This window comes from Sphaerospermopsis sp. FACHB-1194 (assembly GCF_014696235.1).
GTDB classification, from domain to species: domain Bacteria; phylum Cyanobacteriota; class Cyanobacteriia; order Cyanobacteriales; family Nostocaceae; genus Sphaerospermopsis; species Sphaerospermopsis kisseleviana.
This window is the reverse complement of sequence record NZ_JACJPU010000011.1, coordinates 1-57,671: the sequence shown is the minus strand read 5'-3', so window position 1 is coordinate 57,671 and position 57,671 is coordinate 1. Positions and strand designations below refer to the sequence as shown.

Below are 57,671 nucleotides of genomic sequence, written 5' to 3'. Positions count from 1 at the left end.
GTAGATTATATTTCTATAGATACTTTATGGGGTAAATTAATCAGTCTCTAGGAAAGATGATTTTTGAGAAAATTAATATTCTTTGCTAATTTGTTTCATCATAAAAAAAGGTTTAGCTCGGCTAAACCTCCATAGAAAGCAGTTATTCGACACACCAAGATTAATTTAATTCTACTCCTATTTATAGTCATCTTCCTATAGGATGTGTCCAAATAATTAGATATATGATATGGAATTACGATGTTTAAAAAAGTTGATTAATCTACTATCAAAAGATAGATTAAAATCAAAATTTTTAGCTTTTTCAACAATTTCATCACTGATTAATTACTAAAAAAATGATGATCATGGAGACGCTAGGTAAGCTAGGTAAAAGGTGTCTCTACTAAAGAAATTGGCAAAAATGTTACACATCAATTAGCATAACAATGGCGTTCACTTCTGACTAATAGTGTATTAATTATAACTTTATAACTTTCTGTTGAGAGAAAATATTTTTCTATTATTTTCTATTATTTTCTATTAATTTCATTCTGATTTAATTTTTGTGTGTAAAAATAGTTAATGGTTGATGTTACAGTGAGTAAAGAAGTTAAATTCATCAAGTCAATTAGACCTCTCCAAAATAGAATGTATTAATTTGTCTAAGTTGTAGGGGCGAAGCTTATGGGCGATAATTTGACGGAAAAATCAGACATCTAGATATCCCATAAGCTTCAAACTGACCGCATAAATAAGTTCCATAATTTCTTTTCTGGAGAAGTCAATTAGATTAGCCTAAGTTACTTCAAACAGCCGCAGGTAAATATCAGGTAGTTATCTTCTCTGATATTAAAGGTGAAAAAGTCAAAAGTAGATTTTCATTTAAACCCTAGATTCTCATTAAGGAAATATATCAAGATGCAACGTATTTTAGTAGGTTTTTTTGTAGCTACAACATTATTATTATCGTCTGGTTGTTCATCAATAATTAAATCTGGTGAAGCAAAGATTTATAATAGTGAAACTACTCCTCAAACCGAAAAACAAAAATCAAAACCCATGAGTGAACATCAAGCACATTCAGAAAAGCAAAAAATGGATCACTCACAGCATGAAGAAAAACCCAAAACAGCTATCACAACCCAAGCGAAATTAACAACACCCAAAAATTTAACAACTAACCAACCGATTAACCTAGCTATTGATATTCAGGATGAAACAGGAAAACCAGTCAATAAATTTGATGTTTTTCAAGAAAAAATTATGCACTTAATAGTTGTCAGCAATGACTTAGAACATTTTGATCATTTGCACCCTGAATATAAAGAAAATGGTAGTTTTCAAGTCAGCGTCAATTTTCCCAACCCAGGAGAATACACACTTTTTAGTGATTATAAACCAGCAGGACAAGCAGAGTATATATCATCCACAAATCTCACTATTCCCGGTACAGTTTTCCTACCCAAAAGTTTAGCTAAATATGAAAAAACTAAAACTATATCCGATACAAAAGTAAACCTGAATATTTCTGAAGAAAAAATCAAAGTAGGTGAAGAAGTAAGTTTAACATTTGATATCAAAGATAACAACAATCAACCAGTAAAAGACCTGAAACCATACTTAGGAGAAAAAGGACATTTAGTAATTATTAAAAGTTCATCAACTCTTTCAAAATCTGACTATCTTCACGCCCATGCAATGAAAAATACTCCTGATGGACAAGTGACATTTCATACCAAATTTCCCCAGTCAGGAACTTATAAAATGTGGATGCAATTTGACCGCAATGGTAAAATCAAAACCGCAGACTTTTGGGTAAATGTAGAATAGACATCTCCACAATAGAATGTATTAATTTGTCATAAGTTGTAGGGGCGAAGCATTAGGGCGATAATTTAACGGAAAAATCAGACATCTAGATATCCCATAAGCTTCGCCCTGCCCCCATAAATAAGTTCCATAATTTCTTTTCTGGAGAGGTCTAATGTTAGTTGACCCTGCGGTAAGCTGCTTTGCATCTAACTTCCCTTGCTTTGTAGCACTAACGCGAATCCCAACCTACGAATAGCAATCAACAAAAATAAAGCTGTTTAAAATGACACTTGTTGTCTATGATTATTTTTGTATATTTTTCCTAGTCATATCTTAGCCATACATGATAGATAACAATCACATCTTATTACGTAATCTTTGGTACTACGCACTACCTAGTCATCTTCTCAAACCAGGTAAGATGGTATCCCGGATTTTTTTGGGAGAACCTGTACTGCTGATGAGAAATAAAGAAGGTCAAGTTTTTGCAGTGCGTGATATTTGTCCTCATCGTGCAGTACCTTTAAGTTGTGGTAGATTCAATGGTCAAGAAGTAGAATGTTGTTATCATGGTTGGCGCTTCAACCCTGGGGGAAAATGTGTAGAGATTCCATCATTATTACCAGAACAAAACATAGATTTGAGTCGTTTTGATGTGCAATCATATCCTATTTATGAGACTCAAGGCAACATTTGGATCTACATGGTCGATAACGAAAAATCTCAAGTCAACGCTGATCAAAAAGATGTTCCCATAGTTCCTGGTTTTCCTGAACAACAACCTCATTTAGTAGAAGTAATGCGGTTTCCTTGCTTTGTAGATCATGCGGTGACAGGTTTAATGGACCCTGCACATTCTCCCTATGTACATAGAGTTTGGTGGTGGAGAAGTGGAGAAATACATGAAGAAGTCAAACAATTTGATCCTTCACATTATGGGTTTACAGTCAGACGACATCAATTGTCAGATAATATGGAAAATATGAGCCGATTATATTGGTTAGTCGGTGGAGGAATACCCGAAGTAGAAATTTCTTTTCGTTTACCAGGAGTGAGAATAGAAGAAATTACATTTGGCAAACATCGAGTTTGTAATTTAACCGCAGTCACACCAATTTCTGAAACCGAAACAGAAGTAAATTTTGTCCTTTATGGTATACCAAATTGGTTAAGAATATTCACACCTTTAATTCATATCTTAGCCAGAAAATTTTTAGATCAAGACCGCACAGTAGTAGAAAAACAGCAAATTGGACTCAAATACAATCCTGTATTGCGACTGATTAAAGATTCAGATATGCAAGCACAATGGTATTATCAATTAAAACGTGAATTTGCCCGTGCTACATCTGAAAAACGAGAATTTATCAATCCTGTAAAAAGTGTATTATTGCGATGGCGTGCTTAATATTTTAGTCATCATTAATTACACATGAAAAGATTACACATTCAAACATTTTAAATCTTGTGGGGTGGGCATACTGCCCGCCCTTAAAATCTTAAATCTGCTGTATTTAATAACTCCTGAATATGAAAATTATCGTTTTTGGCAGCATAAATATAGACCTAGTAGCAACCACACCCCGCTTACCTATTCCTGGGGAAACATTGCTAGGCGAAAGCTTTTTTACCACCCCTGGGGGTAAAGGTGCAAACCAAGCAGTTGCATTAGCAAAATTAGGAATACCCACGCAAATGATCGGGCGTGTAGGTGCTGATAATTTTGGTGCAGAACTCATTAAAAATTTGCAAAATTGTGGTGTTAAAACTGAAAATATCTTAATTGATGAAACCGTCAGTTCTGGGGTTGCAGTTATTACTGTAGATCAGCAAGGGGAAAATAATATCATAGTTATTCCCGGTGCAAATGGTAAAGTTAATCAAGATGATATCAATAGATTATCTAATTTATTCATAGATGCAAAATTCCTACTTTTACAACTAGAAATTCCTTTAGAAATAGGAATTTTAGCAGCCCAAAAAGCCAAAGAAGCAAATATAAAAGTTATTCTCGATCCTGCACCAGCACCAAATAATTTACCAGATGAAATTTACCCATTAATTGATATTATTACACCCAACGAAACCGAAGCTAGTCAATTAGTAGGTTTTGCAGTTAATGAACAAGAAACAGCAGCAAAAGCAGCAGATACTTTATTACAAAAAGGCGTGAAATGTGCAATTATTAAACTAGGTGCAAAAGGTGTTTATTGTGCAACTAAAGAAGAGAGTTTTTATATTCCTGCATTTTCAGTTAATGCAGTAGATACCGTTGCTGCTGGTGATGCTTTTAATGGTGGTTTAGCAGCAGCACTTTTTCAGGAAAAACCTTTAAAAGAAGCAGTAGTTTGGGGTGCAGCAGCAGGGGCTTTAGCAACTACAAAATTAGGGGCGCAGAGTTCTTTACCTGATAGAATTACTTTGGAGAAATTCGTAATTTGTAATTCGTAATTCGTAATTTACTCGTTTTACTCGTTCCCATACTCTGTATGGGAATGAATTATTAAAGGCTTTACCTTTAGTTAAATTAGAGTCAGAGACTCTATGATAGCATTCCCAGTCAGAGACTGGAAACGAGGGAAATCCAAAATTTTGACTCCTGACTCCTGACTCCTGACTCCTTTAAACTCCTATATCTTCATTCCATAATTCAGGTTTTTCTGCTATAAATTGACTCATCATTTTTTCACATTCATCCAGGTTTAAATCTATAACTTCCACACCATGATAAACCATAAATTCTTTTGCACCAGGAAAAGTTCTGGACTCTCCTGCAATTACTTTTTTAATCCCAAACTGCACCACAGCACCGGCACACAAATAACATGGCATTAATGTAGAATATAAAGTTGTACCTTTATAATTACCAATTCTCCCTGCATTTCTTAAACAATCAATTTCCGCATGGGTGACAGGATCACCATCTTGAACCCGTTTATTATGACCTCTACCAAGGATTTTCCCATCTTTGACCAAAACAGACCCAATGGGGATTCCGCCCTCATTTCTGCCTTGTTTGGCTTCGCTAATTGCAGCTTGCATAAACTCATCCATTTGATAAACTCCTGATATGAAAAAACAGGCATACTTCGACAAGATTAGTACAAGTCTTGCCTGCTAAATGGGTACTCGATATCTTCGGAAACTGGTGTAAAAGTCCGCGATATCATTGCAGAAATATCCCCGATTTCTGATATAATTTTTATCATGCAAGGGATAATTAAAAATAGAAGTCGGGGATCGGGTTATTGATTACTTTGTTAATTTCCTTTTAATCTACGAATTTCTTTCAGTTGTTCAAAGTCTTTGTTTTTTGTGCCACCATCATATTTCCAAGCATATCCTTCGGCAATCATCAGATCATTAAGACATACATCGTCAACGTATAACCTGCCCAGTATTCTCCCATATTTTTCTGTGCTGTCTGGAAGTTTTGTTTTAACCAGAATTTGATGTTTACTGTCTAGTTGTTTTTTTAGCCATTCTTTAGCTTCAAGACCAAGTTTTTTTTCATCAGTATTCGTTGTTCTCGTTTCTGGGGTATCAATACCATCAAGACGAATGCGCTTAGTCAGGGAGATATCAAAACCAAGGTCAATATCAGCATCAATAGTGTCGCCATCTACGATTTTTTGAACTGATTTGATTCTATAAATGTATGGATCTCTGTCTGTCATTGCTAAGGTAATCCTAAGTCGGTTGAGGTTTCAATTTAGATTCTGTATCTTATTGATCTGGAATCTACTCTATTTTTATTCCCTATGGAGGAAGCGATCGCTCTATTTTAGTCTCTTTTCCCCTGTGGTGTCTAGAGGTATTTTGTCAGAAAGAAATAGTTAGCATTTGAGCCTTATTAGGCTGACCTTATCAAAACATCAAAATTCATACAAAAACCTTTTATTTACTTTACTCCTAATATCCCTGACTTCCATGATTAATAAAGGATTGAATTGAATTGCGAATTTATCTTGAGAAGTCAGGGAATTTATAAATAAACTAAATAAACTTATAGATTAGTAAATTGAATTTGCTATTTGTTGCAATTTTTCCTCCAATTGATTTTCTATAGGTTGTTCTTGGGAAAGTGCAAATAACTTTAGCGCTTTGATAAAAGGTATTTTTACATTTTCTACATAAGCTTTATGAACTTCATTAATTGAAAGCTCATATTCAGTATTTGACTTTTTAATTAACTGCAAAAATCCCTTAATTTTCTCTTCATCATAACCGAAAATATAACGGATTACTTCTTTTTGATCAACTCCCAACAAGTTGTGTAACAATTGGTTACGTAAATCTTCTTCTCTGTCTCTTATATACTTACAAGACCAAGATAAAATACCCCAAGATTTAAAATCTGGTTTTAAGTTACATAACCAGATAAATTGTCTACTATTAACCAGTTTAAATCCTCTGTTAAGACCTTTTTGGTATCTGTCCCAATCCGTAAAATCAAAATCACCATTTACAGGAATAGACAAGTTGAAAGATTTCAAAATATGTGCCATATTCTGAGAATTGTTAACTTGACTAATTTTAGAATCTGATTTCAGAAATAAACCGCCTCTATTCCAATCAACTAAATCAGATACATGATAAATAATATCATTGATTTTTCGGCTTTGAGAAATAATAGCAGCTTTTAAAAAAGTTTCCTGAGTAGCATTTAAAAGTGCTATACCCTGAATGTAATTTTCCTGTTTAAAGAAAATTTCAATCAAATCAATAGCAGTTAAAATTCTAGTAACTGCTGATTTAACCTCAAATTCTTTACCTTTCGCAAAAGAACTCTTGATATTAAATAAATCAACAATTTCATTAATTTCTTTAATCACTTGATCATCAACAATACCAATTAAAATTTCTTTAGCAGCAGCAGGTAAACCTTTATTAATTAACTGTTTAGCTTTTTGAATTTGTACACTTCTTTGATAACGGGAACTTTCAATGATTTTAGATTGAGATTTAATATCATAATCTTCAGTATCAAAATATTCATTAGCAACTAAAAATTTAACCTTTTTAAACTTTCCAATACTCACAAACTGCACAGCAGAAGAAACTGCGGGAGTTCCCGCTTGATGACTAACATACACTTCCTGGTTAGTGTCAATATTTAACTCTGTTATTAACTGTGTTAACTTTGTTTCCACCAAAGATAAAGTAGCATCCCAGTTATCAATACCAGCAGCATTATTAGAAGGAATAAAATATTCAAATTCTGGTGTACAGCTAATTTCTGAATTTTGGAAATACCACTCTAATACAGGTTTCAGGGTACAAGTATCTTTCCAATAAGGTGATCTTGGGTGTATTCTTTGTTCTTGTGTGCTAAAGATTTGAGATTGATCTGTTAATAAGACAATAATTCTCTCAATTTCCACATTATTTGCTGTGAGATATTTTTGATAAGTATCTAACAATGGAAATTTTAAATCTTGTTCATAGTATTCTTTTTGATTTTCATAAACTATACCGAGAACTCTTGCTGGTACTGTATACCCAGCATTGTGATCGTTAGAATCTCTGGGATCAGCTTGTGCAAAATCAGAACATTCTAATTTATCACTTGCTTCATAGTGTAAATCTCCCCAAGTCTGATTGTGTGTTAGGATAACATCACTATTGCCAGTAGTTACAATCCAAATACTCATTTTTTCAACTCCTGAAAATTTATTTAATCAAATTTTTACTTAATCAAATTTTTACTTAATCAAATTTGCAGATAGATGTCGGACTTCTATTTGAATTAATCATAGAAGTCCGGGATCTTGATTACACACCCCACAATTTTTCAAACCCACTTGTTGGTAAAAAAGCTAAAAACTGTTTAGTAGTTTCATCTCTTTTATCAGGAAAGATGGTTAATAACTCTACATATCCTCGTTGGCGAATCATCTGATCTTCCCTGATTTTATAATGGGGATACATTCGATGGTAAATTCTGCCAATTTTTCCCATTTCCCCAGTCAATTTAGAACGTTTAATTGATTGAGTACCTCTATAATTTCCATGAAACCAGCCCACTGCTAAACTATCTTCTTTATCTACCGCTAAACGTCCCCAAATTTGTACATTTTCAGGATGAAAACATTCCCGCCAAGCATTTCGTTGATAATTTTGAGATTTACCTTTAAAAACCAACCAATTATTGACAGCTTTGCGAACATTCTCAATAATATTTTTGATGTGGTTAATATTATTCACAGGAAAATAATATGGTTCTGATTCTTGAGTAAATCCCCATTGACAACCAATCATAGGTTTATCTTCATAGTCGAAATATTTAGGGAAAAAGATTCTATGATCTACCCTGCGGGATGATTTACCAAAACCACCTATTAATAGAGAAAATCGCAAAATTGCTTTAGCTAAAATTCTCAATTGCTTTCTATATTCATCTGCATGATTTTTCATACAGAGAATAGTTAAAGTACCTTTTTTTAAATCATAGGTAGGCATAGATATTCTATTGTGATTATAGGTAAACTCACCCATGACTAAACTTTCAGCATGAAAAGCAATACCTAAATCTCCCACTACTGCACCTTTAGCACCTGCAAAACCTCCCCACAGTTCCTTAGTTAATTCTTGTGCTGTATTCTCATCTGTCACCCCACTAAATAACCGTAAAGTATGACCCCGTAAAGCAGCTTTAAACATATTGGGGCGAAATTCACCAGTTTTATCTATTAATTGTGAGGCTAAACCTTGTCCTTTTAAATTCACAGTAAATAACTTAGTTTCTGGGTGATTAATAGGTTGACCATAACCCGCACTTACCCTAGAACCAATACCCCTTTCTATCGCTTGATCCCAAATCCTCCAAATAGTTTCCCATTCACTATCCTCTAATTCAATAGTGCTAGAAATACCAAAAACTAAAGTTGGTGCATAAAGGGAAATTTGCAAAAACGCAGCATGGGAATCACTGTTTTTTACTTGCCAATTTTCTTGGGGGTGAACTACATCAATTAAAGGTTCTTCTTTCCAAGTTGCATCTTGGGGAAATGCACCATGAAAACGTAATATTCCCGGTTTAGTTTCACTACTATTTTGATAACCACAATATCTAATAGCTTGTGCAGGGGTACAATGTCTTAAAAATGCACCTTTCATACTCGCACCAGGATAATAGGGAAACCCATTAGCCGCAATTACAGGACGGATAAAATCATCATCTTGACCGCTATTAGAAAGCAACCGCCAACTAATTTTATATTCCTTTGTCCTCACATGATGACTAAAATTAGGAGGCTTGATAGCGGTAGCTTCTAGCCATTCATCAACCCATCTTTCAGACTGTTCAGGTTGTTGAATATATTGAATTTGTCCCCTACCGCTAATTTGTGCTTGAAACATTAAGGGTACTTCATTACTGTTCGGCATCACTATCACCTGGTTTTTTATAACGTTGAGTCCACCAAACTAAACTGTCACAAAATTGAGTCAATACTGCTAAACAAATGCGTTGATCTTCAATATCTAAACTCCATAATCTAGAAGCATAATCTTGTACTTGTCGGGTATTACTACCATCAACTTGATCTTCAGGTAATTTAATTCCTGCTTGTTTCATAATTCCCACAAAAGTTGTCCAAGTGTCACGCCAATATTTACCTTTGTCTGGTTCTTTAGGTAAGAGTCGTAAATGTTCACCCCAAAATCTTTCTAAACCATAAGCTACGGTACTTCTCATTTTATGAGATTGACCGATGACACCTTTTTTATCCCGGTAGATGAGGACTAATTTTTGTGCTTTTTGGTCTAAGTTATAAGATTGCCAAGTCATTTTTTATTCTCCTTTGATAGTTAATTCACAATGACCTAAACCAATTGATTCTAAACCACCTAAATAAATATCTGCGGTTTTGCCAATAGTGAAAGGTTGCCATTTTTTACCTGATTTATCATCTCTAATAGCAATAGGAAATACTAAAATAGTTCCTTCGGGCAATGCTTCGGTGTTGAAAAACCCCCCACCTTCGACTACTTTTTGATCTGATTTGAGACGGACACGACTTTGGCGATATAATGCCATATCATGAATCATGGCAATATCACTATCAGCGACTACGACTGATGGTTGTTGTTGCTGGTCAGGAAACCAGGGTGATAAGTCTTGTGTTTTGTTAATTTCTAAGAAACCTAAATTAAAGAAAATCGTTCTTTTACCTCCTGTTGCTTGTTTTGCGACTAAGTTGGTTGAACCTGTATAAGCATCAGGAATTTTGATGTCTTTGAGGTGTTGATCTTGTCCATTTACCTTAACAATGCTATCACCTGCTATTCTTTGATAACGTTTTAATAATCGCTGACAAGTTACCCATACAATAGGTTGACCTGGGCAAAAAACGGGAATCCAAACTATAGAAGCATATTCAAATTTAACGATAGATTCGTTATTTTTGTCATCGTCTGCACCGTTACCATACCAATAATTGGCTTCATTTTCACTTTGATCATTACGCATTTCTGAACGTAAACGACCACGAATAGAACTACCGGGAATGATACCAGTTTGGGTAAATTGATCACGGAAAATCAAGTTTAAATTTCCGCTTTCTTCTCCTGCGGTTGCACCAACATGGAGGGGTGCTAAGGTTTCGATAATTCCATAGGTTTTGGTATACATTTTAGTTAACTCCTTCAATTTCTACTGGTAAACACAAACCACAACCGAGTTTTTTAAGACTGTAACCTTCATTAGGAAACCATTTCTCGTCCCATTCCCACCAAGGTTTATTAATAGGTTCTTTGAGTACGTAAACACTACCCGCAGGAACAGCATAACGTCCTCTTCCTAATGTTCCTTGGGAACGGAAACGATAGGGAACAGGTTTATCTGTTAGCATCTGCACAGTTTCAGGAAAACTATGATCCTCTGGTTGGGGTTGACGGTGAGAGATTCGGTTAGAACCCCAGACTCCCGGTGTTATTAATGCAAAACTTTTACCGATGGGTTGATTTAAAAGTTTTATGATTTTTGGTGATATTTCATCACAAGATATTTCTACAATGTGATTTTCTCCTCCAAATTTATACCAACCGTTATCAATAGGATATGTGGATAAATAAACTAAACAAACATCATCAGGTATTTGTGCAGAGTTCTCTAAAAAGAGTCCATCAGATTTGACTACACACCGTTCTGATGGTTGAATTTTGGGATGAATCAAAGAACCAAATTTCCAAGGATTATCAGCAATTGATTGATTACTCGTTTTTAGTCCTTTTGCTGATGTGTTCCAAGATTCTATAGTTTGCCAACGATAATCAGCTTCAGGTTTGTCTGCGTCTATGTTTTTTTCCAGTTTCCACTGATTATTTTCTATTTTCCATTCTCCAAAACCTTTTTTAGATATGATTTTATGCCAAGGTATGGGAATAAAAAAGTTTTGTTGTGTACTTATATTAGTTGATTTTGCCCAAAACGGACCTGCAACATAAAGATTATCTCTCAAGGTTTGTTGAGTAAATTTTTCGTTAACTTTGTTAATGCTAAACATTAAACCTGCTAAGGTAGCAGCATCGGGAGGAAATTTAGCACCGGAACGGCCTACCAAATTTTCTGGTGATAAAAACGCCCCAGCACTACCATACATCAAACCTAAAGGGTTAATACTAATTAAGTATTTGAACATAAATGCCAACCTACTTTAACTAAATCTGTAATCCAATCAACAATGGCTTTTGACCGATCAATTTCATTGCTATCATCGCTAAAACCAGCGAGTTTTTTAGCTAGTTCATTCTTTTGATCATTTATGGTTTTACCATCCTTGATATCAATGATTAATTTTTGACCTTCTCCGGGAAAATAGAGATCAAAAAAATTTAATGCTGTTTGTTTAACATTGTATGCTTCCTTGGCATTTTCAATATCAAATACTCGGCGAGATTCTAAATAAGCTAAGTCTTGATAAATATGACTCCAATTGGAATTTTTATCCCTATCTTGATACTTCTTTAAAATCCCCAAATAACACCAGGGACAAGTCCACTGGATATATTGACCACTATTAAAAACCACCCGAATAGTTACTCTATCTCTTCCTAGAGATTTGGCTACTTTTTCCGCTTCCCGACAATGTTGTAAAACATCTCGCTGAGGTACGCTACCTGCAACCCAGACAAAACCGACACTGACAGTTATTTTCTGTTGGTGTTTTTGCCATGTCTCATTTAACGTTAATAACCATTCATAGGCTGTTAATGGGGAAATGGGTTTTTGAGGATTATTACTATAAATAATTCCTAAAAAATCATCACCACCAGCGTAAACAATTCTACCTATTTTTTGTTTTAAATTAAATCTTTCATCAAATTGTTTACCCCAAGTTCGCATAGCATCACTAAAGTTTTTTATTTGTTCATCACCATTTTCTTTTTTCGCTAATTCTTGTAAATGTTTGCCAACTTCGTCACCATCTCCCATGAACCATCCTGTCCATTGTCCAGGAACACTTTCTTGATTTTTTTCTGGTTGTGCTGGTTGTGGTTTACGTTGAATTTCTGTAAAACCTTTATCCAGTGGATCTATACCTATTTGTTGTTGAATTTTCTCCCATGTAACGAGACGTTTTACTAATTCGGGAATACTCAATTTTTCGTTAATGGCAATAAATTTACCTTCTGGATTTTCTGGATTTTCTGGATTTTCTGGATTTCCTTCTTTTTGGTCTTCGGTAATTTCTGCTAATTTACTATAAAAATCCTTGATTTTCTCATCTTCTAATTTATAGTTCATGGTTTGAGGATTACGAGATTTTCCACCCATCCCAGGAAACGCAATTCCATCAGTACCTGTTAAACTAGAACTTTCACCAATCCAGTTTACCGCTGTCCAATCACGGGATAATTTTTTAGTTTCTAAATCATTCATTGCCTCAATGATACTATTACCACATCCTTGAAATATCTCCCAAGTGTGAGAACCCCATAAACTCCATTCTCTTTCCCATTGATAATCAAATTCTGGTAATTGTTTTTCTATCCATTCTCGGCAAACTTTTAACATCTCTTTCCATCGGGAAAGGATGACTTGTTCTGCTTGTTCTCTGGTCATTTCTCCTTTAATTAAAATGCGGTTTGGCATTCCTTTTTGAACTGTAGGAAGTGCAGGAGAAATTAATGTTAAATTGTGCGTATTAACAGAGTTAACTATTTGTTGACTCAAGTAGGACAGAATTAATGAACCACCGTATAAGTCTCGCAGTTTGCGGGATTTTTCTATGAACCCTTGGACGGGTGCAAAGGTGATAGCAGTATATTTAGTCACGGGTTCTGTATCTCCTTGTTTGCTTAGTTTTCACAATACACGCTAAAAGTTATACTGTGTGAAAAAAAAAGAGTTTTTCATAATTGGTAAGAAAATGAAACAGGTATTGTCAATATCTATGAAGATGTGTCAACAAATTTGGCTGTTTTTTGCAATCTGTGAACATTGACTCCCTTGTGCTTTATCTTAGCGGTAAAATTTTGGTTGTAAACTGCTACTCATGCGAATGACGAAATTTACTGGGGGAACTAGGGTAATAAATTCCTCATTCGCTTGAAAACACTAGACTTTTACCCCAAGGTAGGGGGGAAAATGCAAGATAAGTTTTGAATATGAATAATTATGTCCACTCCTATCTGTCATTTCCTCATCGGTGTTCCTGGTAGCGGAAAATCAACCTTTGCTGCTAGTCTCGCTAAGTTGGGTAATTATCGCGTTGTTTCTACTGATGCTATTCGTCATCAGTTATATGGTGATGCTTCTATTCAAGGTGTATGGGAGGAAATTGAAGCAAAGGTGATTTCTGCTGTAGTTAATGCTATTACTGAAGGTGTTGGTGTCATTTATGATGCTACTAACGCCAGGCGGATATGGAGATTAGATTTATTAGAAAAGTTGAATGTGGCGGTTGATTTTCCGGTGTTGTGGATCGGTTGGTATTTAACAACTCCTTTGGAAGTTTGTAAACAATGGAATCAACAGCGTCACCGTCAAGTTCCCGATATGGTTATTGATAGTATGTATCAATCTTTGTTAGATTTTCCCCCGGTTTCTGGGGAAGGTTTGGTAATTATTAAGGAAGTTGATGTCATTTCGCCAAAGTTCAATTTTCAAGAAGTTGTAAATACGATTCAACAACTTGATAGAACTCTTGTTAATCGTAGTAATCGCAATAGTCACATAACTTTTCACGCTTATAGTAGATTCTTAGATTTTGAAAGGTTAATGTATTTGATTTCTGTAATTATTAATTATCCAGGAGTTGGTAATTTACAATCTACACATCCTCATTTATTATTGAATGTTTTTGGTTATCTTCCTGAATTTGCTAATTCTTTGGCCGAAGTAGCTGGTTTTGTAAGTCGGTTATATGGTAAAGTATATGCAGATAAACAATCTATTGCTCAAGATTTAATTTGGTTACAGAAAAATAGTTTCATTGGTGTCAATAGTATTTCTCAAGTTCTTCCCGGTACTATTGATGTAGGTGATTATGTTCCTAAATCTGCCACTGTTTTAATAACTCATCCTTATTCAGATTTAACAGCTTTTCAAAGATTGTTATCTATTATCCGGTTAATTCTCCATCATCCATTTTTATTTTCTTCAGGATCAGGTAGTTTAAAAACTTTGCTGTTAGCATTGCCAAAATATGAAGGAATTTTTGGTAATAGTATAGATTCAGTTCGTAAAGATATTGAAAAAGTCCTCAAACCCTATAAAATTCTCCCGGATTTTTCTATGCGTGACGGTTATTTTGCAGGAACTGGAATTTTATCAAGTTTAGAGTTAACACAAATTTTTAATATGTTACAGTCTCAAGCTAAAAGTTTAAATGATCCTATTGCTTTAGAGATTTACCAAAAGTTTACTAGTCGTATGGAAAAAAGTAAATTAGGTGTAAATCAAGTTTATCCCGTGCGGGCGATCGCCAATCGTAGTATGATAGATGCAGATTATTTACCCCAAGAATCTTTAGCCAGAAATATCCAAGAATTAGAAGAAGCGATCGCCCAAGGAAAACTATTAGAATTAAACCGTTTTCCTGGAAGTGGTAAATTTGCCCATGATCAAGAAGGATTCTTTTTAGCATTTCCTTTACAAATTGTATTTTTTAATTCTGCTTGGTACTTAGGTTATGAATTAATGAGTGGAGACAAAAAAGGTTTATTACGATTTGAAAGACTAGATAGATTATTTATCGGTAAACATCAAATCATCAACCGTTCCCAAACAGAACAGAAAACAGCATTAAACAAATTACAAAAACTTTCTCAAATGTGTGCCAGCATTTTTTTAGGATATGATCATCAAGATCAAAAAACACTTTTAGAAGGAACTAAAAAAGAACGTTCTCAGGTTTTGATCACCATTGAACTTTGGTTTAATGATAGTATGTTTAACTTTGTCGCTGAAGGAACTAAACGTTTTCCTTCCTCACAAATGAAAATGTCATTACCCACTACAGCTAAAAAATTGAATCTACCGAAATCTATTTTTTGTCTTAAACAGACAAGAGATGCTAAATTTCCCCATCGCTTTCAAGTTATGTTACCTAAATGGTGTGTAGATGATATAGAATTACTACGCTGGATTCTCGGTTTTAAAGGTGGGGTAAAAGTAGTAAAACCAGAATTATTAGTCAATAAAATCAAACAAATTGGCGAAGATATTGTTAATATCTATAAATAGGAGTTGCTGAGAAAGTCTTTCCGTGAGGGCATAGGAGTCAGGAGTCAGGAGATCAAGGAGTCAGGAGTCAGGAGTCAGGAGTCAGGAGTCAGGAGTCAGGAGTCAGGAGTCAGGAGTCAGGAGTCAGGAGTCAGGAGTCAGGAGTCAGGAGTCAGGAGTCAGGAGTCAGGAGTCAGGAGTCAGGAGGAGATTTGAAAATTTCTTTGCCATCTCTTGAAATCCCAAAAAATGCACATTCCGGTATACCCTTCAAAACCCTTGCACTAATTTCTGTGTTTATCAGCCTCTAACCTTTGATATATCAAGGTTTTAGGTTTATTCAGCAAACCCTAAATAGAATCATAGGACTTACGCCAAAAGGAACAAAAGTAGGGGTAATTCATGAATTACCCCTATGCAAGAATAAAGTTTTCAGTAGATTGCCAATCAATAAACATCAGGTAAAAATGAATGAATGTCAGGAAAATTTATGAATTTTCCCCACAAAGATTTTAAATAATCAAAAACTGAAAAAGTGCAAGCTTTTATGATATGGGAAATCAAAAACCTTGCATTTACAGCACATTCTTAATTCCCACAAATAACTTTTTCAGCAACCCCTATTTATCGTCATTAGCAATACCTAAACCCACAATTCCCAAACAACATAAACCATAATATAACTCTGGTTCATTACCACATTTACCATCTTTTTGATCTTGTCTTACACTTGATTTTGTTGCCATTTTCAAACATTGACTATAAGCTTTTCCTTTACTTGCTAATGCAGGAGTTACTAAACCAAAAGTAAAGAATGCAGGAATGATTAAATACAAAAATGATCGACGATTGAATAAACGAGAACTTCTGCGCTGTAAATTTGCCGATCCTAATCTTACATTTAAATTTTCCTGTTGACGTGGTTTTTGAGATGCTAAATTTTCCGCAGCTTGTCCACACTCTGTAAATCGTTGACGGGAAAGTTGAATTGCTGTATTTAAATCCTGTTCTAAAAAAGCTTTTTTGACATATTCAGAACAAGAATCACCACCATGCAAAATTCGATGAGCGCAACAATAACCCTTGTAAGGTGAGAGATGTTTTTGATAAAAGTTAATACCAAAAACCGATATTTTACGGATTAATTTATTAAACATTTCCATGACTAACTCAATAAATAAAAGAAGACATCAATATTATTAATCTAAATTAATAATCTAAATTAATAATCTAAATTAATAATCTAAATTATTCATGTATTAATCTAGATTATTGATGTAGTTATCAAGACACCTTAATTAGGACATTTTTCTCTGCTAAACTCTTTCATCTATTCCCAATTCCCAATTCCCATGAGAATACTTTTTTAGCAAATCCTAATTATTAATATCTTCGATCTGCTTTTTAGCACGGGAAATAGCTAAACCATTATCAATAGGCGCAATTAAACTAGCAATAGAACCAATAGCAAAACCTCTTTCCATTGCTTCTTCTTCTGTAGAGGAAGATAATCCAATTATTGCACCTGTTACACCAAGACTCAAACCCAGCCACAACAGTGCTTTCCAACGTCGTGTGTAACAATATCCAGCAAGGGGAATCAATAAAGATAATAAAACTGCAATGGTTATATTTAAACGAGAAAGCCGCACAATTTTATCTGCTTTTTTCCGTTCTTCTTGTTCATTAATTGCATCTAAAGATTGACGCAACAGTTTTTTATTGTCATTATTTTCTCCCATAACAGATATTCCTTCACCCTGGCGGTAGTTTTGTTTACATCTCCTGTAACAACATACTCGCAATTTTCTCGTGATTCAATGCTTCTCATGCGAATGAGGAAAATCTTCATTTAAGCAGTAGATCCCGGACTTCTCAAAGAAGTCCGGGATCTGATAGTGGGTTTCCATTAATTCCACTTCTTGTTAAGGAAGCGGTGCGCGTCCTGATCTTCCAGCGTGGATGGCTGGGGTGTTTCCATTAATTCCACTTCTTGTTAAGGAAGCGGTGGCACATTTGAGCCGAAAGATTCTCTCGTAATTCAGTTTCCATTAATTCCACTTCTTGTTAAGGAAGCGGTTCTGCAGAGAGCTTGGTAGGCTGGGCTGCAAACCCGGCCATTTTTTGCTTGCCGACGGCGGCGTTTAGCTGCTGCCAAGCGATGTTGAGCCTTGCGGGAAGCTTTAGCAATTTTGTTTCTCATAGACACAGAAGGAGCGACCTTCTTAACGCTCTTAATTACTAGTTTCCATTAATTCCACTTCTTGTTAAGGAAGCGGTCTTCATAGGTATTGACTGTTAGTAAACCACTAAGGACAGTTTCCATTAATTCCACTTCTTGTTAAGGAAGCGGTTGCGTCTTGCCGCGCCAACTTTAATCTGTAAATATAACGTTTCCATTAATTCCACTTCTTGTTAAGGAAGCGGTTGTCTTTGCTAAACTTAGCTATTGAAGCAGGAGTTCCTCAAGTTTCCATTAATTCCACTTCTTGTTAAGGAAGCGGTTTGAGCAGCGCATTGCTGATCTTGAGCAGGAAGAACGTTTCCATTAATTCCACTTCTTGTTAAGGAAGCGGTTTTCATGGTCTTCAGGAAATATTCTCAAGTAGAAAATACGTTTCCATTAATTCCACTTCTTGTTAAGGAAGCGGTGAGAATTGCTGCTCTAAAACAAGAGGAGCAAGAAAACCTCCAAGTTTCCATTAATTCCACTTCTTGTTAAGGAAGCGGTGTCCCCATCTCTGATATGAGTGCTAGTAATTTTTTGCTACTAGCTTGGTTTCCATTAATTCCACTTCTTGTTAAGGAAGCGGTGAGTGCCCCTACGGCACGACTTAGGCGACCACGTAGCTGTTTCCATTAATTCCACTTCTTGTTAAGGAAGCGGTAAGAAATTCAAGAGTCTATTAACAAAGCAAATCTTGCTAAGTTTCCATTAATTCCACTTCTTGTTAAGGAAGCGGTAGAGCTTGTTGTTGGTGTACCAGTAAGAGTTACCCAAAAGTTTCCATTAATTCCACTTCTTGTTAAGGAAGCGGTGACATGATTGAACGGATTTATAAAAGTAGTTCACCTGACGTTTCCATTAATTCCACTTCTTGTTAAGGAAGCGGTTTACACAAGGATGCTGATCACGCGCCACTATGTTGTTTCCATTAATTCCACTTCTTGTTAAGGAAGCGGTTTGCGGGTAGGCTTGCATCCCTGGTTCAATGCCAGCCTGCTCCAGCCCCTGCTCCAGCCCCTGCTCCAGCTCGTTTCCATTAATTCCACTTCTTGTTAAGGAAGCGGTACAAGAATTAATCAACTATATAAGCTTTTGTGAAGGCTTGTTTCCATTAATTCCACTTCTTGTTAAGGAAGCGGTTCAGTTTCTATAGAGGATGTACTCAACATCTCTTTAGGAGTTTCCATTAATTCCACTTCTTGTTAAGGAAGCGGTGGGCTCAGGAGTGGTTTCTACCCACTCCTTTAGGTAGTGATACAGTTTCCATTAATTCCACTTCTTGTTAAGGAAGCGGTTAAGCCGGGCTGAATTTCCACACCCAAAGCTTCACAGTTTCCATTAATTCCACTTCTTGTTAAGGAAGCGGTGCGGTGGCACCCCTGCCACTGCAAGAGGCTTGGTTAAAGTTTCCATTAATTCCACTTCTTGTTAAGGAAGCGGTAAGAATACTCTTCCCTAGCTCTCCGCACCTTGTCTCCTTGTTTCCATTAATTCCACTTCTTGTTAAGGAAGCGGTACAACAAATAGAAGAACGTATTTCCTTACCTGCTCAGGTGTTTCCATTAATTCCACTTCTTGTTAAGGAAGCGGTGCGGAGGTGAAGCTACCAAAGCTTAACAAACAGGAGCGAAAGCTTCGTGTTTCCATTAATTCCACTTCTTGTTAAGGAAGCGGTACTAAAGTCTGAATCCTCTAGCAATAACCTAGCCCAAGTTTCCATTAATTCCACTTCTTGTTAAGGAAGCGGTGAAATAGCTGTGTTGTTCTGTGAAAATAAACGTCTTAGTTGTTTCCATTAATTCCACTTCTTGTTAAGGAAGCGGTCAGATGGAGACCTCACTGAGCTTCAAAAGTTCTCCTCTGTTGTTTCCATTAATTCCACTTCTTGTTAAGGAAGCGGTTTAGATTTTAGCCGTCCTAAATCTGTCACTACTAACACAGTTTCCATTAATTCCACTTCTTGTTAAGGAAGCGGTTTAAATCCTCAGTCGAGGTATGAGGCTCTAAACCTAATGAATGAGTTTCCATTAATTCCACTTCTTGTTAAGGAAGCGGTAAATGTACGTTACTCATATCCATAAAAGTCTTATTGGTGTTTCCATTAATTCCACTTCTTGTTAAGGAAGCGGTCAGGTGAGGAGAGAGTGGCAATTGAACGTGAGGAGAGTGCAGTTTCCATTAATTCCACTTCTTGTTAAGGAAGCGGTAAAGTTGATAGAGCTGTACAACTCTAAAGAAAAGAGTTGTTTCCATTAATTCCACTTCTTGTTAAGGAAGCGGTAGCCACCATTATAAACCCTTACCCTGCCTACTGTCTAGAGGCAATTTTCGGCCGGGTCTAAAAAAAGAGTCAACCAGCACCATAAACCATGATGTTAAAACACCTGAAACCCTTACCCAGCAAGGGATCGGCAGGGTCAACGAAAGAATCAACATTTGCACCCCCTCCCCTACCCGGCCGCAAAAAAACCATTACTAACAAAAAAATTCCTTATTCGCATGAAACCCCCTTACATTACCTGGCAATTAGGTCTATTTTAAAAAAATCATCAACTCACAAAAAATATGTACATTTCTCATCGTGCGGCTTTAGTCAGAAATTTAGGAGTCGCTATATTTAATGGGTCAATTACACTTATAATCCTATTAATTGCCCCATTAGGATTAGCAGCAGTTATTGTCAATACATTATTAGTTACCTTGGCTAGTTTTATAAATGCTACAGCATCTGATAAAATTGTGGTTTTTTTACAACCAACTCACATCAAAAATATGATAGCAGAAATCATTTCTCAACAATCAAAAATAATTAATCATTCTTAACAACATTAGAAAAAAATTTGTACTCAAACTAAAGATCAATTTTTGTAATCAATAATCTTACCCTTAACCGACTATGCGAACATTATATATTTCCCGTCAAGGTTGTTATATCTCTCTCAAAGCAGAAACCTTAATAGTCAAACAAGGAGAAACAATACATGGAGAAATTCAATTACCGCTATTAGAACAAATATTAATTTTCGGTAAATCACAAATGACTACTGAAGCAATTCGTAGCTGTTTATGGCGAGATATTCCTATTGCTTATTTATCGAGAATGGGATATTGTTATGGGCGATTAATGCCCATCGCTAGAGGATATCGTCAACTTTCCCGTTATCAACAACAATTAACAACAACCGATAAATTAATAGTAGCTCAAAATATAGTCGCAGGTAAATTAAAAAATAGCCGGACTTTTCTACAACGTCAACAACGACGCAATCCCTCAACAACTACAGAAATGGCTATTAAAAGTTTAGCTGTATTAATTCAAAAAGCACGGGAAGCAGAAACAACAGAACGATTAATGGGATTAGAAGGTGCTGGTGCGGCTCAATATTTTTCCGCTTTTGGAGAATGCTTAAATCATCCTAATTTCATATTTTTAGCCCGTAGTCGTCGTCCCCCAGGAAACCCCGTTAATGCTATGTTGAGTTTTGGTTATCAAATTCTGTGGAATCATATTTTAACATTAATAGAAATCCAAGGATTAGATCCCTATTATGCTTGTTTGCATCAAGGAACAGAACGTCATGCAGCATTAGCTTCTGATTTAATAGAAGAATTTCGCGCTCCAATTATTGATTCTTTGGTGTTGTGGTTAATCAACAGTAAAATTATGGATGATACTCAAGATTTTGTCTATCATGATGGTGGTTGTTATCTCAATAATCATGGTAGGGAAAAATATATAAAATACTTTCTCCAGAAATTAGAGGAAGATGTACAAAATCAAAAAGGTGAAAATCAACCCCGATGGGATTTAATGACTCAACAAATTAAAATTTTTAAAGAATTTGTCTATCAACCTAGTCAAGTTTATCAACCTTATCAAATTCGTTAATTTTTAAATGTTATTTTATGTAATAGTTTATGATATTCCTGACGATAAACGTCGCCAAAAAATCTCAGAATTATTAGAAGGATATGGTCAAAGAGTTCAATATTCAGTTTTTGAATGTCTGCTCAATTCACAGAAATATACAGAATTAAAACAACGATTAGGTAAAGAAATCAATTCCCTGGAAGACAGTATCAGATTTTATCCATTAAGTAAACATACATTTAACCAAATTGAAACTTGGGGAGAACCACCCGTAACAGAAATTCCAGGTTCTATTATTATTTAAATTATTTAAATTATTTAAATTATTTAAATTTCTTGATAAATAAAATATAGATAATATTCAGATACGGGATCAATACTGTTCGGTTAAGAGTTTTTGTAGGTTGGGTTAAGCGATAGCGCAACCCAACAAAAGCTGATAAATGTTGGGTTTTGTTCCTCAACCCAACCTACAGAATTTTATTTTTTGGGCTTAACCGAAAAGTATTGGATACCGGATTTCTTCAAACAATGCAGAAGCTAATAAATTCAGGATTTATGCAAAAGGGAACAAACGTAAGGGTAATTCATGAATTACCCCTACGCAGGAATAAGGTTTTCAGTCACATCTTGCGTAAGTCCTAAAATTATAATCTTGTTTATTTAGTGTATTATGGCTGATAAATAGTTGATAAGTATAAGTTGCTAAAATGAAAATACAAGTCAGTCAATTTACAGTTAACAAAAGATTCCCGTTAACAATAAGTAGAGGAACAACAACACAAACAACAAATATCAGCATCAAAATCATCGAAAACGACATTGAAGGATGGGGAGAAGCATCACCCTTTGGTGTGGGAAATCACCGTCAAACCACCGAAATGATCACAGATGCCTTGCAAAAAATCACCCCTGTGTTAGAATTATACAATCCTTGGCAAAGACAGGAAATTGAAACAATTTTAACACAGTATCAAATCCCTTCCGCAGCCAAGGCAGCTATAGACATGGCGTTGTATGATTGGATGGGGAAAAGTGTAAATTTACCATTGTGGAAAATGTGGGGACTAAATCTCAATAAAATAGTACCCACATCCGTAACCATAGGTATTAACTCCCCAGAAGGTGCAGCAACCAGAACCAAAGACTGGTTAGAATATATGGATGTGAAATTATTAAAAGTGAAATTAGGAGCAAAAGAGGGAATAGAAGCAGACAGAAAAATGCTCTTAGCAGTGAAAGAAACAGCACCAAAAATAGATTTATTTGTAGATGCTAACGGAGGTTGGAGTTTAGCAGATGCAATTTCTATGTCTCTGTGGTTAGCAGATTTAGGGATAAAATATATAGAACAGCCATTACCAAGAGGTGAAGAAAATAAATTAGCCACCCTGAAAGAACATTCACCTTTACCCATCTTTGTGGATGAAAGTTGCTTTACCAGTGTGGATATTCCCCCCTTAGCAGATTATGTAGATGGAATTAATATTAAACTCATGAAATCTGGGGGTTTAAGTGAAGCTTGGAGAATGGTAAATACAGCCAAAGCACATAATTTACAAGTGATGTTTGGCTGTTATTCTGATAGTTCATTAGCCAATACAGCAGCTTCCCAACTTGCACCATTAGCAGATTATTTAGATTTAGATAGTCATTTAAATTTAATAGATGATCCTTTTGTGGGTGCATCAGTTGAAAAAGGACGAATTTTACCTAATAATTTACCAGGTTTAGGAGTACAATACAGTGCGTCTGCCACTTAATAAAAAGATAGCAATTTTATTGCATGAAGGACTGAGTGGAACTCAGGGAAAAACCGGTTTATCCATTTTACGCTATAGTGAATCACCGATAGTTGCAGTGATAGATCGGGAATGTGTAGGTAAATCTGTATCAGAGTTAACAGGAATAAAACGTGATGTTCCTGTTGTGGGTTCAGTGAGTGCGGCTTTGCAATATCAACCAGAAGTTTTAGTTATTGGTATTGCTCCCAAAGGTGGGATAATTCCTGATCATTATTGGCCGGATATCAAAGATGCTTTGAAAGGGGGAATGTCTTTGGTTAATGGTCTACACACACCTTTAGGGAATATACCAGAATTAAATGCTCTCTTAAAACCAGGTTGCTTAATTTGGGATGTGCGAAAAGAACCTGCTAACTTAGAAATAGCTTCCGGGTTAGCGCGGACTCTTCCCTGTCGTCGGGTGTTGACGGTGGGAACAGATATGGCTATTGGTAAAATGTCCACCAGTTTAGAATTACATCGTTCTGCAAAATTACGGGGTTGGAAGTCGAAATTTTTAGCTACTGGTCAAACTGGGTTAATGTTAGAAGGGGATGGAGTAGCGTTAGATGCAGTGCGGGTAGACTTTGCTGCGGGTGCGGTGGAACAGTTGGTGATGCGGTTTGGTAAAAATTACGATATTCTGCAAATAGAAGGACAAGGTTCTTTATTACATCCTGGTTCAACTGCAACTTTACCTTTAATTCGGGGTTCTCAACCTACACATTTAATTTTAGTGCATCGAGCCGGACAAACTCACAATCATAATAATCCTCATGTTCCGATTCCTCCTTTACCGGAGGTAATTAAAATGTATGAAATTGTTGCTAGTGGGGTGGGTGCGTTTGCTAAAGTTCCGGTAGCGGGGATAGCTTTAAATACTAGAGATTTAGATGAAGTTGCTGGTAAAAATGCGATCGCCCAAGTTACAGATCAAACAGGTTTACCTTGTACAGATCCGGTGCGATTTGGTGGTGAGTTGTTATTAGATGCAGTGATGGGAAGTTAGTTGAGAGATAATTATGAGTTTTTGTAGGTTGGGTTAAGCGATAGCGCAACCCAACAAAAGCTTATAAATGTTGGGTTTCGTTCCTCAACCCAACCTACAGAATTTTATTTTTTGGGCTTAACCGAAAAGTATTGAGATGCAGTGATGGGAAGTTAGTTGAGAGATAATTATGAGAAAAATACCTCCCTACTATAAATTATATATCAATTAGACCTCTCCAAAATAGAATGTATTAATTTGTCATAAGTTGTAGGGGCGAAGCATTTGGGCGATAATTTAACGGAAAAATCAGACATCTAGATATCCCAAATGCTTCGACCTGCCCCCATAAATAGGTTCCATAATTTTTTTCCTGGAGATGTCTATTAGATAATATTTTTACAAGTTAGTTTATCTTGCAAATTTTCTCAGTAATTTTCATAATATACATAATATAATTTATGATACAATCAATATAGTATAATTAATTATTACTATTTTTAACATCAGTAAGAGATTTACAGCACATTCCATCTACATAAAGTACACGATGAGCAGGCAAGACTTGTACTGAGCTTGTCTAAGTATGCCTGCGCTACAAGGGTTTTATCATTAATATCTGTACCTCATAATAACGGAAACTGCTGTATTAATTATTAATTGTTCTCAATCTAGATATAGCAGTGTAAAAAATTTACCTGCTCTTGAACGTTATAATGGTGTTGTATTTCCTGTGGTACGGAAGTTTTTCCAGCAACAAATTTCACATAATTTAATTATCCACTCGTTCCCAGTGTCCAGACTGGGAATGCAAACCTAGAGGTTCTACCTCTATAAAACCTAAATTCTCAAACCATAGGAATTAAGAGAAGTTTTCTTACCGAATATCCAATCTAATTGTTTTGGTAATAATGCTGCTAAATTATAATTATTGACTATTGTTTTTCTTGCTGCTGCACGAATAACTTTCATATCTTCTGCATTATCCAAAGCTAGATTTACCTTTTCAGCAATTTGTACAGGAGAAAAGAAATCTGCCAAAAGTCCATTTTTACCATCTTCAATGATCTCTACAACTGGGGGAGTATTGGAAGCTATGAGTAAACATCCTACAGACATTGCTTCTAACATTGACCAGGATAAAACAAAAGGACGGGTTAAGTAAATATGGGCTGAGGAAGCTTGTAAAAGTTGTAGATATTCATGGGTAGGCAGTCTACCAGTAAAATGTAATCTCGATAAATCTAAATCTAGACTTTCTAACATTAACTGTTTATAGGTTTTCCCATCAGCAAGATGTTTACTATAAAATACCTTATCTTCCCCATCAACTACAATATGACAATTTGGGCGCTGTTGTTGAATTAATGCTACTGCTTCCATAAACTGAGGAAAACCCCGATAAGGTTCAAAACCTCTTGCTGAATAGGTAACTAATTCTGTGACGTGGGAAAGATCCAAATTGATGCTAGGTAAAAATAATTTAGTATCTGGTTTACTGATAAAGTAATTAGTATCAATGCCATCGTGACAAACAGTGATTTTATGATGATATTCTTGGGGAAATTGTTGACGCTGCCAGTTAGTAGGAGAAAGTCCGCGATCGCAATGGTATAAATCCAGTAAAATCGGTGAATTTTTTACCCTAATACGACATATATCATCTACACTTAATGGATCACAAGGATCAAAACCTGCATCTGAACCGCGACTATGATAAAACCATTCAAAGAAACATAATAATTCTGCTTGGGGAAAAACTTCTTTTATAAATAAAGTTAGTCCCCAACCAGAATGACCATAAATGATATCTGGAATAAAACCTTGATTTTTTAATCGTTGTGCCATCCGATATACTGCTTGTCCGGTAAGAACTGCATTTTCTAAATTGCGAATATAATAATGTGTTTGACTTGCTACTGTGCGGGAAGGTTGATAAATTACCTTCTGTACACCTGGTATATTTCCTTGTTGATTATTTGTGGCAAATACCACTTGATAATTCTGATCTTGTCCTAAAGTTTTAACTAAGTGGCGAAATTGTCCGGGGAAGTTGGGATGTAAAAATAAAATGCTTTTCATATTTCCGGTAGCATTTTTCATACAATTTGAATATGCTTGTTTTAGCCATATAATTAGGGTTTGCTGAGAAAGTCTTTCCGTGAAGGCATAGGAGTCAGGAGTCAGGAGTCAGGAGTCAGGAGGAGATTTGAAAATTTCTTTGCCATCTCTTGAAATCCCAAAAAATGCACACTTTTTCCGGTATACCCTTCAAAACCCTTGCACTAATTTCTGTGTTTATCAGCCTCTAACCTTTGATATATCAAGGTTTTAGGTTTATTCAGCAAACCCTAATTATGATTTCAAAAATATTTTATTTGAGATTTTTTAATATGGAAGTTTTGAGGCGTTTTTGGAGGATATTTAAATCATATTTTCATAATTCAATTACAAATTCTTTATTAACAGACATGAAGCATGGGAAGTATGGGTGGCATGGGTAGCAAGGGAGTCACCCATCACCCATCACCCATCACCCATAACCATCTATCTAACTTCTTTCAAACTCTCAACCTGCTTAGTAAACATCTCCGTAAATAAACTCAACACACTCCGTTCCTCACGCACCTTAATATTAGCAGTAATAGACATCCCCGACTGTACAGGAATGTTTCTACCGTGAGCATTTATCGTCTGACTATCTAAACTAACTTTCGCTGGAAATCTATAATATTGATAAGTCTGATCAGGAGGTAAAGCATCCGATCCGATATTAATCACTTTACCTTTAATATCTCCAAACTCACTAAAAGGAAAAGAATCAACTCTCACATCTACCTTCATTCCTTCCCGCACAAAACCAATATCTTGATTGGTGATAAATACCTCCGCTACATATTTATCATTAGGTACAATCTGTAATAATTTCTCGGTAGGATTAGCGACAAAACCAGGATTTTTTGCTTGCAGATCAAATACTATCCCCGCTACAGGAGCGCGAAGTTCTTGATATTTGACATTTAATTGTGTCTGGGAAATTCTACTATTAACATCTGCCAATCTTTGCTCATTTTCCAAAATAATTCTCATGAATTGGCTGTCAATTTCCGCAATTCGCTTTTTATTATTGGCTATCTGATCTAAAACATTTTTATCTGTCACCGCTACAGTATTCGTTACTTCTTGCTGTCCTCTTTGAATATCAAACTCTAGACGTTTTTCTTCTTCCCTTAATTGCTCTATTTCTGCCCTCAGAGTTTGTACTTGTTGTTGCTGATTCAGATATTGTAATTGAGAAATCCCCCCTTCTTCTGCTAGGGTTTTGACTTTATCTAAAATTTGTTGTTGAATTGCTAAACCATTTTGAGTATCTTTGATCTTGACTTTGGTTTGCGATAGTTGCTTTCTGATTTTTTCAACTTCTAATTGTGCTGCATTAGACCGAGATTCTAATTCTTTTCTGGCAGCTAGGAGGCGTTGTTGTTCATCAATTCCACCACTTATTCCTGGTGTAGAATTTCTTAATTGAGAACGCAATAAATCATTGTCAGCGACTAATGAGGCTCGACTTTTCAGGAGAAAAGCTGTTTCTGGTGGCAAGTTACTGCTTAAAAAATTCAATTCTGAGGTGATACCGTTACTTGCACTCATCAAGCGACGATAAATATCGTTTTCTTTAATTAAAGCAGCACGAATCTTGTTTAAGGAATTTAACTCAGCTAAGGTGGCAACGGATTCAAATGTTAAGAGCAAGTCTCCTTTCTTTACTTCTTGTCCATCTTTCACATAAACAGATTTGACAACACCACTAATAGGAGCTTGCACTTCTTTTACTGTTCCCTCTGGTTTTAACTGACCGGTCGCGGGAACTACTTGTTCAATTTTGGCATAATAAGCCCAACCCACTCCAAAACAAGCTACAACCATCAGAGTGATCATGATGGTACGTGACCAAACTGGTGATTGACGTAAAACTATAGATTGATCAAAACTATCTTGATAAGCTACACGAGTCAAAGTCTCTGTTCTAGCTTTCTTGGCAGGTGTCAGCAACTGTACACTACTTTGTTTTTTTCCGTTGCCATTACCGTTACCGTTGATATGATTACCATTATGTTGAGTCATAACAATTTTAGATTTTGGATTTTAGATTTTGGATTTTGGATTTTGAATTTTAGCGTCAGGAGTTATTAATTTTGGATTTTGGATTTTGGATTTTGGATTTTGGATTGTTTTTCTTAACTCCAATCTAAAACCTAAAATCTAAAATTTCCTTCCCCTATTCCCTATTCCCACTGATAACTAATAACTAATTACAAATTAACTTCTTGTTGTTGATATAGGTAGAAATAATGACCTTTAGCAGTCATTAATTCTTGATGATTACCTTGTTCTATCACCCTACCGCCATCCATAACAACGATTGTATCTGCATTACTAACAGTATTGAGACGGTGAGTAATAAAGAAGACTGTTTTACCTTGAAAAGCTCTAGCTAAGTTGAGGCATATTTGTCTTTCTGTGGGATAATCTAAGGCGCTGGTAGCTTCGTCCAAAACTAATAATTTAGGTTTTTGTAAAATGGAACGAGCGATCGCTATCCTCTGTCTTTGTCCTCCTGAAAGGTTAGAACCTTTTTCCCCTACTCTGGTGTTATAACCATTGGGCAAATTCATGATAAATTCATGGGCAACTGCTATCCTGGCCGCTTCGATAATTTCTTCTGTAGTTGCATCAGGATTAGTCAATGCAATATTTTCTTTTACAGTACCATCAAACAAAAGCGGATCTTGCGGTACAACCCCAATTTGTCTGCGTACTGAATAAAGTTCTACTTTGCTGATGTCGTAACCATCAATCAAAATTCTGCCAGACTCGACGTTATAAAGTCTCAGCAGTAATTTCATCATTGTGCTTTTACCTGAACCACTTTGTCCGACAATACCGACAAATGTACCAGAGGGAAAATCAAGACTCACATTGTTTAGTTGCAGTGGTCCACTGGGAGCAAAGCGGAAGCAAACATTTTCATATTTAACAGCACCCATGATCCCAGGTAAGGGAATATTATCTTTGTCTGTTTCTGCTTCTTGGGGTGTGTCCACAATATCACTTAATCGCTCTAAAGATAAACCAGTTTCTTGGAAGTTTTGCCAAAGTTGTGCTAACCGCAAAATAGGACTAGTCACATAACTGGAAATAATTCTAAAGGCGATTAATTCCCCTAATGTTAATTCTCCTTTTAATACTAAATAAGCTCCTACCCACAAAACTAATAAGCTACTGAGTTTGTTGAGAAACTGACTGGTAGAATTAGCTAAAGTGGAAGTGATGACTGTTTTAAAACCTGCGGATACAAACCGAGCATAACGTTCTTGCCAGGAAAAACGCGATCGCAATTCAATATTTTGCGCCTTTACTGTTTGAATACCTGACATTACCTCCACTAAATAAGATTGAGTTGCTGCATTACGTTCTGCTTTGGTACGTAATTGTCGGCTCACCGTGGGGGCGGCAATTAATGTAATCACCACAAATAGGGGAATTGTTCCCAAACCCACTAAAGTTAATTGCCAACTATAAAACAGCATCACGATGATATAAACCACCGAGAATACTGCATCTAATACCACTGTTAAAGCTGTCCCTGTGAGAAACTGACGGATATTTTCTAATTCATTGATGCGAGTTGCTAGTTCACCCACAGGTCTACGTTCAAAATAACGTAAAGGTAATCTGAGTAAATGGTCAATAATTTGTGACCCTAAGCTCATGTCAATGCGGTTGGTTGTATCCACAAATAAGTATGTCCGCAATGTAGTTAGTATTGCTTCAAATACACCCACTGCTAATAATAACACCCCTAAAATATTCAGGGTATTAATACTATTTTGAACAATGACTTTATCAATGATTAATTGAATAACCAAAGGATTAGCTAAAGCAGCTAATTGGACGAAAAAGGAAGCGATAAAGACTTCTATTAATACCCGACGGTGACGTGATAGATAAGGTAAAAACCAACTTAACCCAAAGCGTTGTTGCGGTGTTTCTTGGGTAGCACCGATAAGTAATACCCGCAGTTGTGGTTGTAATGTGGTTTCATCAGTTGCTATTTCTTCCAGTAGTTTGCTTGGTTTGCAATTAATTATTCCTTTTGATGGCACAGCTAAAACTACTGTATTTTCATCTACTGCATAGATCACAGCATAGCTATCTTGATATTGAATTAGTGCTGGTGTAGAAATGCGTGTAATTGCAGTGGCGGGAATATCTACTAATTGGGATCTCAGTCCAATTAATTCTTCTCCCACATAAGCACAAAGTTGAAGGGATATATTACCATGACGTTTAATGTTGTCGTTTAAAGTCCGACGTACTACTTCTTTACGCAAGGGAACTTGTAAATGCTTGGCCAGCATTTGCAAACAAGCCAAGGTAGAATTTATTTCCCCCTGTCCACGAAAAAATGGGTATTGTTGGTGGTGTTTTTTCTCTGATGGTGTTTGGCGTTGGGAAGGAATAACTTCTTCTACTGTGGCGTAGGGAATTTCTATTTCATCTGTGTTTTGTTGTTGATTATATGTTAGTTCTGCCTCTACTAGTTCTGGATTGAGGAATGATAAATCTGGGGGATTGATACCTAATAACCGTGCTGGACTGCTCCCTGTTACTTCGATCATTCCTCTAGTATGACTAGATTCTAACGGAGAATTAGGGGGAAAATTAGCTACTGTACCACCACTAACAAACCAAATTTTATCACTTTCTAGTTGTGTAAAAGAGGATTTTCCTGGTGGTAGGTAATGAATTTTTGCCTCTGATAAAATTTCTTGACTGATGTCTTTGATATTTAAATTGGCATTAGCTTGTTGTGCTAACAGTGGGCTGAGAATATCAAATACTTCTGAGATGTCACTACAGTTTTGACGATCATTAGCAAAGGCTGGATTTTGGCGTAGTAGACTTAAATAATCTGCTGTACTCAAGGTTAAACAAATCACTTCTGTGGATGCGATCGCTGTTTCACAAGCAATCTGCCGCATCAAACTAATTTCCCCAATTATTGCTCCTGGTTCTAGGATTTTCAGGGTAATTGGTAATTGGGTTTGGGGGTGATATCCCAACAGTCTCACTTTTCCCTCGTACAGAATCGCTATTCTATCTGGTAGTTTTTCTTTACCAATGATTTTTTGTCCTATGCGATAGCGTAGAGCTTGTTGTTGTGATAGTAAATTGCGTCTTTCCTGGGCTGATAGTTGATCAAATCCTGCAATACTCTGGAGAAATTGATCAAAGGATTCGCTATTATAAGTCATATTTATTCGATTTAATAATCTGCTGTTTGTTATTTATCCGGGATTCATGGATTAGAAAAAGCTGCACAAACTCTTTCTAGAATTTTTACACCTTGGATATTTTTTGTGCTGGAAGCCTTCCCAAATGTGTAAGTTGGCTTTTTACTCATCCCTGACTTATATGATTAGGTATCTTTATCATGCAAATGATATAATCAAGGACGTTTTAATCTTTCACCTATTACCTGTTGTCATTGCATATCTTCTGATAGTTTAATTTGCCAGTTTTGTGGAGCTACTTGCCCTTGCAGCCAAGTCTGAAACCGCTCATTCAGCAATCTTTGACGAATTTGCCGATCCAACTGAGCTGGTAGTAGTTTTTCTAGCCTGACAATTACTATCCATTCTCCTATTTGAGTAGGTAGTGAAAGTTGCTGTGGTTGGCTGACAGATAAGACTCTCGCCAACATCGGATGAAGAGATTGTAATTCCACAGGACCGACTAAACCATCTGTTTGGGCTTCTGGACCTTGGGCATATTCTCTTGCTGCTTGAGCAAAAGATTGTTCTCCTTCTTGGATGCGGAAGTAGATTTCTTGGGCTATTCCAATATCAGAAGTAGTGATCAGGGAATATATAACTCGATCCAACTGGGTTTTGCGCTGGTAAAAGTAGGAGTCTAAATCTTGTCCCCAACTTGCTTCTTTGAACTTTTCCAGTTTCAGTTGGCGAATAGCTATACTATTCAACTGTTCGGTACTGATTCCCTGTTCTTGTTTTCCTTGATATTGTTGCGCTAACTGTTCACAGGCTTGTTTTTCTTCCTGTGGTGTACATTCAATTTCTGCGATCGCTTGATCAATTACTACCTCTTTCAGTAATGGTGGTACTAATTGGTGTTTCCCCAGTAGTTGTAGAACTTCTGGGGCTGTTATTATGCGATCGCCAAATTGCAGCACTGGATTCATATCACTTGCCAGTAAATTTACTACCTGTCTCAATTGTTATTACAACTACATTAAAACTAGATTATGTTCCGTTGATCTCTGGTTTAAAACAATGTTCTTTTTATCACTGGTTTTTCTACTTCAGTCCTTTTTCTATAGGTTCATAGCACATATAGCCAATAAATACTCCTACAGTAGACTAATACAGTAAACTAATACACTTTTGTATAGCTCACTGATAGAGGTATTAGTATTTAAGGATATCGTACCAAGCTATCACAATTTTGGGAAATTGCAACCTCAAACTGGCATTTAAGTCAAAAAACTTATAAATTTTACCTGATTATGGAAAAAATAAATTGTCAATCCCAGTTTCAGGAACAGTTGTAGCAATTAGGGCTGGCCGAGACAAATCTACTCAGCCAACCCTAATTAAACCTATAATCCAAAAACAGAACTTTTAACCGTGATCTTGAGAAAGATCCTAACCTATCATCAAAATATACCCTGAATAGCATCAAGTCCTGGTAATTACTTAGAATATAACTGATTGGTGAATAATTGTTTTAATTGTTGTTTCCAACTACTAATAACCAACAGGACTTACGCAAAAGGGAACGAAAGTAGGGGTAATTCATGAATTACCCCTACGCAAGAATAAGGTTTTTAGCCATATCTTGCGTAAGTCCTAACCAATTACCAACCTCAACAGATATTAAGTATTGAACCGGACATGATATAACTAGGGATTTTACTAAATCACAAAGATATCAGAGTGACTCAAACTAGCAGAATTACTCAGAGTTGCGATCTTCACACTAGCTCCAGCACCGTCACCATCGGCATCAAAGAATAAATCACCATTGGTAGTGTTGAAAATAAATCTATGGGTGCTGCTAGTAGCTGAAGTCACACCTGCACCAAAAGTAAAAGCTTCTGCACTTAATTGACCGATTGCTAAACTAGTAAAACCATTGCTATCTATTTGAATTTTATCTGTTGCAGATTCAAAATCGGTAATTGTATCAATTCCTCCATTTAAACCAGTGAAACGGAAAGCGTCCCTACCAACACCACCTGTGAGAGTGTCATTACCCTCACCACCTATGAGAGTGTCATTACCTCCTTGTCCAGACAGATTATCGTTACCACTGTCACCATCTAAGACATTATTATCATCATTACCCAACAGCACATTATTCAGGTCGTTACCTGTAACGTTGATATTCACAAAGATATCAGAGTGACTCAAACTAGCAGAATTACTCAGAGTTGCGATCTTCACACTAGCTCCAGCACCATCACCATCGGCATCAAAGAATAAATCACCATTGGTAGTGTTGAAAATAAATCTATGGGTGCTGCTAGTAGCTGAAGTCACACCTGCGCCAGAAGTAAAAGCTTCGGCGCTTAATTGACCAATTGCTAAACCAGTAAAACCATTGCTATCTATTTGAATTTTATCTGTTCCAGATTTAAAATCGGTAATTGTATCAATTCCTCCATTTAAACCAGTGAAACGGAAAGCGTCCATACCAACGCCACCTGTGAGAGTGTCATTACCCTCACCACCTATGAGAGTGTCATTACCTGCTTGTCCAGACAGATTATCGTTACCTCTGCCACCATCTAGGAAATTATTACCATTATTACCCAACATGTCATTATTCAGATCGTTACCTGCACCGTTGATATTGTTCTCACCTATCAAAGACAGACGTTCTAAATGATCTCCCAGATGATAACTGATAAATGATACGACTGTATCTATGCCTTCATTAGCATTTTCAATGACTACGTCCCCTAATTCATCAACAACATAGATATCTTTACCAACTCCACCGATGAGACTATCAGCACCTGTACCACCTATGAGAGTGTCATTACCCTCACCACCTATGAGAGTGTCATTACCTGCTTGTCCATAGATAGTATCATCACCAAGTCCACCATCTAGGACATTATTACCATCATTCCCAAAGAGTGTATTATTTAGGTCATTACCTGTTCCGTTGAGATTGTTCTGACCTGTTAAAATGAGGGTTTCTAAATTATCTCCCAGGGTATAACTGATAGATGATATGACTGCATCTATGCCTTCATTAGCATTTTCAATGACTACGTCCCCTAAGCCATCAACAACATAGGTATCGTTACCATTTCCACCGATGAGACTATCAACACCTGTACCACCATCGAGGTAGTCATCACCCTTGCCACCTATGAGAGTGTCATTACCTCCCTGTCCGTACAGACTATCGTTACCAAGTCCACCATCTAAGACATTATTAGCATCATTACCCAAGACTCCATTATTCAGTTCGTTACCTGTAGCGTTGATATTGTTCTCACCTATCAAAGCAAGGTTTTCTAAATTATTTCCCAGGGTATAACTGATAGATGATACGACTGTATCTGTGCCTTCATTAGCATTTTCAATGACTTGATCCCCTGAGTTATCAACACCATAGGTATCGTTACCATTTCCACCGATCAGACTATCAGCACCTGTACCACCTATGAGAGTGTCATTACCCACGCCACCATCGAGAGTGTCATTACCATCGCCACCATCGAGGGAGTCATTACCATCGCCACCATCGAGAGTGTCATTACCATCGCCACCTATGAGAGTGTCATCACTCACGCCACCTATGAGAGTGTCATCACTCACGCCACCTATGAGAGTGTCCCCAGAGATTTTATCTGACATTGTCTATACCTTAATAAAATGGTAAAGTGAAATTGAAACAAATTCAAATTGCAGTATTTGTCCAGCCCATTGTCATTGTGGTTAAATCCTTTGACTGTGAGCTTTTGACAAATATTGCTTTCCTGTTTGTAGTTCCTTCATTTAATCTAAAAACTTTTTATGGACAATAACTAAAATGAACCTTTTACAAGAATTTCATATTTTTCTTATCCATTTTTTATATAGTTTTTTTGAATTTTAAGCTAGTCCAAATAATAGATGCCAATAATGTAAACAAGGATTTATTGATGTTGATTAAAAATCCTTGTAAACTGTTATATTAGTTGCAAATTATCAATTTATACAGCACTTACCATAGTGAGAAGTTACAAAATTACAGGTTTTAAGGAACTATTAACGGCAAATAGGGAAAATAAAATAAAGAATCAAGGTATACTGATTTCTTCTGCCAAATCAAATATGATTGTTATATATAGCAATCAATCCTATATGATCCTTGAGAGTTAATAAAGCCTCAAATCCTTATAAAACAAGGATTTTTACTACATATTTTCTCAAAAATGGGGTAGGATTACCATAGCAGAATTGAGGACTAAAACTCTATTTTAATAAGACTTGTATCATAAATTGATGTGATCATCCTGCCTACGACTATATATAATAAATTGAGATATTTTGTTTATATAACTAAATTATATTCACGTTTCTTTTACAAAGGAAGGTAGGAAGCGAAAATCCATTTTTTTAAACGTTATTGTATACACCCTATCAAAAAATAGCAGTAACATTTAAGGTCATAATCGCCATTTTTAGGCTCAAAAAGTGCAAACTGTTAAAGTATAGTAATTTAAGTTTCTCTGTGTCTAAATTTGCAAAATTTTATGATTTTTGCATATTTAAGTGTCACTTAATAAACCTCTGGAGAAAATGAATTTAGGGACAATTCATGAATTGTCCCTAGAACGGGTTGCAAATCATGCACATTGAATTACCAACAGATGTATATAGCGTTTGCTGAATAAACCTAAAACCTTGATATATCAAAGGTTAGAGGCTGATAAACACAGAAATTAGTGCAAGGGTTTTGAAGGGTATACCGGAAAAAGTGTGCATTTTTTGGGATTTCAAGAGATGGCAAAGAAATTTTCCAATCTCCTCCTGACTCCTGACTCCTGACTCCTGACTCCTATGCCCTCACAGAAAGACTTTCTCAGCAACCCCTATATAGCGTTTCCCAGTCTCATGAGGTACACCCTAATTTATTTACTGTTCCCAATTCCCAATTCCCAATTCCCTAAGATAAAAAACTCTGTACCTCACTAGCTTGGTAAATGCTATAATGATATTGATCAACGGAATAAACGAGGATTTAAGATGGTCTGTTTTTGTGGTTGAGATGGACTACCAATTGATACTCCATTTCGTAATTGTGTAGCTGTACCACCATCTTCAGGAGCTAAAAAAGGTTTTAAATTAATGCCATTGTTTGAAGAATTAACAGTATTTTTATCTCCTAAAAGTCTACGTCCTAAATTGTACAGTTCGTTGACTCCTCCTGGATGACGATTAGTGTAGGTGTTAACGGCTATAGTTTGCTGTCCGTTGTCTGCGGTAGTTAAGTTGCTGAAGATACTACTGCGGATAGCGTAGGGGTCTTTATTTCGTGGTACTGTCAGAACAATGCGACAACCGGGGTTAGCTTCGGTGGTGACACAAATAATATTTTCGTTATTTTCTCTGGCTATTTGCAGTTCTTGTAGTCCATCTGGACGGTATAATTCTAAGCGTTGGGCGATCGCCTGACAACGATTTTGCGGATTCCAACCACCTCCTAATGCTTGAGGTGCAGCCCAAGCAAAAAATTGACCGGGTTGGCTTTGGGGTTGATACATTACCGTATATCTACCATTGTAAGATTGACAGCTAAATCTGGTGCTAGTATTAACGGGGGTGGAAGTGGGTATATTGGTGGATGAACCTGATGGTACTGTTGTTGTTGAGCCTGATGGTACAGTGGGAACAACAATACTATCAGTTTGAGCGAAGGCCACGGAGTTACCGATCAATAAGGATAAACTCAAACCACTGAAAAATAAATACCGCAGCGGTTGTGATGACATAACTTTACCTCTACAAATACTGATATTTTCCTTGACGCAGAATTTGATATTTAGTTCATCTGAGGGCTTAATTTTTTGATCAGTGATCAGAATAACTGATCACTGATAACTAATAACTGTCCTTAATCTTGCACGTATTCCTGACCTGTCACTAAAGCAACTTCAGCGCGAACAAATTCCCTTCCCAAATAAGCAGCATGGTCAAAGAAAGTTACAGGACAGGGTTGAGTTTCTTCAAAAATTTTCACACACAATTCTTTGGCAGTGCGGCCGCTAAATACGGTTGTGTGAGTTCTTTCTACCTTACCCCGTGCCGGAATCACCTTACCAGTTTCTGGATCTACAGCCAAACCACGTTCATCAATTATATTTGTAAAATGTTTGGCATAAATTAACCGTTCATTGCGGTCAATGTAAATAATGAAATAGCCACTGGGATCAAGATCAATATGACGTTGGGAAAGCTTATCATCAATTGCGGTTAAATCATCAAGTATTAAATCCATAGTCATGCTAAAAAAAGAAATTATTTCCAGAGTTTTTTACATTACAATTCCAGTGTAATTCTTTAACCAGATTTTTTAACGATTATTTTGACTAAAAGGTAACTCTGCATTGATCGCCTTCATTTCCTCCTCTTCCATTTGATTCACTTCTAGAATATAAGGACGTAAGATTTGTCCTAAACGATTATTGTAAAATCGGTGTAGACTGTGATTAGGTTTAGCTGGAAAACCGCGCCGTTTCTTATGTCTTCCCCCCGCACCGGGATCAAAAGTTTGGATACCGTGAGCGATCGCCCACTCAATCGGTGCATAATAACAAGCATCAAAATGTAAGCAATCTATTTCTTGAAAACTGCCCCAGTAGCGACCATATAGTTTATCATCCTTGAATAAACAAAATGACATCCCCACAGGTTGACGCTGGTTTTCATCGTTATAAGCAGCGAAAAATACCACCCGATGACGATAATTATGATATAAACTTTCAAAAAATCCCTTGGTCAGATACTTACTACCCCACCAACCAAACTTATCACAGGTATCCGCATAAAATTCATACATTAACGGAAACAGCGACTTAGGAATTTCTTCACCAGTGACAGCTTGCAGTCGTAAACCAGCCTTTTCTACCGCCTTGCGTTCTCTTTTAATATTCCGCCTTTGGTTAGCATTGAATACTTTTAAATAATCATCAAAACCTTGAAAATCAGCATTTTCCCAAATATAGCTATGGTGTAACCAAGCCGTGAAACCTTGTTTTTCCAACACAGGCCGCCATTGGGGATCAACATACAGAAAATGACAGCCAGAAATATTATTTTGGATGCAAAAAGCATCAATTTCGTGTACCATCATTGCCGTAATTTCTGCTTCATTTTCACCAGGAGAAATTAAAAAGCGATAGCCTTCAGCCGGGGTAAATGGCGACATTCCCAACATTTTGGGGTAATACTCTACACCAATACGATAAGCTAAATCAGCCCATTGATGATCAAAAACAAATTCCCCTTGACTATGCCCTTTAAGATAAAGTGGAGCAGCAGCAATTAATGTTCTATCTCGCCATAAAGTCAGGTGATTTGGCAACCAACCAGCGTTAGCTGTAGCACTATGGGAGGTTTCCATATTATTCAACCAATCCCATTCTAAAAACGGAGTTTTTAGTGGCATAGCCAAAGCATCCCAGGCTGTTTGAGGAACTTCGGCAATTTTATGAGTCCAAACTACAGAATAGTTAGATTTGAGTGGTTTTACCATCGTGTGGTTGTGAATATCTATTTTGATTACAGCAGGAGGCAGGAGTTATTTATTTTGGATTTTGGATTTTGGATTGTTTTTGTTAACTCCAATCTAAAATCTAAAATCTAAAATTTTCTTCCCCAATCCCCAGTCACCATTTCCCTGTTCCCTGTTCCCTCTCCTAACTATAAAATGTATTTTGTATAACTTACTTAATCATCCTTATGATCCTTGCTAAAAATTCGCCCCTGCTGTAGTTGTCAGTAACCAGGGTTGAACTGGTTGTGGAAAGAATTTAATATCCGGATTCAGGTTTCCAGAACTTGAAAGCACTATATGAATCGGCTAGAGAGATTTATTTTCTGTTTTTCTCTGTTGCAGCAGTGTTGGATGGGAGACAGTAAGTGTTGTACCGTAGGCACAAAGAGTACCCGCACCAAATAAAACGGCATCTGAGGTTGAGTTTTGGAGCGTGGTGGAAAAACTTAACCGTCCTTGAGGCAATTGATAATCAAATTTTTATCACCTTATTGAAAAAATTGGGTTTAAAACCGAACTTTGTCCCGCTACGCTCATGCCTTTTCAGGCGAAAAATTGTTGCAGCGGGGTATAAATTCCCATGACAAAAACCGCCTCCTGACTTCTGCCTTCTGTTCCATGCCTCCTATCTTCGTTCAAAAATGTCTCATTTATCCCATCTGATGACATATTTTTATTCTTGTGGTTTGCAGATACGGAGTGAGACAAGCGATGGCTAAGTACCGTCAATCCTCTTTTAGACGAATTTTAGTAACCAGGATATTGCTGGTATTTGTCCCAGTTTTATTAATTGGGGAAATGGCAGCACTCAATAAGGCACGTTCTAGCCTCTTGAACACTGCACGACAAAACTTAACGGACAGTGCTATTAATAAAGGTGAAAAAATAACTGACGCGATCGCCACATTAAAGACAAATTTACTCAGTGCTAGTCAGACAAAAGTAATTCAGTCAGGTTCAGCTACTCAAGCTGAAAAATTCATCACCAAATTAGCCCAGCAATTACCGAATAAGATTGATTGTATTCAACTCAAACATCTGCAAAAAAACGCTCGCAAAAATCAAATTATTGCTAGTAGCTGTGGTGATCAGACCATTATTGAACAGCCATTGTCATTTACAAATGATGAAATCCAAATTACATTAATTTCCCCACCAAAACCAGGAACAACTGGCAAACGTGAGCCAGAAAATCAATTACAATTGCTTTTATCAGCCCCAGTTTATAACCAACGAGGAAATTTAGCTTACGCCTTAATTATCAAAACTACATTGCACCGACAAATTGAAAATAAGCAAGGTTCTTTAATCGGTTCTTTGGTAGTCATTGCTGAAGATGGGAATATTTTGGCACATCCATTACCGGAAACAATAGGAACTAATATTAAAAAATACTCAGATTCTCAACAAATACAAAGTGTAATTAAAAATGCCATTAAGGGAAATAATGATTCCCTAAATTTTAATTTTAGCGACGGTAATGAATCAGTTGCAGGGTATACAGCAATTCCTAATCCCATTACACAACAGCAACAACAAAAATGGATTATTTTAGCTGTCGTTAGTGTTCAAGATGCACTGCTAGGTTTAGATGAAATCAAACTTATTCTTATTGTCTTAACAGTTGGTTTAATAGGTGCGAGTTTGTTAGCATCTTTCTATTTAGTACCTTATTTAGCAGGTCCTGTGGAAGAACTCAGAGACTACGCTTTAAATATTCATAGTCACCATGCCGTACAACCCATACCCCGTAACTTTAAAATCAAGGAATTTAATCAACTTGCTCAAGCATTAGATCAAATGGTAGAACGACTCAAAGCATGGGCGGAAGAATTAGAAATAGCTTGGAAAGAAGCCAAATCAGCTAATGTTGTTAAAAGTCAGTTTTTAGCCACAACTTCCCATGAATTGCGGAATCCATTGAATATTATTATTAACTGTGTGCGTTTAGTGAGAGATGGTTTATGTGATGATCGAGAAGAAGAATTAGAATTTCTCAAGCGAGCCGATGATACAGCTATTCATTTATTAGGTATTATTAATGATTTACTCGATATTTCTAAAATTGAAGCTGGCAAACTATCGGTAGTAATTGCTCCTTTAGAATTGCGTCAATTATTATTAGAAGTTATTAATTTACAATCAGTGAATATCCAACAAAAGGAACTGCAATTAAAATGTGATATAGGTAATGAAATCATTCCTGTTAAGGCAGATGAGGTTAAACTCAAACAAGTGCTAATTAATATTATTGGTAATGCGATAAAATTCACCGATAAAGGTAGCATTATTATCAGTACCAAGATTCAGCAGCAAGGTGGTAAATCTCATGTTATTGTTGCGGTTCAAGATACAGGTATAGGTATTGATCCAGACCAACAAAATAAATTATTTCGTCCCTTTGTCATGGTGGATGGAACAACTACACGCAAGTTTGAAGGTACTGGACTAGGATTAGCAATTTCCCGCAACTTAATCGAACTGATGGGGGGAAAAATTACCCTTGAGAGTTTGGGTTTGCACCAGGGTACAACTGTGAAAATTATCTTACCTTTGATTGACACATCTTTATTATCTGCCTCAGAGAAAACAGAGGAGAAAAAAGAAACTACGAAAATAGACAAATTTCTGCAAACAAAATAAATCTAGAAAAGCATATAGTAGCAAGTTAACGAAGGCAAGAGGCTGGAGTAAAACCCTGCTGCGCTAACAATAGATGTCCGAAGATGTCCTAACTAGGGTTTGCTGAAAAAGTCTTGTCGTGGAGACAGGGAACAGGGAACAGTTTCAAGAGTTGGATAGGAACGATTTTTTCTTTAAGTAGGGCTTGCTGAATAAACCCAAAATACTCGTAAATCAAAGGTTTGAGGCTGATCAGGAGGAAAGAAAGTGCAAGATTTTTGAAGGGTATACCTTAAAAACTGTGCATTTTGGGTCTGATAAATTAGAAAATCTGGGGATAACAGATAGCTAAAACTATTCCCTATTCCCTATTCCCTATTCCCTGCCTCAACGAAGGGACTTTTTCAGCAAACCCTAAGTAGGAATTAAGTGCAAGGTTTTTCAGTTACCACCTCATAAAAGCTTGCACTTTTTTAACTTCCAGCAGGCTAAGACCCTTTACCTATAATCTTTTCATGTTTATTCAGCAAAACCTAACTACTCTGTATACAGCTATAGTAGGGGTTTAGCATTGCTAAACCCCTTTCCATGAAAGCCTGAGTGATTTTGGATTTAAGCTGTGATGGGCAATATTTCCCAAAATCAACAATAATAAAAAATACTGTTATATCAACCCAGTCACACAGCAGTATAGAATTTTTTAGGTAACTGAAGTTACTGGGGATAAGGATGTATAATTAACCCGTCTCCTCTACAAAAACAGTATTTTGATAGCTGGACTGCTTGATTATTTATTTTACCTTGATAAAGTGTGTATGTGGAAACAAGAGAAAAACGATAGTATAGTCCTTCATCTTGCCTTATCACTAGCCTTAGCTACCACCCCACTGGCAGCAAATGTTTTGGTATCATTGCCTGTACTAGCAGAATCAACAACTGATGTTTCTACTTTCCCATTACCGCAAACAGTAGAAAATGCAACCAGGGTGCGGATTGATGGCTCAATGAGTTTGGTAATGATCAACCAAAGCCTGAAAGATAGTTTTGAGAAACAGTTTTCTGGCACAGAGGTAGAAATTAGAGTTAATGGTACTGATGCGGCACTCAAAGCGTTGCTAGATGGTGAAATTGATATAGCAGCGATCGCTCGTGGACTAACCCCAGCAGAAAAAGCCCAAGGTTTAGAACAAATTAGCTTATACAGAGAAAAAATTGCCATTATTGTTGGTGCAAACAATCCTTTCCAAGGTGGTTTGACTATTGAACAATTGGCCAAGATTTTTCGGGGTGAAATTACTGATTGGTCAGAACTTGGAGGCGCACCTGGTAAAATTCGCTTGATTGATCGCCCCCTAAATGGCGATATTCGTAATTCTTTTCGCAATTATCCAGTCTTTAAATCTGCTGAATTTGGGACTGGTGCTAACGCTATACAAATAGCTGAAGATAAAACTGCCCTGATTGTCAAAGAATTAGGCACTGATGGTATTAGTTATGCGAGAGATAATCAGGTATCAAAATTACCAGATGTGCGAACTCTCAAAATCCAGGGATTTACAGCCAATGAATCTAAATATCCCTTTTCCCAGCCTTTGGTTTATGTTTACAAGCAAAATCCTAGCCCGGCAGTAGCTAGTTTTTTGGGTTTTACTACCGCATCTGTAGGAAAGAAAGCGATCGCAACAGCTAGAGATGCAGAAGCATCTGCGATCGCTGCCAGTGCATTACAAAGTTTTACTTTAGAAACTGCAACCAATTCCACACCAGCGGCTCAATCTGTAGATACTGTAGATACTGTAGATACTACTGTATCCTTTGAAAATCCCAATGTAGTCAATTCTTTACGAACAGAATCTTTACCTACTACAAATAATTCCAGTAATCAGCAGTTTGTCAATCCTTTGGCAAATAGAAATGCAGAATTTTTGATTGTCTTTTCTTTATTGCCCATTGTTGGTTTAGGAGGCTTTGTTGCCTGGTGGTTAAAGAGAAAACAACAATCAGCAGAGAAAAAAATATCTTTATTAGAAACATCAAATGGTGGTGCATCAATTACCGAAACCATACTCACAATACCTGACGAATACAGCACTACTTCCCCTGTTAACCACACCACGCTCACTAACGGTACATCACAATCTCATCAAAACACCAACTCAATCATCTCCAAGCCAGAAAACAATTCCACTGTCACTGAATCAACAACCTTAACTGGTACTTTAAACATAGTAACGGCAAAATCCACAAACACAAGAACAAAGGTAACAAACCCTTTTACAGATAAAACAATTGCTCTAGATTCTGGCGAAGTGGTATGGGATACAGAAGCACCAGTAGCTGTTGTGAATACTCCCTATCCAGCAGTTACAAATATTCCAGCAGTATCATTTAATAATTTAGAATTTTCAACAGATGAGTTAAGCAGTTCTCTATTAGAATTACTAGAAGAACCAGCCGCATCATCTGCTAAAGAAGCCAGCGTTTCTCTGACAGAAGCACTTGGTATTACCGCAAATTCACCTGTGGAAAATTCCACCATTTCCCTATCACAATTATTAGATGATATCACAGAATCATCTGCTAAAGAAGCCAGCGTTTCTCTGACAGAAGCACTCGGTATTACCGCAAATTCACCTGTGGAAAATTCCACCATTTCCCTATCAGAATTATTAGATGATATCACAGAATCATCTGCTAAAGAAGCCAGCGTTTCTCTGACAGAAGCACTCGGTATTACCGCAAATTCACCTGTGGAAAATTCCACCATTTCCCTATCAGAATTATTAGATGATATCACAGAATCATCTGCTAAAGAAGCCAGCGTTTCTCTGACAGAAGCACTCGGTATTACCGCAAATTCAGAGGATGCTGATTCTCACACTTCTCTATGGGAATTATTCAGTGTTACCGCAAATTCAGAGGATGCTGATTCTCACACTTCCCTATGGGAATTGTTGCCTGTTTCGACAACAAATTCTGATCCAGAATCTAGAACTTCTCTAACTTCTCTATCAGAATTATTAGGCTTAAAACCAGAAGCAGAAGGTTCAGATTTAAGTCCAATAACAGATGAAATCAAAAAATCACTATCTGATTTATCAAATGAGTTAGAAGAAGTATTTAATACCTTTGAAAATCAAGCTGAAATCAAGGCTGATTTAGCCGCAGAAACTATTAATCATCAAGTCTGGGAAATAGAGGCAGATACAGAAAACATAGCTAGTGCTGATAATCTTCTCGAAGATTACTTATCCGATTCAAAGGCGCAAACTCACACCACAGAAATTGTTAGTTGGTCAGATATAAGTGGAGACAGTAGCATTGTTTTCACACCTCGCACTCCCCAATGGGCTTATGTTTCTTGGTATGTTGCGGAAACTCAGAAAGAAGCAGCACAAAAAATAGGGGGTACTATTTTGGCAGTGCGACTTTATGATGCGACTGATATTGATCTCAGTTATCAATTTCCTCAACTGGTCCAGCAGTATGAATGTGAGGAAGTAATATGTGATTGTTATGTAGCTATTCCCACAAGCAATCGTGACTATATGACTGAAATTGGTTATGTTACCAATAATAATGATTGGTTGTGTATAGCTCGTTCTGGTAAAATTCGTATTTTCAGTCGTCCTGGTAAAGACTTTTGGTTTGTAGCAGATACGGAATTAGTTATTCATGGTTCAACAGAACCAGGTGCAACTGTGACTATTGATGGTCATAAAATTAAACTCCACTCTGATGGTACTTTCCATTTGCGTGTTCCATTTTCAGATAAATTATTTAATTATCTGATGAAAGCTACTACTGATGATGGAGAGCAAAGTATTACTATCCTCAAGAAATTTTTCCAAGAAAGTTCAGAGTCATCCTGAACCCAGGATAGCGGAGTGAAGCATTTCAGTATGTCTTACTGACTGCTGAATGCTGACCATTTCCCAATTCAATTTTCCAGAAGTTTTTGATAATCTTGTGGTGTATCAATATCAATTGCACCTAAAGGAAAGCGAATACTAAAAACATCATTTTTATAGATTTTAATGAGTTTTCTTGCGCCCATATCCTGCGTTAAATTGGCTAATTCTGAAAAGTATTTTCTACTAAATAAAACAGGTACTCCTAATGTATCTGCATATTCACAAGCAATAATTTGTTGATTTGTAGAATGATATGATTCCACTAAATTATTAATGATTTCCGCATTTAAAAAAGGTTGATCACAAACAGTAATTACTACCGCTTCTATGGTAGGATAATTGTCTACAAGTGCAGTCATTCCCCAACAAATAGAAGCACTCATTCCTAACTGCCAATCTGGATTTTCAACTATTATAAGATTCGGTAGTTGAATTTGCTCCAGTTGAGAAAGTATACTTTCTGAATTTGCTCCTAATACTAACATTACAGGATGACAGACTGAAGCGATCGCCTGTTTTATAGTTTTGTTAACTAAACTTTCTCCTTGATAGGATAACAATTGTTTTGGTGAACCCATACGAGTTGATGCACCAGCAGCTAAAATAATAATACCAACGTTTGGTAATTGGTAATTGGTAATTGGTAATTGGTAATTGCTCATATTTATTTATAACTTCTAATTTCTATATTTTCTCAAATCTGAATTAATTATTAATCTCTATTTCCTTAATTTCATTTCTTTGATTTATTGGTTTTGTCCGATGTTTCAAAAAACCACCAGTGCGATTTTTAAGTATAGTTTGAATTTCCGCAATAATAGATAAAGCTATAGTTTCTGGTGTATCTGCACCAATATCTAAACCTACAGGAGCATAAAATTTAGCTAATTTTTCAGGGTTAAATTCTCCCATCGCTTCCTGTACATCTGTCAGTAATTTAGCAATTCTCTGTTTTGAACCCAAACAACCTAAATATTTAATATTAACTGGTATTAAAAGTTTGAGAATTGCCAAGTCATCAAAATAATTATGAGTCATTACCACAGCAAGAGAATTTGCATTCACAGATAATTGTTGAGGTAAAATATCTCGACGAGTAAGAATAATTTCATCAGCCATAATAAAACGTTCTTTACTTAATTCTAAAGCACGACAATCAAAAATTGTCACTTTCCAACCTAACGCTTTAGCAAACTCCGCTAATGGAATTGCATCACGGCCAGCACCAAAAATCATTAAATTTGGTGGTGGTTGAATCAACTCAATAAAAACACTTACCTCACCTGAAGAAAGTTGATATTTATGAAAACTAGAGGATTGATTTTTTAATACTAATTCTGCATCTTTGATTAAAGCATTATTGATCACAGGTTCAGAAATATTACTATTTACAAAACCATCAGAATTAAGTGTTAAATGCGCCCCCAAAGAAACATTAATATTACCAGAAACACTAAAAACAGAAGCAATAACACCTGGTTGTTGATGAGATAAACATTGATGAATAAAAGCTAAAGGATTCAAAGGATCATCGTGATAAATACGCTCAATTAAAATATCTACCACACCATTACAACCTAAACCAAAACCCCAAATAATATCTTCCTCAGCATTGGTATCATAAGTAATGATCTTTGCTTTTTCATCTGTCGTCATTAAGCGGGTATGTTCAATGACATCATTTTCTAAACAACCTCCGCTAATAGTTCCCATTATTTTACCTGATGATGTAATCAACATTCGCGCACCCGGTTGACGATAGGTAGAACCTTGAACATTGACAACAGTTGCCAGAAATAATTCTTCGTTATTATGTTGATTGTCTACAAATGATGTAATAATAGAATTTATCTCTTTCATATTGTTGGAGAATCCTGTGATGTTAACAAATATCATGAATATAAATTTAATATTTAGTATAACAGTTTAGTGCTAATTACTGAAGATTAAATAGGGTTTGCTGAATAAACCTAAAACCTTGATATATCAAAGGTTAGAGGCTGATAAACACAGAAATTAGTGCAAGGGTTTTGAAGGGTATACCGGAAAAAGTGTGCATTTTTGGGGATTTCAAGAGATGGCAAAGAAATTTTCAAATCTCCTCCTGACTCCTGACTCCTGACTCCTGACTCCTATGCCATCACGGAAAGACTTTCTCAGCAACCCCTAAATACAATAGACTTCTCCAGAAAAGAAATTATGGAACTTATTTATGGGGGCAGGGCGAAGCTTATGGGATATCTAGAGATGTCTGATTTTTCTGTCAAATTATCACCCATAAGCTTCGCCCCTACAACTTATGACAAATTACTAAATTCTATTTTGGAGAGGTCTAATGAATAATTCTCACAAACAAAACGTTATTATTATCGGTGGTGGTCCTGGGGGATTAGGTGCAGCGTTAATGTTAGCTAAACGAGGCTGGAAAAATATTACAGTCATTGAAAAACGACCATCAGCAGATTATTATGAACCCGATAAATCATTTAATTATCAAATTGATGGAAGAGGACAAAAACTAACAGATTTTTTAGGAATAACTGATAAACTTGCGGATTTAAGTGTTCCTAATACTGAATTTTACTTAACTGTCATTCAAAAAGACGGAATACGTAAAACCACAAAACTACCTATTGCTGATTCTAAACGCAAAACAGCTTATTGGCTACCTAGAGCAGCTTTTGTAGAATTACTTTACCAAGAAATTCAGCAAAATTGGCAAGATAAAATTCAAGTTTTATTTAAAACTGAATGTGTAGAAATTAAACCCCATTCGCAAAATTCAGAACAGTTAGAAGTTATTACCAAATCTCAAAATCAAGAACCAGTATCTTTTGTTCCTAATTTAATCTTAGGTTGTGATGGTTTAAATTCCATTGTCAGAAAAACATTGTCTGAAATATCAGGAGAATCAAATTTATTTGAAATGCAAAAATTTCCTTCTCCTAGTGCTGGGTTAAAATACAAAGTTTTGACCTTACCTCCTCAATTTCCCTTATCAGAAACAGAGGGGGATTTATCACAATCTACAATGGCTTATGCGATTCGGTCAAGTTTTAAAGAACCTAAAAAAGCAATTTCTTTAGGTTTATTACCTTTCAAAAATCCCCAACAACCCAGAACAGCGAATATTATTACCTACCCAAACCATCAAATTTGGCAATTATCAACACCAGTAGAAGTTGAGGAATTTTTTAAACAAGCATTTCCCCAACTTCCTGTAGAAAAAATCATCTCTTCTGAAGAAATTGCCAGATTTACATTTAGTGAAGGTGGTAAATTTCCTGTTCCTCAATATTGTTCAGGATTATATCAAATTTTTGGCAAACCCGAAGATAACCAAGGAACAGCAGTAATTTTATTAGGGGATGCGGTGCATTGTTTCCCCCCTGATATTGGACAAGGTGTTAATTCTGCATTGGAAGATATTTATATTTTCCAGGAAATTTTACAAGAAACTCAAGATAATCTTACTGCTGCACTTCCACGTTATCAAAACTTACGTGAACTGGATATTAAAGCTTTAATTCGTTTAGTACAAATTGGTTATCCTTGGCAGTATAATCAGGATCAAGTACAAAAAAGATTATGGAGTATTAATTTCTTTTTGCGGTTACTTTTAAATCGGTTATTTCCGTTTTTATTTTCTCCTCATTGCTTTTTATTGATTCAAAATCATGAGTTATCGTATTGGGAAATATTGCATAAAAGCAATAGAACTACTCGGAATTTATCAATTTTAGCAGGAGTGATAATATTGGGTATTTTGATGATGATAAATTATAGTTAATTCTCGTTTTTGTCTGAATCAGGAAAATAATCACTATTTAAAATTTCTTCAGGAGTAAAAGGACATTGTTCAGGAAAAGTTGCACTTGGTAAACCTGTTTTATTAATTGCTTGTCTTTTCGCTTTGAGATAAACAGCATCTAAACAACCCAAAAAATAATTATATAGTGTTTGCTGAATAAACCTAAAACCTTGATATATCAAAGGTTAGAGGCTGATAAACACAGAAATTAGTGCAAGGGTTTGGAAGGGTATACCGGAAAAAGTGTGCATTTTTTGGGATTTCAAGAGATGGCAAAGAAATTTTCAAATCTTCTCCTGACTCCTGACTCCTGACTCCTGACTCCTATGCCCTCACGGAAAGACTTTCTCAGCAACCCCTATATAGTGTTTTTGAACGACAAGAAAATTCTAACTCATCTCGGAAATTAGCAATTTCATTTTTCCAACCGCACTGACAAAATTCTCGTTCACTTTCCGAATAATAATACAGCAGAAGATGAATTAATAACTGCTTCAGGTAACTTTCTACTTTTCGTCTTTGTTCAATTCCCAAAGCTTCAATCTCTTCTGCTAAATGTTGCCAATCTAAATTTTCAATATCTTGATTTTGTATTTGTTTGAGAGTGGTTTCTATCCACAAATAATAATCTTCTTCATACAGGTTAGGTTGAATAGTTAATAATGTCTTGTTTGTCATACCTGAACCCTAAAGCAATATACAGTAATTTTAACATTTTCTGTCTGAATCTCCAGAACCCCGACTTATACCAATATTTTCTCATCAAATCATAAATTTACTACAGAAGTCGGGGATCTAAACCCTTGACAAAAATCATAACTTCTATTATCCTTATGTTATAGGTGGAAAAGAGTGCGCCCATATATAACGTATTTTCAAATTCTCAGATTCTCAAAACACAACTTCCACAAAAAACACACATCTATTTTTCTGAAAAAAAATTGATCGCCGAAGGCGATAGAAAAGGGAAAAGGAAAGAAGGGTAGAGGGCAAAAGGGCAAAAGTATAAAGTGCTACCAAGTCCACGCAGCACCACACACAACACGAAAACCGAGGAGGTTGTAGTCGAAGCCCGCATCATCAAAGTTGCGACGCGCCGAACGGCAAACACCAGGATCGCCGAACCAAGAACCACCGCGCAGCAGCTTGTGTTCGCCTAGATTAATCAATGCACTACCATCTATAGGCGCATTTATATAATTTTTCTGCCAGTCATCTTCACACCACTCCCAGACATTACCGTGCATATCATACAAACCAAAAGCATTAGGGGGAAAAGAACCTACATCAGTGGTTTGTTTTCGATATTCTCCCTTCGGTGCATCAGCGTAGGTATTGTCACCATTATAGTTTACCAAATCTGGGGTAATACTTGCACCAAAATAAAAAGGTGTAGTTGTTCCCGCTCTACAAGCATACTCCCATTGTGCTTCACTGGGCAACTTATAGTTTTTACCTGTTTTTTGGCTTAACTTTTGGCAAAATGTAACCGCATCATTCCAACTTACTGTTTCAACAGGTCGGTGTTTGGTGAGCGTGGTTGGTGAGCGAAGTCGAACCAAAGTCGAACCATTACTACCTTTGAAGTCAGATGGATTCTTTCCCATGATAGCTTGATATTGTGCTTGGGTCAAGGGATATTTACCCATAAAGAAACTGGGAACAGAAACTTGATGTTGAGGACTTTCATGATCGTATCTTCCCGCTTCATTTTCCGGTGAACCCATGATAAAAGTTCCTGCGGGTATTTCCACCATTTCCAACATCACCCCATTTCCCAAGTCTTCTACAAAATATCTTGCGGAGTGGTTGCGTCGTTGTATTATTTCTCCTTTGCGGTTGGTGGTGACAACTTCAAAGGTGAAGGTTTTGAGAAAATTATTATTTTGTTGTTGTTGTTTTGGTTGTTGTTTTGGTGTTTCTGTTTGAATGCCTAAATCAATAAACCATTCTTTGATAGACTGGGGACGTTTTCTATAGTCCAACTCCATCCCCTTGAGAATAGCATCACTTACCTGATCACTAATGTGAGGATGAGATTTTTTTGGTGGTTCAATAGCCATTTTCAAATCTAGCATAATCTTCGCATTGAGATAAGGACTAGGTAGAGGGATGAAAGGTGGTTCTTGAACCGCGATAATTACATATAATGTAGCAGCGAGGGAATAAATATCTAATGCAGGAGTGAAGTTACTGCGGTTTTCAAACTGTTCTGGTGGTGCAAAAACGGGAGTTTTCGCATTTGTTAAACTCATGCTTTCTGCAAAGTTGACTTCCCGCGCTAACCCGAAATCAATTAATATGGCTTTTTTGTCTGATTCTCGGAGTAAAATGTTGGCAGGTTTAATATCTCGATGTAAATAATTGCGACCATGAATATAATCTAGTGCAGATCCTATTTGTTGGATAATTGCTAAACCCGCACTTTCACTAAAAACACCATTTGACCATAAATATTGTTCTAAGTTTTTACCTTTAATATATTCCATTACCATACAAGGTAAACCATTTTCTTCAAATAGTTCTGGATAAACCTTGACGATGTGGGGATGATCAAAAGTCGCTAACTTTATCGCTTCGGTATTAAACTTACCTCGTTCCTCTGCTAAAAATTCTGCAAAACCTTCTGAGTTTCCACGTTTGTCTCGATAACGTTGTTGTAAAAACAAGACATTGAGACTTTTGATAGCGACTTGGGTTTTACGTTTATCATCTTTTGCAAGATAGGTGACACCAAACCCACCTTGTCCCAGGATTTCAATGATCTCATATTGTCCGCGTTTGATTTTTTGTCCTGGGGTGAAAAATGCCATCTTCCCCTCACCTGGTGATGCTATGAGTTTTTACTATATATAGTGTAGCTTTTTTTGTCTGAATCAGGATGTCCAGGATTAAAGGATTTTCAGGATGTTATTTAATGATGGTTTTTGGGAATTTGGGATTTTTTTTGTCAGAATCAGGATTTTCAGGATTAAAGGATGTAGAGGATGCGATCGCCAAATTCCCAGACTCACAGAAAAACTCTCTCAAACTCTCTTACCTTCGTGTTCTTCGTGTTCTTCGTGGTTCATTCTCTTGAAAAATCAAACTTGAGTTTTTCCCAACCCGTTATATATGGGCGCACTCTTTTCCACCCATAACATAATCCTACAACACCATAAAAATCTTGTCAAGACTCAACGACAACTTTCTGAAAAACTCCCTTCCTCCTCCTCTGCGACTCTGCGCCTCTGCGTGAGAAAAAATATTTCCCACACAAACAGCACTAAACCAACTTATCCGGTGTAATTGGTAACTCCCTTAACCGCTTACCCGTAGCATGAAAAACAGCATTAGTAATAGCCGCCGCCACACCAGTAATACCAATTTCCCCCACACCGCGCACCCCAGCCCGGTTAAAATTCAAATCAGGTTCACCCACAAAAGTCACATCAATTCTGGGAATATCTGCATGGGTGGGATAATGATAAGTAGCCAGATCATAAACCACCGGATAACCGATATTCGGATCAAACAAGCACTCCTCCATTAAAGCATGACCAATACCCATAATTACACCCCCACGGATCTGAGAAGCGGCAGTTTTAGCATTCATCACCTGTCCGATATTCATCACCGACACCCAGCGCGTCACCTGTAAACGCCCGATCTCCTCATCCACACTCACCTCACAAAAATGAGCGCCCCAAGACTGAAAAGCCCATTTATTAGCCGCTTCACTACCAGCAGAAGTACCCGTAGCTTCAAAAGCAGCCCGTTGAGACTGACGCAGACTTGCAAACGCTTCCTGGGCATTTTTAGCTTGGGCAGTTTTCAGCACTTCCTCACAAGCTGTCATCACCGCCGGTATCAAATTTGCCGTCATTTGCGAACCACCAGCAATACCACCATTAGGAAACAACGAGTCACCTAATTCTACCTTCACCTTTTCCACCGGTAGCCCCAAAAACTCAGCCGCCGTACCCGCCACAATGGTATATGCACCAGTACCCATATCATTACCACTGGTGAGAACATGGGCAGTACCATCAGCTAAAAGCCTGACTTTTACCGTTGCTGTACTTTGTAAACCCGGAAAAGTTGCAGCAGCCATACCCCAGCCTATCAATTTACCATCACGGTTGAGCGATCGCACTTTTTTCGGTCTATTTTGCCAACCAAACTTTTCTGCACCCACTCGCAAACATTGGGCAAAATGTTTAGCAGAGAAAGGTAAACCCCGACTTTGATGTTCTTTAGTTTCATTCCTTAACCGTAATTCTACCGGATCTATCCCCAATTCCCAAGCTAACTCATCCATAGCCGACTCTAAAGCATACATACCGGGGGTTTCTCCGGGCGCACGCATAAAAGTCGGTGTCCCCACATTTAACACTCCCAATAATTGCTGAGTTCGCAAATTTGGAGTAGCATACATCACAGGAGTTATATTTGTACAAGGTTCAGTAAAAACATCAACCGTAGAAGTAAAAGATTTGGCTGTATGTTCAATGCCCTGTAAACTCCCATCAGCATTAGCAGCTAAACTCACTGTTTGCTCGGTTTGCGAACGGTGTCCAGCATTTGCTGTCATTTGTCGTCTGCTGAGAACCACTTTGAGCGGACGTTGCAATTTACGTGCTGCTGCTGCACAAAGAATACCATGCGGCCAAGGAAAAGCTTTAGAACCAAAACCACCACCCAAAAAAGGCGTAATAATTCTTACCTGCTCTGGTGCTAGTCCGAACAGTTCTGAATAGGTGCGTTGACTACCCCCTACCCACTGGGTTGGTTCATAAATAGTCAGTGAACTGGAATTTTGCCACTGGGCGATAATGGCATGAGGTTCCATTGGTGCGTGCAGTTCCGTGGAAGTTTTGTAGGTGGCTGTAATTTTAGCTGCTGCACCTGTCATTGCGTCTGTAGAATTACTAGTAGCAAAGCTCCCTTTTTCCAATTTCATCTCTCCCCCAAACATGGAAGGAGCATTTTTCAAGGAGACTTTTTCCGGGTCTAAACTCGGTGTATCTTTGATATATTCAACTTTGACTAAATGGGCTGCGTCTCTAGCTCTTTCAAAGGTATCCGCTACTACCAAACCTATTATTTGTCCTGCGTAATGAATTTGCTCATCTGCTAAGGGTAGGCGAGCTTCGTAAATTTTAGAATTGATAAAATTGTTACTAGGTTTAGAAATTTGCGGGGCGTTTTTATGGGTAAAAACCGCTATCACACCCTTTGCTTTTGCTGCTGCTTGGATATCAATATTTTTGATCCGTCCTTTGGCAATACTAGCAGTGACTAAATAACCATGCACTAAGTTGGGTATTTGATGTTCTGCGGCGTAGGTTGCAGCACCTGTCACCTTTGCTAGTCCATCTTTGCGGTTAATGCCTGTTCCTATAACCTTATTCATAACTATACTATACCTCCACCTTGAGCCGAAACCATGAGAGCGCGACGAATTGCCCGTTTTGTCATGTCTATTTTGTAACCGTTGTGAGCTAAAGGTTTTGCTCCTTGTAAGGCGATATTTGCAGCTTGGGTAAATGTGGTAATATCCGCAGGTTTACCGATTAAAAACTTTTCTGCTTCGTTAGCACGCCAAGGTTTATGTGCGACTCCACCCATTGCTAAACGGACATCTTTTATTTTGTCACCCGCAACTTCTAAAGCTGCTGCCACTGATATTAAAGCAAAAGAGTAGGAAGTGCGATCGCGCAGTTTTAAATAAACTCCTGATTTCGCCCAGGATAAAGGCGGTAAAATAATGGCGGTGATTAATTCCCCCGCTTCTAAATTACTATCTTTTTGGGGTGTGTTTTCTGGTAAACGATGAAAATTCACAAAAGGTATTTGTCGTTTACCTTTGGGTCCTTCCACTTCCACCACCGCATCTAAAGCGGCCAAAGCTACACACATATCTGAAGGATGCACAGCTACACATTCTTCACTTGCACCGAGAATAGCGTGCATCCGGTTTATCCCCGTTGCTGCTGGACAACCGCTTCCCGGTTCACGTTTATTACAAGCAAAAGCAGTATCGTAATAATAAGGACAGCGAGTTCTTTGTAAAAGATTACCCCCCACAGTAGCCACGTTGCGGATTTGTTGCGATGCACCAGAAAGAATTGCTCTGGATAAAAAAGGATAATTGCGGCGAATTTCCGGATGATCAGCTAATGCTGTATTTGTTACCAAAGCTCCCACCCGCCAACCATTAGTCATCCTTTCTATACTTTGCATCTGCAAGCGAGAAATGTCTATCAGTTGGGATGGTTCATCTAGAAAGGCTTTGAGGCGATCAACTACATTTGTTCCCCCACCAATAAACAGGGAATTTTTATCACTTGTTGCTCGTTGAACGGCATCTTTTACAGAGGTAGCGCGAGTATAGGTAAAGTTATTCATGATGCTTGCACCTCCTGAGATTCACTGACCATAATATGGGCGTTGGGAGAGGGGGGTTTTTGTCCTGTTACCTGTTGTACTGCGGCGACAATGCCGTTGTAAGCACTACACCGACAAAGATTACCACTTAATCTTTCTTTGATTTCCGCTTCTGAAAGTTCTGCTAATTGCGGTGGTTTGTTTAAATCAGCCGTAACAGCACTTCCACAACCGCGTTTTACTTCTTCCACAAGAGCCACAGAGGCGCAAATTTGTCCTGGGGTGCAGTAACCACATTGAAAACCGTCATTTTCAATAAAAGCTGTTTGCATGGGATGGAGAGTATCACCCTTTCCTAGTCCTTCTATGGTGACTATTTCCTTTCCTTCCTGCATCACTGCCAAAGACAAACAAGAATAAACTCGTTGTCCATCTATAAGAACTGTACAAGCTCCACACTGTCCATGATCACAGCCTTTTTTACTACCTACCAATCCCATATTTTCCCGGAGAGTATCCAGGAGGGTAACACGGGGTTCAATGGTTAAAGATTCTGCCTTTCCATTGATTTTGAGTGTGATATTCATTTCACCTGTGCTTGCTTGGGTAGTCTCTTTAGCTACATTAGTCTGGTTGAGTATTGCAGGTGCAGCTATGACTGTACCAGCTGTTGTTAATGCCTTGCCCAAAAAACCACGACGGGAGGTTTTTCCAGGTTGATGCTGAGGTTTTTCCATGATTATAACGGTATGCAGTTGAATGAGATACAAAACTGTTCATGAAATTCATACACTACGAGATTTTTAACTGCTATATAAAACCTAGACAAAACTAGACTTTACTTTCTACTTCAACGGGAGCATGGGAGCAGTTATCCCTCGGTAGACTTTCACGCTTTAGCCAAACGCGATAAATTAATTGCAGCGTTTAGATCCCTATCTATCTCAAAACCACAGTTCTCACAGCAATAAATTCTTTCGGATAAAGAAAGATTTTCTTTTTTATGCCCACATCGAGAACAGGTTTTACTTGATGGATAAAATCTATCAGCAATTATAATTTCACAACCAAACTTTTTAGCTTTATATTCTAGCTGACGCTTAAACTCATGAAACCCACAATCAGCTATTGCTTGGGCTAATTTATGGTTTGATAACATCCCTGAAACATTCAAATCTTCTACTACTATCTTCGCGTGGTTTTTGCATAAGTAAGTAGTGATTTTGTGAAGAGTATCTTTTCTCAGGTTTGCTATTCTCGCATGATGTCTAGCTAGTTTAATTTTGGCTTTATGCTTATTGCTTGAACATGAAGCCTTTTTAGAGTAGATATTAGATAATCTTTGCAGTTTAGCTAAGTTCTGTTTGTAGTGTTTAGGATTAGCAAAAGTAATACCAGTGCTAAGAATAGCTAGTTCCTTTACTCCCAAATCAACACCAACAGCATCATGTTTTTTAATAGTTGGTCGACATTCTTGTTCATAAGAAAAAGCTATGTACCAGCTATCAGCAGTCCTAGAAATAGTAATACTTTTGCAGGTGGTATGAGGTAATCCTTCATAAGTTTTTACCCATCCAATTGTTGGTAGTTTTATTGATGTGCCACCTACAGGAATTGGTTTACCACCATTATCAATTGTAAAACTATCATTTTTCCCTTTCTTTTTGAAGTTGGGATATTTAGACTGTCCTTTAAAAAATCTCTGGAAAGCCTCACCTAAACTATCAAAGGCGTATTGAGTGATTTTCTGACAAATA

The 57,671-nt window shown here is 36.9% G+C and carries 41 protein-coding genes, 1 pseudogene and 3 CRISPR repeat arrays; of the genes and pseudogenes, 13 read left to right on the top strand and 29 right to left on the bottom strand.

The window, feature by feature from the left end; translation table 11 throughout:
• Positions 1 to 900 precede the first annotated feature (900 nt).
• From H6F45_RS09035 to rbsK, 3 genes are all read left to right on the top strand, one after another.
• Positions 901 to 1,812 carry a hypothetical protein gene (locus tag H6F45_RS09035; RefSeq protein WP_190346996.1) on the top strand — a complete coding sequence of 304 codons (912 nt, stop codon included), beginning with the start codon at positions 901 to 903 and terminating at the stop codon, positions 1,810 to 1,812.
• Between the two features lie 325 nt (positions 1,813 to 2,137).
• Positions 2,138 to 3,202, top strand: coding sequence for an aromatic ring-hydroxylating dioxygenase subunit alpha (locus H6F45_RS09030; protein WP_190346995.1), 1,065 nt, complete (start codon positions 2,138 to 2,140; stop codon positions 3,200 to 3,202).
• A 122-nt stretch (positions 3,203 to 3,324) separates the two neighbouring features.
• Positions 3,325 to 4,245: a ribokinase gene (gene rbsK, locus H6F45_RS09025; protein WP_096569810.1), complete on the top strand. Its 921-nt coding sequence runs from the start codon at positions 3,325 to 3,327 to the stop codon at positions 4,243 to 4,245.
• Between the two features lie 171 nt (positions 4,246 to 4,416).
• On the opposite strand, the gene H6F45_RS09020 is transcribed toward rbsK, so the two are convergent.
• The 8 genes from H6F45_RS09020 to H6F45_RS08985 form a co-directional block, all read right to left on the bottom strand.
• Positions 4,417 to 4,848: a nucleoside deaminase gene (locus tag H6F45_RS09020; RefSeq protein WP_190346994.1), complete on the bottom strand. Its 432-nt coding sequence runs from the start codon at positions 4,846 to 4,848 to the stop codon at positions 4,417 to 4,419.
• 206 nt (positions 4,849 to 5,054) lie between these two features.
• On the bottom strand, positions 5,055 to 5,471 hold the full coding sequence (locus H6F45_RS09015; RefSeq protein WP_137666937.1) for a thermonuclease family protein: 417 nt from the start codon (positions 5,469 to 5,471) through the stop codon (positions 5,055 to 5,057).
• A gap of 336 nt (positions 5,472 to 5,807) precedes the next feature.
• Complete coding sequence (locus H6F45_RS09010; protein ID WP_190346993.1) at positions 5,808 to 7,448, bottom strand: hypothetical protein; 1,641 nt, start codon at positions 7,446 to 7,448, stop codon at positions 5,808 to 5,810.
• A 121-nt stretch (positions 7,449 to 7,569) separates the two neighbouring features.
• Positions 7,570 to 9,183, bottom strand: a complete 1,614-nt coding sequence (locus tag H6F45_RS09005; RefSeq protein ID WP_190346992.1) for a hypothetical protein — start codon at positions 9,181 to 9,183, stop codon at positions 7,570 to 7,572.
• A complete protein-coding gene (locus H6F45_RS09000) occupies positions 9,170 to 9,586 on the bottom strand; it encodes a hypothetical protein (protein ID WP_096569820.1) in 417 nt (138 codons plus the stop codon). Before H6F45_RS09000 ends, H6F45_RS09005 begins: the two co-directional genes overlap by 14 nt.
• Before the next feature lie 3 nt (positions 9,587 to 9,589).
• Positions 9,590 to 10,429, bottom strand: coding sequence for a type III-B CRISPR module RAMP protein Cmr4 (gene cmr4 / locus H6F45_RS08995; protein WP_190346991.1), 840 nt, complete (start codon positions 10,427 to 10,429; stop codon positions 9,590 to 9,592).
• A gap of 1 nt (position 10,430) precedes the next feature.
• Complete coding sequence (locus H6F45_RS08990; RefSeq protein ID WP_190346990.1) at positions 10,431 to 11,438, bottom strand: type III-B CRISPR module-associated Cmr3 family protein; 1,008 nt, start codon at positions 11,436 to 11,438, stop codon at positions 10,431 to 10,433.
• Positions 11,423 to 13,075 carry a type III-B CRISPR-associated protein Cas10/Cmr2 gene (locus tag H6F45_RS08985; protein WP_190346989.1) on the bottom strand — a complete coding sequence of 551 codons (1,653 nt, stop codon included), beginning with the start codon at positions 13,073 to 13,075 and terminating at the stop codon, positions 11,423 to 11,425. Before H6F45_RS08985 ends, H6F45_RS08990 begins: the two co-directional genes overlap by 16 nt.
• A 342-nt stretch (positions 13,076 to 13,417) precedes the next feature.
• On the opposite strand from H6F45_RS08985, the gene H6F45_RS08980 reads away from it, so the two are divergent.
• Together H6F45_RS08980 and H6F45_RS08975 are read left to right on the top strand one after the other, a co-directional pair.
• Positions 13,418 to 15,487 carry a WYL domain-containing protein gene (locus H6F45_RS08980; RefSeq protein WP_190346988.1) on the top strand — a complete coding sequence of 690 codons (2,070 nt, stop codon included), beginning with the start codon at positions 13,418 to 13,420 and terminating at the stop codon, positions 15,485 to 15,487.
• Positions 15,488 to 15,490: 3 nt separating this feature from the next.
• Entirely contained in the window at positions 15,491 to 15,682 is a 192-nt protein-coding gene (locus H6F45_RS08975) for a hypothetical protein (RefSeq protein WP_190346987.1), read from the top strand.
• Between the two features lie 404 nt (positions 15,683 to 16,086).
• Here the strand turns inward: H6F45_RS08975 and yidD are convergent, their stop codons facing one another.
• Complete coding sequence (yidD, locus tag H6F45_RS08970) at positions 16,087 to 16,623, bottom strand: membrane protein insertion efficiency factor YidD (RefSeq protein ID WP_199291168.1); 537 nt, start codon at positions 16,621 to 16,623, stop codon at positions 16,087 to 16,089.
• A gap of 219 nt (positions 16,624 to 16,842) precedes the next feature.
• Positions 16,843 to 17,208 (bottom strand): hypothetical protein, encoded by a 366-nt coding sequence (locus H6F45_RS08965; protein ID WP_096569834.1) that lies wholly within the window; start codon positions 17,206 to 17,208, stop codon positions 16,843 to 16,845.
• Between the two features lie 158 nt (positions 17,209 to 17,366).
• Positions 17,367 to 17,548: a CRISPR direct-repeat array (repeat unit 36 nt; unit sequence GTTTCCATTAATTCCACTTCTTGTTAAGGAAGCGGT).
• 162 nt (positions 17,549 to 17,710) lie between these two features.
• A CRISPR array of direct repeats spans positions 17,711 to 18,650; the repeat unit is 36 nt; unit sequence GTTTCCATTAATTCCACTTCTTGTTAAGGAAGCGGT.
• Between the two features lie 72 nt (positions 18,651 to 18,722).
• Positions 18,723 to 19,974: direct repeats of the CRISPR family, unit length 36 nt; unit sequence GTTTCCATTAATTCCACTTCTTGTTAAGGAAGCGGT.
• A 284-nt stretch (positions 19,975 to 20,258) separates the two neighbouring features.
• Here H6F45_RS08965 and csx18 point away from each other — a divergent pair.
• From csx18 to H6F45_RS08940, 5 genes are all read left to right on the top strand, one after another.
• Positions 20,259 to 20,516: a CRISPR-associated protein Csx18 gene (gene csx18 / locus H6F45_RS08960; protein WP_096569836.1), complete on the top strand. Its 258-nt coding sequence runs from the start codon at positions 20,259 to 20,261 to the stop codon at positions 20,514 to 20,516.
• 73 nt (positions 20,517 to 20,589) lie between these two features.
• Complete coding sequence (gene cas1 / locus H6F45_RS08955; RefSeq protein WP_096569838.1) at positions 20,590 to 21,582, top strand: CRISPR-associated endonuclease Cas1; 993 nt, start codon at positions 20,590 to 20,592, stop codon at positions 21,580 to 21,582.
• A gap of 7 nt (positions 21,583 to 21,589) precedes the next feature.
• Positions 21,590 to 21,868, top strand: a complete 279-nt coding sequence (cas2, locus tag H6F45_RS08950; protein ID WP_096569840.1) for a CRISPR-associated endonuclease Cas2 — start codon at positions 21,590 to 21,592, stop codon at positions 21,866 to 21,868.
• A gap of 406 nt (positions 21,869 to 22,274) precedes the next feature.
• Positions 22,275 to 23,327 (top strand): dipeptide epimerase, encoded by a 1,053-nt coding sequence (locus H6F45_RS08945; protein ID WP_190346986.1) that lies wholly within the window; start codon positions 22,275 to 22,277, stop codon positions 23,325 to 23,327.
• Positions 23,311 to 24,357 carry a DUF1611 domain-containing protein gene (locus tag H6F45_RS08940; protein WP_190346985.1) on the top strand — a complete coding sequence of 349 codons (1,047 nt, stop codon included), beginning with the start codon at positions 23,311 to 23,313 and terminating at the stop codon, positions 24,355 to 24,357. The genes H6F45_RS08945 and H6F45_RS08940 overlap by 17 nt, the downstream gene beginning before the upstream one ends.
• An 819-nt stretch (positions 24,358 to 25,176) precedes the next feature.
• Here the strand turns inward: H6F45_RS08940 and H6F45_RS08935 are convergent.
• The 10 genes and pseudogenes from H6F45_RS08935 to H6F45_RS26990 all read right to left on the bottom strand — a co-directional run bounded on the left by H6F45_RS08935 (position 25,177) and on the right by H6F45_RS26990 (position 39,867).
• A complete protein-coding gene (locus H6F45_RS08935) occupies positions 25,177 to 26,439 on the bottom strand; it encodes a glycosyltransferase family 4 protein (protein WP_242052578.1) in 1,263 nt (420 codons plus the stop codon).
• A gap of 444 nt (positions 26,440 to 26,883) precedes the next feature.
• A complete protein-coding gene (locus tag H6F45_RS08930; protein ID WP_190346984.1) occupies positions 26,884 to 28,461 on the bottom strand; it encodes an HlyD family efflux transporter periplasmic adaptor subunit in 1,578 nt (525 codons plus the stop codon).
• Between the two features lie 188 nt (positions 28,462 to 28,649).
• Positions 28,650 to 31,655 carry a peptidase domain-containing ABC transporter gene (locus tag H6F45_RS08925; RefSeq protein ID WP_096569851.1) on the bottom strand — a complete coding sequence of 1,002 codons (3,006 nt, stop codon included), beginning with the start codon at positions 31,653 to 31,655 and terminating at the stop codon, positions 28,650 to 28,652.
• A 230-nt stretch (positions 31,656 to 31,885) separates the two neighbouring features.
• A complete protein-coding gene (locus H6F45_RS08920; protein ID WP_096569853.1) occupies positions 31,886 to 32,602 on the bottom strand; it encodes a peptidylprolyl isomerase in 717 nt (238 codons plus the stop codon).
• Between the two features lie 733 nt (positions 32,603 to 33,335).
• Positions 33,336 to 35,294, bottom strand: coding sequence for a calcium-binding protein (locus H6F45_RS26480; protein ID WP_190346983.1), 1,959 nt, complete (start codon positions 35,292 to 35,294; stop codon positions 33,336 to 33,338).
• Positions 35,295 to 36,643: 1,349 nt separating this feature from the next.
• Positions 36,644 to 37,414, bottom strand: coding sequence for a COP23 domain-containing protein (locus tag H6F45_RS08910; protein WP_096569857.1), 771 nt, complete (start codon positions 37,412 to 37,414; stop codon positions 36,644 to 36,646).
• A gap of 122 nt (positions 37,415 to 37,536) precedes the next feature.
• Positions 37,537 to 37,920 carry a DUF4346 domain-containing protein gene (locus H6F45_RS08905; protein WP_096569859.1) on the bottom strand — a complete coding sequence of 128 codons (384 nt, stop codon included), beginning with the start codon at positions 37,918 to 37,920 and terminating at the stop codon, positions 37,537 to 37,539.
• A 75-nt stretch (positions 37,921 to 37,995) separates the two neighbouring features.
• Positions 37,996 to 39,177: a GNAT family N-acetyltransferase gene (locus H6F45_RS08900; protein ID WP_137667649.1), complete on the bottom strand. Its 1,182-nt coding sequence runs from the start codon at positions 39,175 to 39,177 to the stop codon at positions 37,996 to 37,998.
• 219 nt (positions 39,178 to 39,396) lie between these two features.
• Positions 39,397 to 39,627: pseudogene (locus H6F45_RS26475) on the bottom strand (dihydrofolate reductase family protein); the annotation flags it as partial.
• A 114-nt stretch (positions 39,628 to 39,741) separates the two neighbouring features.
• Positions 39,742 to 39,867, bottom strand: coding sequence for a hypothetical protein (locus H6F45_RS26990; RefSeq protein ID WP_277876971.1), 126 nt, complete (start codon positions 39,865 to 39,867; stop codon positions 39,742 to 39,744).
• A 42-nt stretch (positions 39,868 to 39,909) separates the two neighbouring features.
• On the opposite strand from H6F45_RS26990, the gene H6F45_RS08895 reads away from it, so the two are divergent.
• Together H6F45_RS08895 and H6F45_RS08890 are read left to right on the top strand one after the other, a co-directional pair.
• Positions 39,910 to 41,841: an ATP-binding protein gene (locus H6F45_RS08895; RefSeq protein WP_190346982.1), complete on the top strand. Its 1,932-nt coding sequence runs from the start codon at positions 39,910 to 39,912 to the stop codon at positions 41,839 to 41,841.
• Between the two features lie 794 nt (positions 41,842 to 42,635).
• Positions 42,636 to 45,692, top strand: a complete 3,057-nt coding sequence (locus H6F45_RS08890) for a substrate-binding domain-containing protein (protein ID WP_190346981.1) — start codon at positions 42,636 to 42,638, stop codon at positions 45,690 to 45,692.
• Positions 45,693 to 45,760: 68 nt separating this feature from the next.
• Here H6F45_RS08890 and H6F45_RS08885 read toward each other — a convergent pair whose 3' ends face one another.
• Positions 45,761 to 46,396: a nucleotidyltransferase family protein gene (locus H6F45_RS08885; RefSeq protein ID WP_096569867.1), complete on the bottom strand. Its 636-nt coding sequence runs from the start codon at positions 46,394 to 46,396 to the stop codon at positions 45,761 to 45,763.
• Positions 46,397 to 46,439: 43 nt separating this feature from the next.
• Complete coding sequence (locus H6F45_RS08880) at positions 46,440 to 47,594, bottom strand: XdhC/CoxI family protein (protein WP_190346980.1); 1,155 nt, start codon at positions 47,592 to 47,594, stop codon at positions 46,440 to 46,442.
• 475 nt (positions 47,595 to 48,069) lie between these two features.
• On the opposite strand from H6F45_RS08880, the gene H6F45_RS08875 reads away from it, so the two are divergent.
• On the top strand, positions 48,070 to 49,524 hold the full coding sequence (locus H6F45_RS08875) for an NAD(P)/FAD-dependent oxidoreductase (RefSeq protein WP_190346979.1): 1,455 nt from the start codon (positions 48,070 to 48,072) through the stop codon (positions 49,522 to 49,524).
• On the opposite strand, the gene H6F45_RS08870 is transcribed toward H6F45_RS08875, so the two are convergent.
• From H6F45_RS08870 to H6F45_RS08840, 7 genes are all read right to left on the bottom strand, one after another.
• Entirely contained in the window at positions 49,521 to 49,727 is a 207-nt protein-coding gene (locus tag H6F45_RS08870; protein WP_190346978.1) for a DUF29 family protein, read from the bottom strand. The genes H6F45_RS08875 and H6F45_RS08870 overlap by 4 nt on opposite strands.
• Before the next feature lie 166 nt (positions 49,728 to 49,893).
• On the bottom strand, positions 49,894 to 50,223 hold the full coding sequence (locus tag H6F45_RS08865) for a DUF29 domain-containing protein (RefSeq protein WP_190346977.1): 330 nt from the start codon (positions 50,221 to 50,223) through the stop codon (positions 49,894 to 49,896).
• 335 nt (positions 50,224 to 50,558) lie between these two features.
• Positions 50,559 to 52,358 (bottom strand): bifunctional serine/threonine-protein kinase/formylglycine-generating enzyme family protein, encoded by a 1,800-nt coding sequence (locus H6F45_RS08860; RefSeq protein ID WP_190346976.1) that lies wholly within the window; start codon positions 52,356 to 52,358, stop codon positions 50,559 to 50,561.
• A 452-nt stretch (positions 52,359 to 52,810) separates the two neighbouring features.
• On the bottom strand, positions 52,811 to 54,940 hold the full coding sequence (locus H6F45_RS08855; protein ID WP_190346975.1) for a xanthine dehydrogenase family protein molybdopterin-binding subunit: 2,130 nt from the start codon (positions 54,938 to 54,940) through the stop codon (positions 52,811 to 52,813).
• 2 nt (positions 54,941 to 54,942) lie between these two features.
• Complete coding sequence (locus tag H6F45_RS08850) at positions 54,943 to 55,935, bottom strand: xanthine dehydrogenase family protein subunit M (protein ID WP_190346974.1); 993 nt, start codon at positions 55,933 to 55,935, stop codon at positions 54,943 to 54,945.
• The gene (locus H6F45_RS08845; protein WP_096569883.1) at positions 55,932 to 56,651 is read right to left on the bottom strand and encodes a 2Fe-2S iron-sulfur cluster-binding protein; all 720 of its coding nucleotides are present in this window, start codon (positions 56,649 to 56,651) and stop codon (positions 55,932 to 55,934) included. Before H6F45_RS08845 ends, H6F45_RS08850 begins: the two co-directional genes overlap by 4 nt.
• 152 nt (positions 56,652 to 56,803) lie before the next feature.
• Positions 56,804 to 57,671 (bottom strand): RNA-guided endonuclease TnpB family protein (locus H6F45_RS08840; protein ID WP_190346973.1); only part of this gene is annotated, 868 nt, incomplete at its 5' end.

What these genes read in the sequence shown, in the direction of transcription:
- cmr4 (WP_190346991.1), bottom strand. Translation starts at nt 10,429, where the DNA reads ATGTATACCAAAACCTATGGAATTATCGAAACCTTAGCACCCCTCCAT.
- cas1 (WP_096569838.1), top strand. Translation starts at nt 20,590, where the DNA reads ATGCGAACATTATATATTTCCCGTCAAGGTTGTTATATCTCTCTCAAA.
- H6F45_RS09015 (WP_137666937.1), bottom strand. Translation starts at nt 5,471, where the DNA reads ATGACAGACAGAGATCCATACATTTATAGAATCAAATCAGTTCAAAAA.
- H6F45_RS26480 (WP_190346983.1), bottom strand. Translation starts at nt 35,294, where the DNA reads ATGTCAGATAAAATCTCTGGGGACACTCTCATAGGTGGCGTGAGTGAT.
- H6F45_RS08890 (WP_190346981.1), top strand. Translation starts at nt 42,636, where the DNA reads ATGTGGAAACAAGAGAAAAACGATAGTATAGTCCTTCATCTTGCCTTA.
- H6F45_RS08920 (WP_096569853.1), bottom strand. Translation starts at nt 32,602, where the DNA reads ATGAATCCAGTGCTGCAATTTGGCGATCGCATAATAACAGCCCCAGAA.
- H6F45_RS09010 (WP_190346993.1), bottom strand. Translation starts at nt 7,448, where the DNA reads ATGAGTATTTGGATTGTAACTACTGGCAATAGTGATGTTATCCTAACA.
- H6F45_RS08910 (WP_096569857.1), bottom strand. Translation starts at nt 37,414, where the DNA reads ATGTCATCACAACCGCTGCGGTATTTATTTTTCAGTGGTTTGAGTTTA.
- yidD (WP_199291168.1), bottom strand. Translation starts at nt 16,623, where the DNA reads ATGTTTAATAAATTAATCCGTAAAATATCGGTTTTTGGTATTAACTTT.
- H6F45_RS08930 (WP_190346984.1), bottom strand. Translation starts at nt 28,461, where the DNA reads ATGACTCAACATAATGGTAATCATATCAACGGTAACGGTAATGGCAAC.
- H6F45_RS08980 (WP_190346988.1), top strand. Translation starts at nt 13,418, where the DNA reads ATGTCCACTCCTATCTGTCATTTCCTCATCGGTGTTCCTGGTAGCGGA.
- H6F45_RS08925 (WP_096569851.1), bottom strand. Translation starts at nt 31,655, where the DNA reads ATGACTTATAATAGCGAATCCTTTGATCAATTTCTCCAGAGTATTGCA.
- H6F45_RS08845 (WP_096569883.1), bottom strand. Translation starts at nt 56,651, where the DNA reads ATGGAAAAACCTCAGCATCAACCTGGAAAAACCTCCCGTCGTGGTTTT.
- H6F45_RS08935 (WP_242052578.1), bottom strand. Translation starts at nt 26,439, where the DNA reads ATGAAAAATGCTACCGGAAATATGAAAAGCATTTTATTTTTACATCCC.
- H6F45_RS08945 (WP_190346986.1), top strand. Translation starts at nt 22,275, where the DNA reads ATGAAAATACAAGTCAGTCAATTTACAGTTAACAAAAGATTCCCGTTA.
- H6F45_RS08855 (WP_190346975.1), bottom strand. Translation starts at nt 54,940, where the DNA reads ATGAATAAGGTTATAGGAACAGGCATTAACCGCAAAGATGGACTAGCA.
- H6F45_RS08965 (WP_096569834.1), bottom strand. Translation starts at nt 17,208, where the DNA reads ATGGGAGAAAATAATGACAATAAAAAACTGTTGCGTCAATCTTTAGAT.
- H6F45_RS08850 (WP_190346974.1), bottom strand. Translation starts at nt 55,935, where the DNA reads ATGAATAACTTTACCTATACTCGCGCTACCTCTGTAAAAGATGCCGTT.
- H6F45_RS08905 (WP_096569859.1), bottom strand. Translation starts at nt 37,920, where the DNA reads ATGGATTTAATACTTGATGATTTAACCGCAATTGATGATAAGCTTTCC.
- H6F45_RS09035 (WP_190346996.1), top strand. Translation starts at nt 901, where the DNA reads ATGCAACGTATTTTAGTAGGTTTTTTTGTAGCTACAACATTATTATTA.
- H6F45_RS08900 (WP_137667649.1), bottom strand. Translation starts at nt 39,177, where the DNA reads ATGGTAAAACCACTCAAATCTAACTATTCTGTAGTTTGGACTCATAAA.
- H6F45_RS09020 (WP_190346994.1), bottom strand. Translation starts at nt 4,848, where the DNA reads ATGGATGAGTTTATGCAAGCTGCAATTAGCGAAGCCAAACAAGGCAGA.
- H6F45_RS09030 (WP_190346995.1), top strand. Translation starts at nt 2,138, where the DNA reads ATGATAGATAACAATCACATCTTATTACGTAATCTTTGGTACTACGCA.
- H6F45_RS08875 (WP_190346979.1), top strand. Translation starts at nt 48,070, where the DNA reads ATGAATAATTCTCACAAACAAAACGTTATTATTATCGGTGGTGGTCCT.
- H6F45_RS09005 (WP_190346992.1), bottom strand. Translation starts at nt 9,183, where the DNA reads ATGCCGAACAGTAATGAAGTACCCTTAATGTTTCAAGCACAAATTAGC.
- H6F45_RS26990 (WP_277876971.1), bottom strand. Translation starts at nt 39,867, where the DNA reads ATGTCATCAGATGGGATAAATGAGACATTTTTGAACGAAGATAGGAGG.
- H6F45_RS09000 (WP_096569820.1), bottom strand. Translation starts at nt 9,586, where the DNA reads ATGACTTGGCAATCTTATAACTTAGACCAAAAAGCACAAAAATTAGTC.
- cas2 (WP_096569840.1), top strand. Translation starts at nt 21,590, where the DNA reads ATGTTATTTTATGTAATAGTTTATGATATTCCTGACGATAAACGTCGC.
- H6F45_RS08880 (WP_190346980.1), bottom strand. Translation starts at nt 47,594, where the DNA reads ATGAAAGAGATAAATTCTATTATTACATCATTTGTAGACAATCAACAT.
- csx18 (WP_096569836.1), top strand. Translation starts at nt 20,259, where the DNA reads ATGTACATTTCTCATCGTGCGGCTTTAGTCAGAAATTTAGGAGTCGCT.
- H6F45_RS08865 (WP_190346977.1), bottom strand. Translation starts at nt 50,223, where the DNA reads ATGACAAACAAGACATTATTAACTATTCAACCTAACCTGTATGAAGAA.
- H6F45_RS08895 (WP_190346982.1), top strand. Translation starts at nt 39,910, where the DNA reads ATGGCTAAGTACCGTCAATCCTCTTTTAGACGAATTTTAGTAACCAGG.
- H6F45_RS08885 (WP_096569867.1), bottom strand. Translation starts at nt 46,396, where the DNA reads ATGAGCAATTACCAATTACCAATTACCAATTACCAATTACCAAACGTT.
- H6F45_RS08990 (WP_190346990.1), bottom strand. Translation starts at nt 11,438, where the DNA reads ATGTTCAAATACTTAATTAGTATTAACCCTTTAGGTTTGATGTATGGT.
- H6F45_RS08860 (WP_190346976.1), bottom strand. Translation starts at nt 52,358, where the DNA reads ATGGCATTTTTCACCCCAGGACAAAAAATCAAACGCGGACAATATGAG.
- rbsK (WP_096569810.1), top strand. Translation starts at nt 3,325, where the DNA reads ATGAAAATTATCGTTTTTGGCAGCATAAATATAGACCTAGTAGCAACC.